The following is a 57,097-nucleotide window of genomic DNA, read 5'->3' as shown; positions in this document are numbered from 1 at the left end:
ACTTCTTTCAATGCAGCTTGAACATAAGCGTCAAAGTTTTCAGGCAGTTTTTTATCCATACGGCGCACGAATTCTGCGGCTTCGGCAGGATATTTGGCTTGATATTGAGCAAAGAGTTCGTTCCATTCGGCCTCAAGTTTCGCACCTTTTTCTTTTGCATCCCATGCAGCATAGATTTCTTGAGGGATTTCAAACGCAGGATAAGCCCAACCCAAATGTTTGCGCGTGGCTTCGATCTCGTCCGCACCCAAAGGCGCACCGTGGGTTTTGTGGCTGCCTTCTTTATTGGCACTGCCTTTACCGATTAAGGTTTTGCAGCAAATCAGGGAAGGTTTGCCGGTTTCGGCTTTGGCCGCTTCAATGGCCGTCTGAATAGCATCAGTATCATGACCGTTTACATTTGGAATCACATGCCAGCCGTAGCTTTCAAAACGTTGCGGAATGTTTTCGGTAAACCAACCGTCCACCTTACCATCGATGGAAATATTATTGTCATCATATAAAACAATCAGTTTGCCCAAGCCCAAAGTACCGGCAAGCGAACAGGCTTCGTGCGATACGCCTTCCATCATACAACCGTCGCCCATGAAGACGTAGGTGTGGTGGTCAACGATGTTCAAACCGTCTTTATTGAATTCGGCAGCCAAGATTTTTTCAGCCAAAGCCATGCCCACAGCGTTGGCAATACCTTGTCCCAATGGGCCGGTTGTGGTTTCCACGCCGTCGGTATAACCATATTCCGGATGGCCGGGGGTTTTGCTGTGCAGTTGGCGGAAGTTTTTCAGATCATCAATGGAAACGTTATAGCCGGTCAGGTGCAACAGGCTGTAAAGAATCATAGAGGCATGACCATTGGAGAGGACAAAACGATCGCGGTTGTAGAATTTTGGGTTGGCCGGATTATGATTGAGGAATTTCGTCCACAATACTTCCGCCATTTCCGCCATACCCATAGGCGCACCCGGGTGGCCGGAGTTGGCTTTCTGTACGGCATCGACTGAGAGGAAACGGATTGCGTTTGCCAGTTGAGACATGGTTTGACCTTCCTTGGACAAGATTGGAAATTTGAAAAAGTGTGCCGATTATCGCCTGAATCAGCCGTGCTTTCAAGAATAGCCTTTTATATTTGCATTGTCAGACGGCATGATTTCCAATAGGCCATCTGAAACGGACGGGATAGATGATATTAACTGTTATTTCGTTTTGAAACAGTGCTTTATATATTTTTATCGTGTAAATAGCAAATCACTATAAGTTTGCATACAGGCTGATTCGTAAACCTTTGAATACTGCCCTTTTCAGACGGCCCTACATCAAACGGCCACAAGGAACCCATCGTTAAGACGAAGTCCCTCTTTTGCTTTGAATAGAGTCAAATGTTATGATTTGTATGCACGCGAAAGGCCGTCTGAAAATATTCACATCAAACTACTACCATGACAACAGGCTTGTGTGCACTTCATCAAGGAACACTGAAATGTCACCAGAAAACCAAGCTGAAAACACCACACCCTCAACAGAAAAAATGGCAAAAGCCACTCCGCCCAAACCTTCCAAACCCAAATCCAGCGTAATTCAAATTCATCCCGAAGGCGAACGCATCCATCCAAAAAAAGCAGAAGGACGCTTTGCCAAACTTCGTATCGCCGCCGTATTGGCGACCCAGTTTGTATTTTACGTAATTCCATGGTTTAACTGGAGTAACCGTCAGGCAGTTTTATTCAATATCCCTGACCGTCATTTTTTCATTTTCGGCCTGTCACTGGGCATGGGCGACTTAATTTATCTTGCCCTGCTGTTAATGATCTGTGCTTTCGGCCTGTTTTGGTGGACAACCATTGCCGGTCGTTTGTGGTGCGGCTACTCTTGCCCACAAACGGTTTACACCGAAATTATGCTTTGGATCGACAACTTGGTTGAAGGCGACCGCAACAAACGTTTAAAACTGGAAAAATCGCCTTGGAACTTTACTAAAATCCGCATTAAAGCCACCAAATACCTACTGATTTTCCTTGTCTGTGCGTGGACAGGTATCACTTTTGCAGGCTGGTTTGTCCCTATCCGCCAGTTTGTTCCCGATTTATTCACCGGAGCAGCAGGCGGTGGCGCAATGTTTGCCGCAGCATTTTACGGATTCATGACCTTCTTCTTTGCCCACATTATGCGCGAAAAAGTGTGTCTGCATATGTGCCCGTATGCACGCTTCCAAAGTGCGATGTTTGACAAAGACACGCTGATTATTTCCTACGATACCGAACGCGGCGAACCTCGCGGTGCACGCAAAAAAACTGCCAACAAAGAAGACAGCGGCTTGGGCGACTGTATCAACTGCACCATGTGCGTACAAGTCTGCCCCGTCGGCATCGACATCCGCGACGGCCTGCAATACCAATGTATCGGTTGTGCAGCCTGTGTTGACGCTTGTGACGAAATCATGGACAAAATGGGTTATCCGCGCGGCCTGATCCGTTACACCACCGAAGGCGCAATGGAGCATGAATACCCTGAAAGCGACATCAAAAAACGCCTGAAACGCCCTCGCGTTGCAGGTTATGGTGCAGTATTGTTTGTGGTTATTATTGCTTTCTTAACCGGTATTTCCACCCGTAAAATGGTCGAAGTGGATATTCTGAAAGACCGCGGCGTGATGGTGCGTGAAAACAGCCAAGGCTGGTTGGAAAATGCCTACAACCTACGCATTATTAATAAGAGTGAACATGAGCAGACCGTTACTGCCACAGTCAAAGGTTTCGATGATATCGCCTTGACCGGCTTGCCAGAAAACGGTATTAAAATTGCGCCACGCGAAACCGTGACCATTCCGGTTCAAGTATCCACCCTCCCTGAGTACGCCGAAAAAGGCAGCCAGCCGATTGAATTTACCTTCACATATCGTGAAACCGATGCTGCTGATGCCGAACCGACTGTCCTGAATGAAAAAGCAACCTTTATTGGAGAATAACAACGGTGTCCAAACCCAATCCCACTAAGCCTTGGTATAAACACATTTGGCCTTGGGTGCTGATGGCAGGTCCCATCTTTGTCGTTATCGCCAGCGTGTCTATGTTCTTCGTCGCAAAAGAACATACGACAGACTTGGTTTCCGACGATTACTATAAAGATGGCAAACACATCGAAATCCAGCTTCACCGCGATGAAGAAGCCGTTAAACGGCAGATTCAGGTGCAGGTTTTAATCAGTCCGGACATGAATGCCGCCAAAGTATTCGTCAGTGGACAATTCGATCCCAAACAGCCATTAAACCTGCTGCTGATGCACCCGACACGCAAAGCTGACGACCAAACCGTCAAGCTGCGCGCCGTAACAGCCGAACCGCAAAACGGCCGTATGGAATACGAAGCCATCTTTAAACCTTTACGCCCAACCAATCATTGGTACTTACGCGTTGAAGATGCCTCAGGCGTATGGCGTGTTGAAAACAAATGGATAGTCAGCCAAGGCAATGCAGTCAATCTGACGCCTATGGACAAATTGTTCGACAACGGCAAACAAGCCGCTTCAGAAGAACAATAAATCCCATGTTCAGGCCGTCTGAAACTTTCAGACGGCCTGAAAATCTTTATATCCTATATTCCTCTTTAAAATATGATTTTTTCCAATTGGCGCAGACTAACCGAAAACGAAGTCCGTATGGCAAAACAGGTTTTTGCCGACGGCATAGACTTCAACCGCATTAAAATATATCGCGGCGTCCCCTTCCTGCCCAACCCCAATACCGCTATTGCCCCAAATGGAAATATATATTTCCCGCGCAAACACTGCCTTGATGATTTCACTCAAGCCGGCATAGCCTACAAAATCTGGCTGATTCATGAACTGACGCATGTCTGGCAACACCAGCGCGGTCACAAAGTTTGGTTATCCGGTTTATTCATTATGCTCAAAGGCGGATATAGGAAACGCAAAGCTTACGCCTATCCCATGCCTTTGCCTCACTTCAACCAACTCAATATCGAGCAGCAAGCTGACCTCGTTGCCCACTATTTTGCAGCCACTTACCTGCCCAAAAATATTTATACCCCTCAACAGCCCATTTTTCAGACGGCCTTAACAGACTTTCTTCACAACCCGCATAACAAAGCCCTATGCCCACGTTACTTGTCGGCAAAAAAACAACACTCTAAAAAGCCCAGCGAGCAAATAAGCTATAATGGACAATCCGACACATCGTCCAAAAGGTCCCAAACCATGCCTTGGAACATACCTATTTTACTTACCTGGATGCGCGTCCTATTAATCCCCGTGTTCACCATCCTATTCTATTTACCGAACACATGGATTCAACCACAAACCGTCAACTGGACAGCCGCCATCATCTTTGCACTCGCAGCTGTTACAGACTGGTTTGACGGCTTTTTAGCACGCCGCTGGAAACAAACCTCCGACTTTGGCGCATTCCTCGACCCCGTTGCCGACAAACTCATGGTTGCCGTTGCTCTACTCCTGCTCGTCAGCCTTGGCAGAACATACGCCATCTTCGCCATGATTATTATCGGCCGAGAAATCACTATTTCCGCCCTGCGCGAATGGATGGCACAAATGGGCAAACGCGGCAGCGTCGCCGTAGCCACTATCGGCAAATTCAAAACCACTGCCCAAATGATCGCCATCTTCCTTTTGCTTATCGGTACGGACAAATATAACGACCCTTTCTATCTCATTGGTAACATATTGATGTTTATAGCATCCGTATTGACCATCTGGTCCATGTGCTACTACCTGAAAATGGCATGGAAAGAATTCAAATAAAATTTTTAAAAAATAAAAACAAAACACTTGACTCACACGATTAAATCCATAATAATTGCGTCTTCTTCGATATACGAAGCAACAAATATCAGAGCGGGAATAGCTCAGTTGGTAGAGCGCAACCTTGCCAAGGTTGAGGTCGCGAGTTCGAGACTCGTTTCCCGCTCCATCTTGATTACTTGTTGATTGTTCTTTTTCAATATGCGGGAATAGCTCAGTTGGTAGAGCGTAACCTTGCCAAGGTTGAGGTCGCGAGTTCGAGACTCGTTTCCCGCTCCAGTTTAATTTCAGATGCACTCAAATGCGGGAATAGCTCAGTTGGTAGAGCGCAACCTTGCCAAGGTTGAGGTCGCGAGTTCGAGACTCGTTTCCCGCTCCATTAAATCATGCATCCGAATACGCGGGAATAGCTCAGTTGGTAGAGCGCAACCTTGCCAAGGTTGAGGTCGCGAGTTCGAGACTCGTTTCCCGCTCCAGTTTCAATACTACAAACACTCCAAAGTAGTTTATTTGGCGAGATAGCAAAGTGGTTATGCAGCGGATTGCAAATCCGTCTACGCCGGTTCGATTCCGACTCTCGCCTCCATCCATTTCATGGCGGGGTGGCAGAGTGTTTATGCTATAAGGGGTGCAACCCTTATATAGGCCGGTTCAAATCCGCGCCCCCGCCTCCAATCTCTTAATTTATTGTCTACGCCCGGGTGGTGAAATAGGTAGACACAACGGACTTAAAATCCGTCGGCCCTAAACCGGCCGTGCCGGTTCGATTCCGGCTCCGGGCACCATTTACCGCTTTTAAGCGGTTATTTTTTTGTCTAGTACCCACGCCTAATAATAGAAAAGATAGCCCATTAACAGCTTTGTAGTTATAAGTACCCACTATTCTATCTAGGACAAGAAATTCATTTAAACCAGTCCATCTCCTTTCCAAACTCAAATCATCATATCATATGATTTCTATAAAAATTATATGCTAGTTTAAAACCCTTAAAAGGTTATAAAATAACGCCGTTTTAAATACTTATTACATATCTAAAAAATGTCTCGTCTACTTACCTACAAAAAAATTCTATGTAATTCTTTTTCATTATGGCTTTGCACTGTTCTAATTCTTTTTATTGAACGGTGTTTAATGTCACAATATTATCTATCAGATGATATCCGTAGTCGTTATTCCGAGGATATTATCCAGCTTATGCTCAAAGGGTTATTATTTGATATCAAAGCTGCTTCTGTATTAACGGCATTACCATTTTTACTGGGATTATTCAGCTTATTAAATTCAAAAACTGTTGTAGCATATGGACGGATTCAAGCTCTATTGTCTACAGTATTGTTATCTATCGTTTCTGCTCTGGCTATAGGGAATTGGTTTTATTATGGAGTCTACGAACGCCAATTCGATGTTTTTATTTTTGGTCTTGCAGAGGAAGATACTGTAGCCGTACTCAAAACTATTTGGTCCGATTTCCCAATTATTTGGGGATTAATTGCTTTAGCCATAGCAGTAACCCTTTTTTGGAAATGTTTTTCCCAAATTAACAGATACTCTTTTTCTGCTACTACTACAAGCAAAGCAACTTGGGTTGCTATCATAATGATACCTATCTTAATCTTAAGTATTGGTATACGTGGTTCGTTTGGTAAATTCCCTTTACGTCAAACTTCCATGCAAATTTCAACCTTACCGCAAATAAATAAATTAGTTCCCAATGCACTAATTTCTTTAAATTGGGCTTTTGCAGAACATCGAAACAGTAATAATTTTATCGAGGTTACCGATTCAGATGGTATTGAACTGATGAATCGTCTACAAAATCAAAAAGCTGATGCCAATTTAAATCGCTTATTTACACAAACTAATAAAAATTTGATTGTTGAACAACATAAGCCCAACGTTGTATTTGCTGTTATGGAAAGTATGAGCACTCACTTGCTTTCTCTAAATACGCCTGAACGAGATCTATTAGGTGAATTAGATAAACATTGGAAAGAAGATTGGGTTTATTCACGTTTTATCTCTGAGGGTGATGGCACTAGCGACTCACTACACCGTTTTTTTATTCGTAGCCCACGCCTTAACCTTAGCCAATCTGCTGCTAAAAATAAAACTTTTCCTGGAAACATGTTTAAACCATATCTTGATGCAGGATATCGTATTGTGTATATCACTGCCGGTAATGGGGGGTGGCGTGATTTTGATAGTTTTCTGCGTCATTTGGGTGTACATGAAATTATTGATGAAAATGCGATCAAAGCACGCTACCCTGAAGCCCAATCCAGCACATGGGGAGTACCTGATGAATTTATGTTCCGATATGCAGAAGACGAGTTGAAACAAGCAAAAAAAAATAATACCCCCGTATTCGTCATGATGCTATCAGTAACTAATCACCCCCCATATCAATTACCTAAACCTAACCCAACTAAAGATTTTCATCTCACTGAGCAAGAAAAACAGCGACTTTCCAGTCTAGCAACAGGAAAAGAATTGAATGAGATTTTTAACACATTCCGATATAGCAACGACGAACTTGGACGCTTCATTAGTCATACAAAATCTATTGCACCGGATACTATTATTGCTGCAACTGGAGACCATAATATGCGAGCAATCAGTTATCCTGCACCTAATGAAATTGCCCTTGGCCACAGTGTACCATTCTATCTTTATGTTCCACCTACTTACCGCTCCAATGCAGAATATCATCCTGAGCGGGCAGGCTCACATAAAGACATTTTGCCAACGTTATATAATCTTAGCCTATCAGAAATACCTTATTATCAAACCGGTTGTAATTTGACTACACCTACTGTTGATTCTTCATGGTGTGGCTATGGTTATAATCCTGAAGTTTTAATCACCAAACATGGTTTTTATAATTTAAACAATCAGGAGTTCCATCGTTGGGATAATCAGGGGCTGCAAACAGCAGAAGCTGAAATCAGCCAACCACCTGCTGAAGATATACCTTTTATTGAACGAGGTAGTGTTTACACTCAATTTTTAGATTGGCAAATTAACCGTATTGCAACTACCCATCACTAAGAATACAACTAAATTTTTATACTATCTTAGTAAAATAAAACCGACTTACCCAAACAGGTAAGTCGGTTTTATTCTCAGACAACATTACTGTACTATTTATTAAACCAAGTTCTCCAGCATCCATTTAACGTAACGGCTGACACCTTGTTTTACATCCAAGAATTCTTCTTTATACCCGGCTTCGCGCAGCTTGGTGATATCCGCTTGAGTAAAGCTCTGATATTTGCCTTTAAGTGCATCGGGGAATGGGATATAACGGATAAGTTCTTCTTCAACCAACTCTTTCAAACTCATTTCAGGTTTGCCTTCGGCTGCACGGCAGGCGTTGACGGTGGCGGCGGCGAGTTCGTTGAACTGTTGGCTGCGGCCGGTGCCGAGGTTGTAGATGCCGGAGAGGTTGGGGTGGTCGAAGAAGTAGAGGTTGACTTTGGCAACGTCTTCGACGCTGACGAAGTCGCGGGTTTGTTCGCCGTTGCCGTAGCCGTCGTTGGCTCCGAACAGGTTGACGTAACCGTGTTCGCGGTATTGGTTGAAATGGTGGAAGGCGACGGATGCCATGCGGCCTTTGTGTTGTTCGTGTTGTCCGTAAACGTTGAAGTAGCGGAAGCCGACGACTTGGGCGGTCAGGCCTTCTTTCATGCGGCGGCGCAATACTTGGTCGAACAGGAATTTGGAGTAGCCGTACACGTTGAGCGGTTTTTCGAGTTCGCGCTCTTCGCGGAAGATTTCGCCCTTGCCGTACACTGCGGCGCTGGAGGCATAGAGGAACGGAATACGTTCGTCCTGACACCAATCTAAGAGGTCGAGCGTGTACTGATAGTTGTTGTCCATCATATAAAGGCCGTCATGATTCATGGTATCGGAACATGCGCCTTGATGGAAAACGGCTTCGATATCGTCGTAAGGCAGAAGATGGCCGCGCACTTGGCGGATAAATTCGTGTTTATCAAGATAGTGGGCAATTTCACACTCGGCAAGGTTTTTAAATTTTTCGCCTTTGCTCAGATTGTCGACGGCAACAATGTCAGTAATACCGCGTTGGTTAAGTGCTTTGACGATGTTGCTGCCGATAAAGCCGGCCGCGCCTGTTACGATAATGGTCATAATGAATTTCCTTTATTTTGATTTTCCAGACGGCCTTGAAGAAATCATGCCGTCTGAAAATAAAAACTTGTCTGTCTGGATTATTTTCCAACTCTATTTTCAGACGGTATTTAGATTTTAAGGCCGTCTGAAACAGCAATTATTGCTCTTCCAATGCCTTAGTCAATTCAGCAAACGAGCAAACCGCCGTACCAAGTTTCGCTACGACAACACCTGCCGCAGTATTGGCAAGGTGCATCGCTTCAGGCATGGTATAACCAGCGGCCAAACCCAAGCCCACTCCAGCAATAACGGTATCTCCCGCACCGGATACATCATAGACTTCTTGCGCTCGTGTAGGCTGATAAATCGGCTCGCCCTCATTGAACAGGGTCATACCCTCTTCGCTTCGAGTCAACAAAATCGCGGTCAAGTCGAGATGACGGCGCAGGTTTTGGGCTTTTTCGGTCAAATCGTTTTCATTTTTCCAGCTGCCCACCACTTCTTTCAATTCTGCACGGTTAGGCGTAATCAGCGTAGCGCCGGCGTATTTTTCGTAATCATCGCCTTTCGGATCGATTAAAACGGGTTTACCGGCCTGTTTCGCCCAATCGATCATATCGGAAATATGCGACAAACCGCCCTTGCCGTAATCTGAAAAAATAATGGCATCGTATTCAGGCAACACTTCTCGATATTGATGTTTGATTTGTTCCAACACCTCACGATGAGGTGATTCTTCAAAGTCAAGTCGGATAAGCTGCTGGTTGCGGGCAACAACGCGCAATTTGACAGTGGTCGCAATTTGCTTATCGCGCATCAGATAGGAAGAAACGCCGTCTTGTACCATCAATGCGTCCAACGCATCAGCAGCTTCGTCGTCGCCGGTTACCGACAACAGCCCTGCTTTGCCGCCCAGCGAAGCGATGTTGCGCGCAACGTTCGCCGCTCCGCCCGCGCGTTGGTCGATACGTCCGATTTTCGCCACCGGCACGGGGGCTTCGGGCGAAATACGGGACACGTCGCCAAACCAATAGCGGTCGAGCATCACGTCGCCGACAACAAGGACTTTGGCTTGTGCGAAACGGGATTTGAGGGTTTCTTGTTGGAACTTGGTGGGCATTTTGCCTCCGTTGTGTTTTTTCAGACGGCCTCAACCTGTAAGGTCGTCTGAAAATCAGTTTGCTTCAAGGTTCGCCACGCGGTTCACTTCGCGCAATACGGCTACCGGATCGGCGGCTTGGGTAACGGGGCGTCCCATCACCAGATAAGTCGAACCTGCCGCCAATGCCTCGGCGGGCGTCATGATGCGGCGTTGGTCGTCGTTGTTGCCGGCAACGTCCAAACGGATGCCGGGCGTTACCAAGACAAAATCCTTTCCCAATTCGCGGCGCAGCGGCGCGGCTTCTTGGGCGGAACAGACTACACCGTCCAAGCCCGAACTTTGCGCCAGTTTCGCCAAGCGGATGACTTGTTCTTCAGGGGCGATGTTCAAACCGATTTCCGCCAAATCGCTCTGTTCCATACTGGTCAACACGGTTACGCCGATTAGGAGCGGCTTCGTGCCGTATCCGGCAACGGCTTCGGCGGCGGCTTCCATCATGCGGCGGCCGCCCGATGCGTGCATATCGACCATCCACACTCCCATGTCGGCGGCGACTTTGCACGCCTGCGCGACGGTGTGGGGAATGTCGTGGTATTTCAAATCGAGAAAGAGTTTGAAACCCTGATGAATCAGGCTTTCCGCCAAACTGCGCCCCGTCGCGGTAAACAGCTCTTTGCCGATTTTGATTTGGCACAACGCCGGATCAAGGTTGCGGACGAATCCGAGCGTGTCTTTTTCGTTGGCAAAATCAAGGGCAACGATGACGGGGGTGCGTTGTTGCGGAGTTTGGAAGTCGGTGATTAAAGGATTCATGGTGTTTTCGTTTTGGGTTTTGCCCGTAGGCACGGCCGTTATTGTCTATCACGCAGTTTATCAAAAAGAGATCGTCTGAAAACCTGATTGCTTGTTTTCAGACGACCTTTTCGATTTATTTGCCCAATGCGCCCAATACTTCGGCTTTCACGGCTTCTACCGGCTGAGTGCCGTCAACCTTGATGTATTTCGGCGCGTGTTCGCCCTCCAGTTTGCTGTAAAAATCGACCAGCACTTCGGTTTGCTCGTGGTAAACGGCAAGGCGTTTTTTGACGGTTTCTTCTTTGTCGTCGTCACGCTGAATCAAATCTTCGCCGGTTACGTCGTCTTTACCTTCGACTTTGGGCGGATTGTAGGTAACGTGGTAGGTGCGGCCCGAAGCCAAGTGAACGCGGCGGCCGCTCATGCGGTCGACAATCACGCTGTCGGGTACGTCGATTTCAACGACTGCGTCCAAATCCACGCCCGCTTCAACCATCGCTTCGGCTTGTGCCAGCGTGCGCGGGAAACCGTCGAACAGGAAACCGTTTTTGCAGTCGTCTTGCGCGATGCGTTCTTTCACCATGCCAATGATGATGTCGTCGCGTACCAAGCCGCCTTCGTCAATGATTTTTTTCGCTTCCAAACCCAGCGGCGTGCCTGCTTTAATCGCAGCGCGGAGCATATCGCCGGTGGAAATTTGCGGAATGCCGAACGCAGCGGTGATGAATTGTGCCTGAGTGCCTTTGCCCGCGCCCGGCGCGCCTAACAATAATACTTTCATGGGGGTTCCTTCTTGTTAAGTGATATGGATTTGAAATGTGATTCAAATGATTTTACACGGCTTGCGTTTATCGTTCAAAACTTCAGACGGCCTGTTCCGCGCCGAAATGTTTCCATGCGTCATCGCGCATTTCGGCAAACCATGAGTCTTCCGGGAATCGCTCTATCGCGTCTTTCAAAGTGGAAAGCAAGTTTTGCGATAAAGCTTTCGCCAAATATTCTTCCTCATTGGCTTCGGCCGCTTTGTCAGGCTGCTGCGCCAAACCGATTGCACGGGTTTGATGGCCATGAGCCAAGTAGTTGAGTGCAATGATTTTTTGTGCCCAAAGCTGCGGAATATCGGGATTATCTTGCAGCAATACTGACAAAATTGATACGGCAACGGTCAAGCGTCCGCCGTTCATACGCAAGTCCAACGACTGGTTGGGCGGCAAAGTGCTGAGCATTTCTGCCATGCGGAACCAAAACTCGCCGCTGGCCTGCTCCGGCGCTTCTATTTTCAACATATCATAGTTGAATTCTTGCTCATCTTCTCTTACCAGCTTCGCCACATCGGCAAGCAATTTTTGTTCTTCACGGCTCAAATGGCGGAAATCATTCATATCTTTTCCTTTCAGACGGCCTTAAGCTTTAAATGCAACACGCACTCTGTCCAAATCTTCCTGCGTATCCACACCAGCAGCAGGCGCTTCTTGGGTGATTTCAACAGCAATCGGATAACCGTGCCATAGGACGCGCAACTGTTCCAGCGATTCGATGGTTTCCAAAGGAGAAACATCCATTTCCGAATAGCGTTGCAGGAAGCCTGCACGATAGGCATAAATGCCGATGTGGCGCAAAACGGCTGTTTCGGAAGGCAATTCGCGTTTTTCGGCACGCATCACATCGCGCGGATAAGGAATCGGGGCGCGGCTGAAATAGATGGCGTTGCGGTTTTTATCAAGGATGGCTTTGACGACGTTAGGATTCATAAACTCGTCAAAATCGTGCAATTCATGGGCGGCGGTTGCCATTTGCACATTGTTTTCAACCAAAACTTCGGCCGTACGGTTGATGAGCTCGGGATCGATTAAAGGCTCGTCGCCTTGTACGTTCACAACAATCAGGTGCTGCGGCAGTTTCAGTGTATTGGCCACTTCGGCAAGGCGCGTTGTACCGCTTTCGTGTTGATTAGAAGTCATGACTACTTCGACACCATGTGCCTGACAGGCCGTCTGAATATCGGGATGGTCGGTGGCAACGACAACACGAGCGGCCTTGCTTTTCGCCGCCTGTTCGGCGACACGTACAACCATCGGTTTACCGTGAATATCGGCCAAAGCCTTTCCCGGCAGACGTGAAGAATCCAACCGCGCCGGAATCAATACGACAAATTCGGTCATGCTTTCAGTTCCTCTTCGCTCAACGCTCGTGCTTCGTTTTCCAACATATAAGGAATGCCGTCACGAATCGGATAAGCCAGCTTCGCCTGACGGCTCCACAATTCCTGTTTGTCTTGATGGTATTCGAGTTTGCCTTTGGTCACAGGACAAACGAGGATGTCTAAGAATTTTTTTTCCATGAGGTTACTTTCGGGTTTGATGGTTTTAGCGAAAATCACTTTACTCGTTTTGGCGAAACTTGCTGCGCTCGTTTTCATACGGCCTCAAGCGGCATCATTTTTTCCGTGCCGGTTTGTTAGGCTGTTTGGCGCAGGCTTGGGCAGGATTTTTGCCTTCGCACATGATTTGGCGGATTTCACGTCTCAGGTTTGCGCTTTGGTTGGATTGGGTGTATTTGCCGGCAAGGATGTCCATCATAGGTTTCACCGTTGCCTCAAGATAGCGCGGCGTTTTGTCCATTATCGATTGACCTACCGCCGTGCTGTAAAAGCCAATCAATGCGTTGACTTCTTCCTGCGTATAAACCGTCTTCATGCCGTCTAAAGTCGCTTTACGCAATTGGGCGCGCACTTGCGGCGTATTGATTTCGGCAATTGATTGGTTTGCATACTTTTTCAATACCGCCTCCAACTGCGGACGTTTGTCTTCCGGCGCATCTTTCAAAAATTTCTGTGCATTCGGATCGGAAAGCACAATGCTCTCCATGCTTTGGAAAGACTGGTCTAACAGAGTATCCATCTTCTGTACTTGATACAAACGCTCCAGCGACTCATCGCTAGGTGTAGCGGCAAACGCATTGGCACACAAGGCCAAAGCAGCAAAAGGCAACAATAAAGTTTTTAATTTCATTTTTTCTACCTACTTAATAAATATCAATATTTTTAGACGGCCTGAACATTATTTGGCACATTCCGAAGAATGTTTATTGCCCTTACACAAAATCTCACGCGTTTGAGATTTAAAAGCGGGCGTATATTTCTGGCTTGCGTTGATATAGTTGTTGCTCATTGTCTTTTCAACAATCTCATCATTCAATTTGTCGAAACGTTCTATCTTTTCAAATGCAGACTTACCGGCCCCATGCTCAAATACTTTTACTATGCTATCCACGTCTGCTTGGCTCAGCACATTGTCAATATCTCCACCATGCTGTCTGAGATGATTGATTTTTTCAAAATACCCTTGCCCCGAGGGGAAGAGAAGAAGCTGTTGAGTACATCGACTTCTTCTTGTGTAAATACTTTCTGTACGGCACGCTTTTCTTCATCCAGCCATTGTTTTTTCAACTCTGGGCGGCTCAAATCGTCTTGCATGTTTTTCATATAACGACTGATGACTGCCTTCATCTGCGCTTTTTGAGCTTTGGGCGTCATCGTTAATAAGCGCTCATTGTCCTCTTTATTCACCATCTCCAAAGAACGTTGCACTTTCTCGCTATAATTATTGCTTATCCCTTGAATCTCCAACCATTTCATTGCAGATTCATCACTTGGTTTGGCAGCTAAACTTTGAGTGGATACAAATAAAGCTGCACAAGCAACCAACAAATATTTTAACTTCATGATTTACTCCTATCGCGTAGTTTGAAGATCATCTTTAAAACATCTGTGAAACATCTATAAGCATTTAGATTGAAACATTCGCAGATACGAACGCCGCCAAGTCCGGCTCAATTATCGCATAAACAGGCAAGACCCACACATGATTCAGGCTGTGGCCGTCTGAAAATTTGACCGCATCCTTTTCCGTGATAATCACCACATCTGCGTCCGGCAAATCCGCTACCGTAATATCTGCATGATCAGGCAAGGCAACGGTTTGTTTTAAAGCAATATTCATGCTTTGCAACGTATTGAAAAAACGCTCCGGCTTGGCGATACCGGCGACGGCGGCGACGGTTTGATTTCCCAGACCCGCCAAATCCAATTTTTCAGACGACCTGTTCAAACGGTAAATCCGCCCTGTTTCAATATGGCTGGCAAACATATTTTCAGACGGCCTGAATGCCATATCTGCTTTTCCGCCACTGACGACGACCGCATCAACGGAAGCCAATCGAGACAAAGGTTCGCGCAAGCTGCCGTTGGGCAGTAAATCCAAATTGGTGCGTCCTGTATCTACCGCCGGAAAGACGGCAATTTCCATATCGCGTTGCAAGGCATAATGTTGCAAGCCATCGTCGGCCACAATCAATTCAAGCTCAGGATGCGCCGCAAGCAATGCCCTGCCTGCTTCTGCACGGCTGCTGCCTACCGCCGTCGGCGCACCGGTTTGGCGAAACAACAATAAAGGTTCGTCGCCTGCATCTGCCGCACTGCTGGCTGTATTCAATACATGAACCGCCTTGCTCTTGCGCCCGTAACCTCGGCTGATGATGCCGACCTTAATGTCCTTTTCCTGCAAACCCGACACCAGCGCGGTGACTATCGGCGTTTTCCCTGTTCCGCCTGCATGAATATTGCCAACTACCACCACAGGCACTGGCAATTTTTCGCTTTTCAAATGGCCTGAAACAAAATCATCGCGCCGTTTCGCCGCAATTTTGGCAAACAGCTTGGACAATGGTTTTAACAGCAAAGACAGAAACGGATTGGGGAATTGCCAATGGCGTTCGATAATTTGGTGGAGTTTGGGCATACGCACGACTTTTGAAGCGAAAATCAAACGATAATATAACACAAGCCCGCCCAGACAAGGCCGTCTGAACATGCGGCTCTGATAATATTAAAACAAAGGGCGCAAGTTTCATGAAAACGAATACAACGAATCGCTCTAAAACCCTTATAATTCAGCTTTCCCAAATTTTTTCTGTTTCGCAATGTCCGAACTTTTCGCGCCCTCCTCCATTTCCGTATCCGAACTCAACGCCCTCGCCAAAGCCTTGCTGGAAGACCATCTTGCCGGCTTGTGGATTGCCGGCGAAGTATCCAACCTGACCCGTGCCGCCAGCGGACATTATTATTTCTCGCTCAAAGACAGCCGCGCTCAGGTACGTTGCGCGATGTTTAAGGGTGCGGCCATGCGTTTGGCGAAGCCTTTGAAAGAAGGCGACCATATCGAAGTATCAGGAAAAATTAGCATTTATGAAGCGCGGGGCGAATTTCAGATTACCGTGAATGAGGTGCGACTCAAAGGTTTGGGGCAGCTTTACGAAGCCTATGAACGATTGAAGGCACAGTTGCAAGCGGAAGGCGCGTTTTCAGCGGAACGCAAAAAGCCGTTGCCCGCCCGCCCTCAATGTATCGGCATCGTCACCAGCCTAGCGGCAGCTGCTTTGCGCGATGTTGTAACCACCTTAAACCGCCGCGCGCCCGAAATTCCCGTTATCGTTTATCCGACGCCCGTTCAAGGCACAGGCAGCGAGTTGCAAATTGCCCAAGCGATTAAAACCGCTTCGCAACGCGCCGAATGTGACGTGCTGATTGTCTGTCGCGGCGGCGGCAGCATCGAAGACTTGTGGGTGTTTAACGAAGAGCCGGTCGTGCGTGCCATCGAAGCCTGCTCAATTCCCGTCGTCAGCGGCGTAGGACACGAAACCGATTTCACACTCGCCGATTTTGTCGCCGACGTGCGCGCGCCCACGCCGACCGGCGCGGCGGAACTGGTCAGCCCCAACCGCCAAGAATCACTACATCGCCTCGCCCAAGCGCAAGGCCGTCTGAAAACCGTTTTGGAGCAACGATATTTCGATGCCAGCCAAAAACTCGACTGGCTGGCGCGGCAAATCCGTCATCCGCGCCAAAAACTTGACGATCAGCGCGCTTCAATCAGCAAGCTGGCGCAAATGCTGTCTTACTCGATGACGCAAAACCTCCGTGCCCACACCGCCCGTTTTGAACGCCAAACCCAAACCCTGAAACATTGCCGTCCTGATGTTTCCGTTTACAAAAACAATATCACCCACTTTCAGACGGCCTTGTCGCATTCCTTCCGCCAACTGCTTGCCCACCGCCGTCAAAGCCTGACCGCCCAAGCCGCATTGCTCGAAGCCGTATCGCCGCAGCATATTCTGGAGCGCGGCTTTTCGGTCGTCAAAAACACTCGCGGACAAGTCATCCACAATGCCGATATGTTGAAACAAGGACAGAAACTGTACATCACTTTTGCCGACGGCGAAACCGACGTACGCGTGACCAAAGAGCAGGCGCAGGGCGAGTTATTTGACTGACAAAATAAAGGCCGTCTGAAACTTTATGAGATTGAAGTGAAACTATGTCTGCCTTTTAAAAATCCTTAACCTGCCAATGCGGTATAATGCCTCATCTGCACACGCAGCATATACGGAAACATTATGGACAACGCACAAAATACAGAAAATCCGATTCCTCCACGCAACTCCATCCGCAAAAACAGCATTTACCTGCTACCCAATTCCTTTACCATCGCCGCACTGTTTTGCGCGTTCTTCGCCATTACCCAGTCCATGCACGGACGTTATGAAACGGCGGCGATTGCAGTCTTCCTTTCCATGCTGCTCGACGGCATGGACGGACGCGTTGCCCGTTTGACCAACAGCCAGAGCGCGTTCGGCGAACAGCTCGACAGCCTTGCCGATATGGTCAGCTTCGGCGTGGCGCCTGCCCTGATTGCCTACAAATGGCAACTTTGGCAGTTTGGCAAAATCGGTTATTCCGTCGCCTTTATCTACTGCGCCTGCGCCGCCCTGCGTTTGGCACTGTTCAACACGCTCATCGGCAAGGTCGATAAACGCTGGTTTATCGGCGTTCCAAGCCCGACCGCCGCTGCGTTGATTGTCGGGCTGATTTGGGTCAATCACAGCTTTGAACGCTTCCCCGGCGTGCATTGGTGGGCATTGGGTATCACCCTGTTTGCCGGTATTTCCATGATTGTGCAGATTCCGTTTTGGAGCTTCAAAGAAATCAACATCCGCCGCCAAGTGCCGTTTATGGGCATGGTGTTGGCCGTGTTGGTATTGCTGCTCATCAACTGGAAACCTTCGCTCGTCCTCTTCTTGTTCTTCCTCGGTTACAGCCTGTCCGGTTATGTGATGGCAGCAATCCGTTGGTTTAAAAAACGCCACAAAACTCATAAACACGACAAGGCCGTCTGAAATGTGGTCTTGGGACATCATCCTTGCCCTGCTCACCGTCGGCAGCGCGGCGGGCTTTATTGCCGGACTGTTCGGCGTAGGCGGCGGCACGTTGATTGTTCCTGTTGTCTTATGGGCGTTGCAACTGCAAGGCATAGGCGGCCACCCCTATGCCCAGCATCTTGCCATCGGCACTTCCTTTGCCGTCATGGTGTTTACCACCTTCTCCAGTATGTACGCCCAACATAAAAAGCACGCCATCGATTGGGCGACTGTCCGCCGGATGACGCCGGGCATGATACTCGGCGTACTCCTCGGCGCGGCAACGGCAAAATATATGCCGACGCTGGCTTTGCAGGTTTTCTTTATTGCATTTCTTGCCTTTATCGCACTCAAAACCCTACGCGATTCCAAACCCAAACCTTCGCGCACCCTACCTGCCCTCCCCGGCCTGACAGCCGTCGGCACGCTTTTTGGGGCGGCTTCAAGTTGGGTCGGTATCGGCGGCGGTTCACTATCCGTTCCATTTCTACTGTATTGCAACTTTCCGGCGCACCGCGCCATCGGCACATCTTCAGGCCTGGCATGGCCGATTGCGATTGCCGGCACCATCGGCTATTTTGCCAACGGTTTGCATATCGCCAACCTGCCTGAAGGCACGGCAGGCTTTATCTATCTTCCGGCCGTGGCCATATTGAGCGTTGCCACCATCCTCTTTGCGCCACTCGGCGTAAAAACGGCGCACAAGCTGCCCGCCCGAAAACTCAAAATCGCCTTCGGCATTATGTTGTTGCTGATTGCCGCCAAGATGGCTTGGAATTTGATACATTAAATCTTTCTTGTGAAAAAGGCCGTCTGAAAATCTTTCAGACGGCCTTTTTGATGGCAGTAAAAACAAACTAAATAAAACCTTTTTACCTTACCCGATTTGCCCCATCGCAAATACAGCCAAGCGCCATATCGCCCATCCTGCCACCAACAATCCGGCGCACAAACGAACCATGCGTTTTTGCAGAAAGGTTTTCAACTGCGCGGCAAATATGCCCATCGCAAGCAAGTTCGGCAAGGTCCCCAATGCAAACGCCAGCATATACAGCCCGCCATGCAAGGCATTGCCGCTGCCCAAAGCATACAAAGACGCGCTGTACACTAAACCGCAAGGCAGCCAACCCCAAAGCACGCCCACGCCGAAACAGGCAGGCACTGATTTAATCGGCAGCAATTTGTTCAGCAAAGGATTCAGGCGTTTCCATATCGGTTTGCCGATGCCTTCGATTTTGGTTGCAGCAGTCGAAATCCCGGCAAGATACAGACCGAGCAAAAGCAGCAAGACATTGGCGGCAATATACAAACCGTTTTGAACTGCGCGCGTATCGTCCAAGGAAATGCCGACCTGTCCGACCAAGCCGACCAACAGGCCAATGACGACATAGCTGCTGATGCGCCCCAAGTTCAACAATACAATCAGCCCGATTCGGTTTAAATGTGGCGGCAGTTGCAAAGCAAATGCGCTGCTCAAGCCGCCGCACATACCGACGCAATGCGTTCCGCCAAAAAAGCCGAGCAAAAAAAGTGTAAGAAATGTGATTTCTTGATTCATGGTTTTTAATGATTCAAACGAATGGATGAGGCCGTCTGAAACTTTTCATACGGCCCTGAGAATGCAGGATAAGTTTTTCCGCCCACCCTCTTCACGCTTTAGAAAAGCAATTAACTGCGTGCGCGTACGTCAAATGCCTGACGCAAACCTTCGCCGATCATGACCAGCAAAAGCAGCATCACCGTCAGCGTAGCGACGGCAGACAGGCCAATCCACCACGCGTCCAAGTTGTCCTTGCCTTGCGCCAGCAACTCGCCCAAGCTCGCCTGCGAGGCAGGTACGCCCAAGCCCAAGAAGTCCAAACTGGTCAGGGCAAGTACGGCACCCGAAATACGGAAAGGCAGGAAAGCCAATACCGGCGTCAAGCTGTTGGGCAGGATATGGCGCCACATGATTTCACGGTTGCCCACGCCCATCGCGCGCGCCGCCAAAACGTAATCGGTCTGACGGTTTTTCAAAAACTCGGCGCGGACATAGTCGGACAAGCCCATCCAGCCAAAAAGCGACAGCAACACCAGCAAAATCAACAGCCCCGGATTAAAAAACGAAGACAGGATAATCAAGAGGTACAGCTCCGGCATACCGCCCCAAACCTCGATAAAACGCTGCATCAGAAGGTCGGTTTTACCGCCGAAATAACCCTGCACCGCGCCTGCAACCACGCCGATTACGGTAGTCACCACAGTCAACACCAAGGCAAACAACAGCGAATCACGGAAACCGTAAACCAAGCGCGCCAACAGGTCGCGGCCGCGGTCGTCCGTTCCTAAGATATGCCGTTCGGACGGTTTGGCCGGATCGGGGGCCGTATCAAAATCGTTTAAGGTATCGGCATCATAAGGATTGGGCAGGTAAAGGGCAAAATTGCCGTCTGAAGTGATGTTGTGGCGGATAAGCGGATCCAGATAATCCGCAGGCGTATCGAAATCGCCGCCAAATGTGGTTTCGTTATATTCGTTTACCAAGGGGAAGAAATACTCGCCCTGATAGCGTATCCACAAAGGTTTGTCGTTGCTCCACAAAGGTGCAAGCAAAGTGACGACAAATAAAACGGCCAAAATCCGCAAAGCCAACCAACCGCGCTTATGCTGTTTAAAGGCTTGCCAAGTAGGGTTTGAAGTAGATTTTTTCTTTTTCATGGTTCGAAACATTCTTTAATAATGGATTGAAGATATTTTCAGACGGCCTTATTTCTGCCCGCCAAAATGAATGCGCGGATCGACCCATGAATAAGAAATATCCGACACCAATTTAGCCAACAACCCCATCAGCGTGAACACATACAGCGTACCCATTACAACAGGATAATCGCGTTTCATCACTGCCTCGTAAGACAACAAACCCAACCCGTCCAACGAGAACAACGTTTCAATCAACAGGCTTCCGGTAAAGAATGCGCCGATAAATGCGGCCGGGAAACCGGTAATCAGAGGAATCATGGCATTGCGGAAAATATGTTTCCACAGAATCTGTTTCTCAGGCAAGCCCTTGGCTCGTGCGGTATAAACATATTGACGGCGGATTTCTTCAAGAAACACGTTTTTCGTCAATACGGTCATCACCGCCAAGTTGCCTGCTACCGAAGCGGTAATCGGCAAGGCCATATGCCATAAATAATCTTTGACTTTACCTGCCCAAGAAAGCGTATCGAAATCATCGCCGACCAAGCCGCCCTGAGGGAACCAGGCAAAAAAGCTGCCACCGCCAAACAACACCAGCAACACCAAACCCAATACAAACGGCGGTACGGTATAGCCGACCAAAATCACCATGCCCGTAATCGTATCAAATCGGCTGCCATCTCTGACCGCCTTGGCAATACCCAACGGAATACATATCAAATAAGTCAGGAAGAACGTCCACAAACCCAAACTCATCGACACCGGCATTTTCTCTTTCACCAGCTCAAATACGGTTTGATGGTGGAAAAAGCTCTCGCCCAAATCGAAACGGGCGAATTTCCATACCATATCGACAAAACGCGTCACAGGCGGCTTGTCGAAACCGTATAAAGCATTCAGCGCGGCCAAATCTTCCGCACTGATGCGGTTGCCGTTTTTAGCCAGAGTTCCGGGAATACTGCGCCCCGCCGTTTCACCACCAACCGCACCCTGCGTCAGCTGCTGAACCATCTGCTCCACCGGACCGCCGGGAACAAACTGAATCACGGCGAAAGTAATCGCCAAAATCCCCAACAACGTGGGAATCAAAAGGAGCATACGATGAAAGATATAACGCCACATGGTTAAGTGTTCCTCTATTTTTTTTGATTTAAAGGCCGTCTGAAACCGCTGACTTCAGACGGCATATAGTAACGGATTAATAAGCGTTTGGCCGATGATTTACTTCTCCAACGCCTCCTGCAATTTCTTCTCAATCAAATCCGCGTCAAACGATTTGGCAATCAGCTCAAAGCGGGAATCGCGGCGCCATGAAACTTGGTTTGCGCCCCATTGACCGTCCACCCAGTTGAGCCACACCCATGTACCAAGCACTTGGAACACGCCTTTGGCACGCACGAGGCCGTCTGTAAATTTAGGCAGGTCGTTGAAGAAATCAGTCAGCTTTTCGCCGTCGAAATCACGTCCGGCAGGGAAAGTGAAGCCTTGAGACTGGAAGCCCATGGTGTTATCCGGCAGGGCTTTGAGGCGGTAGCGCGATTTTCCGACAACGGGAATATCAAGCCATTGGATGTCGAGTTGCGCATTTTGTACTTCAACCACTTTGGCTTTAGGCGGGAACAGCTTGGCCGCTTTATCGTGAAACTCGGCCAACTGCTCGTGCGTGCACAAGTCGGTTTTACTGGCGACCAATACGTCGCAGATGCCGATTTGGTCTTTATACAATGCCTGCTGCGCGTAATCGGGATTGATGAACTGGCGCGGATCGACGACGGTAAAGACGGCGCCGATTTCCAAAAGGCTGTCCAGCGGTTTGGCTTTCAATTCGTCGATGACGCTGGCGGCGTGTGCCAGTCCGCTTGCCTCAATCATCAGGCGGTCGGGCTTGGCGTCGCGCAGCATTTTCTGCACGGTTACGCCCATTTGCGGGCCGGCGGTACAACACAAACAGCCGCCGGCGATTTCTGCCACAGGGATGCCGTTGTCGCTCAATACCGCGCCGTCAATGCCGATTTCGCCGAACTCGTTGACGATGATGACCCATTTTTCGTTCGGGTCTTTCTGTTCCATCAGGCTTTTAAGCGCGGTGGTTTTGCCTGTTCCCAGAAAACCTGAAATCAGGTGGACTTTGGTTTTTTTCACTTCTGACATTTTTTACAGATTCCAGTTAAAACAACGTGTTCTTCTTTCAGCGCAAAGCCGCTTTCGGCAACGCCTGCGCACAGTGCCGCCCATTCGTGGCTCAGGGTTTGCTCGTCCGCCGTGCCGCATTCGGTGCAGACCAAAATAAACGCGCTGTGGTGCGCTTCGGCTTCTTCGTGGTCATGGCAATGGTCGTTGCACTCGTGCTGCGCGTGGCTGCACAAAATATAGCCGTTGACCGCCGCCACTTTGTGCAAAACACCCTGCTCCGCCCAAAAATCAAGGGCGCGGTAGGCCGTCGGCGGCGCAACCACGCCCTCGCTTTGCTGCTGCATCTGCGACAGAACGTTGTAGGCTTTAATCACGCCGCTTTGTTTCAAAACAATATCAAGCACTTGCTCGCGCAATGCGGTTACCTGCACGCCATCGCGCTGCGCTTGTTCTAAGATTTTTTGTTTGATTGCGTTCATAACTGAAACAGCCTTTCAGACGGCCTTGTTAATAAAAAATTACATTATAACGTGTTTGTTCAATTTCAGATAACAAAGAGGCCGTCTGAAACCTTCAGACGGCCTGATGCCGATTACTTAAACCAAGATTTTATTTTTCCAAACAAAGACATGCTTTGTTTTTCAAACGTTTCTTCCTTCACCAGAGCAGGCTCATCGCGGTAAACTTTCATGCCTGCAAAGGTCTGGGCAACCGGCATGATTTCGATGGAATTGACGTTCATCCGCGCCGGACGCTGATAGAGCCATAAAGCGGTATCGGCAATATCTTGCGGCTGGATAAACTCGACATTCTCATAAACCTCGGCCGCACGCTGGTCGTCGCCTTTGAAACGGACGTTGGAAAACTCGGTGTCGCCACATAAGCCCGGTTCGATATTGGTAATGCGGATATTTTTATCTGCCAATTCAGCGCGCAGGTTCATACTGAATTGGCGCACAAAAGCCTTGGTCGCGCCATAAACATTACTGCCGGAATAAGCATAACTGCCGGCAATCGAACCCAAATTGATGATGTAGCCTTGTTTGCGCGCTACCATTTGCGGCAAAATCTGGCGGGTCAGAAAAGTCAGGCCGATGATATTGGTTTGAATCATGGTTTCCCAATCGCCAAAATCGGCTTTATCGGCAGAATCCAAACCTAAAGCCAAACCGGCGTTGTTGATCAGGCAATCGATTTCAGATAAATGCTCGGGCAGGCTGTTTAAAGCGTTTTGAATCGACTCCGTACGCGAAACATCCATTTCCAACGGGTAAAACTGCTCGCCCAATTCCTCTGCCAACTGCTGCAATTTGTCTTCACGCCTTGCCGCACCGATGACATGATAGCCTGCCGCAACAAAGGTGCGGCACATGGCCGCGCCGAATCCTGCCGATGCCCCGGTAATCAAAATTGCCATATCGTTTCCTTTCTATACTCGTTTCAGACTTGGGTTTAAGGTATGATAACGCCTTATCAGACGGCCTGAGTGTTTGGCCGGCCGATTCTAAATTTAACGATAATCATATCATCACAATAGGACACACTCCATATGAAAACCCGTTTTCTCCCTGTCGCTTTGGCAGCAGTAGCGCTTACCCTGACCGCCTGCGGCGGCAGCGGCGCGCCTTCCCAGCCTAAAGGCCCGATTTCCGAAGACCGTACGGCCGCGTTCAAATCCATGATGCCTGAGTTCACCCGTATGGGCAAAATGGTCAAAGACGAAGAGCCTTACGACGTTGAGAAATTCAAACAAGCTGCGGCCACTTTTGCCGAAAACAGCAAAAAACCGTTTACCCTGTTTGAATCCGATCCTCAAGGCAATGGCCGCGCCCTGCCTGCCATCTGGACAGACACTGCAAAATTCAAAGCCGAAGAAGAAAAATTCGTCGCTGCGGTTGAGAAACTCAACGCCGCCGCCCAAACCGGCAAGCTCGAAGAAATTAAAGCCGCTTACGGCGAAACCGGTGCAACCTGCAAATCCTGCCATGACACATTCCGCGGCCCGGAATAAGGCTTAAAACAATAAAGGCCGTCTGAAATATCATTTTCAGACGGCCTTTTCTTCAACTGACTTCAAATCTTTCTATATTGACTTTATATTTTGCATTTCATTTTTTTTACCTGTTTCATTTGAAACCGACGGCTCAATTCACATATCGCAATCAAATTTTCTTCTTCCGGCTGTTTAAATTCAATTAAATCACCCTTCTTCTCGATCAACCAAATTCAAATTCAGACCTGCTTTATCTTTGCCGTCAGATTAATCATATGCGGGTGGATTATCTCCTGAAACAAGAATCTGCTTTATTTTTTCACAAATAAAAACCATTATTAAAATATTTGTAAAGTTTAATAATATGTTATAAAGTAGCGACTTCGTTTCTGAGGTAACTATCATGAATCCGAATTTCAAATTAAACCTACTGACATTATCTTTACTGGCTATAACAAGTATCGCACACGCAGAAGACGAGGTTTCAACTCAAGAGCTTGATGAAATTCAAGTCAAAGGCAAATACATTGCCAAAGAGAAAAAAGTTTTTACCGAAGGCCAAGCCAAAAGTTCGCGTGAACGCGTTTATCAATCCAGCGAAAACATCGATGCCATCGTGCGGAGCATGCCCGGCGTCTTCACCCAACAAGACAAGGGATCGGGGGTATTGGCGGTCAATATCCGTGGCGATAGCGGTTTGGGACGCGTCAATACGATGGTTGACGGCGTCACCCAAACCTTCTATTCCACTTCTGCCGATGCCGGACGCAGCGGCAGCTCCTCGCAATTCGGTACGGCACTGGATCCCAATTTTATTGCCGGCGTGGATGTAACCAAAGGCAGTTTCACAGGTGCCAACGGTATCAATGCCTTATCCGGTACAGCCAATTTCCGTACTTTACGGGTAGACGATGTGGTACACGGAAACAATACCTTCGGCCTCTTGACCAAAGGATTGACCGGCACAAACAGCACCAAAAGCAACTTTATGGCAACCGGAGCAGCACAAAAATGGTTTGACAGTGGCGCGCGCCTTGGTGCCTTATATGGTTATAGCCACCGCAATGTCGAGCAAAACTATAAAGTAGGCGGTGGCGGTCAGCGTATCGGCAATTTTGGCGAAGAATATTTGGACCGTAAAAAACAAGAATATTTTGAAAGCAACTTATTGAAATTCGACCAAGGGCAAAATCGTTGGGTTCGCGACTTTTCCAAGCGCAACGCAGTCGGTAAAAGCTATTGGGACTACCCTTTCTCCAAAAAATATAACGATCCTGAGGTTTTGCAAAGAGATTATGTTGATGATTTGGAAAGAAGCTGGAAAGAGAATTTAGCACCGCAATGGGACCTGACTCCAATCGACCCGACCAGCCTGCAACAACGCTCAAACAGCCATTTGGTCAAAGTGGAATACGAAAACGACAACAACAAGCTGGATCTTCAACTTCGTACCATGAACAACCGTATCGGCAGCCGCAAAGTAGAAAACCGCAATTACCAAGCCAATTACAACTTAAACATTGGCGATTATGTCGATTTAAACGTGTTGGCCGCCCATAATCTGGGAAAACAAAAATATCCGAAAAACTCACGTTTTTCAGGATGGGGACTGCTTGATTATTTGGAAACCAAAAACACAGCCAATCTTTTGGATATCAACAACAGATTTTCTTTCAACCTTCCCCAAAAAACAGATTTAAAAGCCACCGTCGGTTTCAATTTCTTTAAAAACCAATACAGTAAAAACCGCTTTCCGGAAGAGCTGAGCCTGTTTTACGACGGCCCGGATCAAGATGCCGGCCTGTACAGCTTTTTAGGCCGCTTCAAAGGCGACAAAGGAATATTTCCTCAGAAATCAACCATATTGCAACCTTCAGGCCAGCAAAAATTCAATACGTTCTATTTTGATACTTCCTTGAAAAAAGGCATTTATCAATTGAATTACAGCGCCAATATGGTCAACTACCGCTACAAAGGCGAATATACCGACTACTTCAATACCCAAGAAGACTTTAAAAAAGCATTTGGAGAAGATTCTGAAATTTATAAACAGCATTGCACGCCAAGCTGCGACCTTTACGAACCGGTTTATACCAAATCCGGTAAAAAGCATGCGGTAAACCATTCGGTAGCATTAAACATCAATGTCAACGACTACTTTATGCCGTTTATCAGCTATTCGCGTACGCATAGAATGCCGAATATTCAAGAAATGTATTTTTCACAAATCGGCGACTCAGGCGTCAATACCGCCCTTAAGCCGGAACAGGCCAATACTTACCAAATAGGCTTCAATACCTTCAAAAAAGGGATTTTCAAGCCGGACGATGTATTGGGTTTCAAACTGGTCGCTTACCGCAGCAGGATAAACAACTATATCCACAATGTTTATGGCAAATGGTGGGATTTGGATAAAGCACCCAGCTGGGTAACCAGTACCGGCCTGCAATACTCTATCCAGCATCGAAACTATGCCAAACCTGTCCATAAAAACGGTTTGGAAGTGGAAATGAACTATGATTTCGGCCGCTTTTTTACAACCCTGTCTTACGCATATCAAAAAACCAACCAGCCGACCAATTATAGCGATGCCAGCGAATCGCCCCGTAATTCTTCTAAAGAAGACCAAATTAAACAGGGCTACGGCTTAAGCAAAATTTCACGCTTACCCCGAGATTATGGTCGGTTTGAATTAGGGTCCCGATGGTTGGGCAACAAATTGACCATCGGCGGCATTATGCGCTATTACGGCAAAAGTACACGGGCGACGACTGAGGAGGAATTTGTTGACGGTACAACCGGTGCCAATACCTACTCTTCACATCAAATGGGCAGAAGGGTGATCAAAAAAACAGAAAGCATCAACAGACAGCCGATGATTTTTGATTTCTATGCCAATTATGAACCGAAGAAAAACCTTATCCTTCGTTTCGACATTCAAAATGCGTTCAATAAACGCTATATCGACCCTTTGGATGCTGCAAACGATGCTGCAACCCAGCGCTATTTCAGCGTATTTGAAAGAAAAGGCGGTTTAGATGATGAGGAAGTCGAATGCGATGCCAACGGTTTATGCAATGGCAAATATGGCGGCACGACACGTTCCGTCTTGAACAACTACGCACGAGGCAGGACTTTGCTGTTTACCATCAGTTATAAGTTCTAAACCTATCCGTCAGCATTCTTAATATTGCACTGATTAAAAAGCCGGTAAACACAATGTTTACCGGCTTTTTTCAGTATATTCTCAAAATTCTCTTTATCTATACACAACAAAAAACCTGCCCTTGCGGGCAGGTTTTCAATAATGACGGATTACAGGCCGCTCAGACGGGCTGTATCGTGTGCAATCATCAATTCTTCGTTGGTAGGAATCACAACGGCAACAGCTTTGCTGTCGGCAGTGGTAATTACGCCGGCGTTACCAAAACGGGCTTTCAGGTTGGCTTCTTGGTCGATGTGCAAACCGAGGAAGCCCAAGTAACCCAATACGCGTTCGCGGATGATGTCGGAGTTTTCGCCGATGCCGCCGGTAAACACCAATGCGTCCAAACCGCCGGCTGCTACTGCCATGCTGCCGATGTATTTAGCCAAGCGGTAGATGAAGATTTCCAGAGCCAGTTTGGCACCTGCGTGGCCGTTGGCAGCTTCTTCTTCGATGGTACGGCAGTCGTTAGACAAACCGGAGATACCGAGCAGGCCTGATTTTTTGTTCAGCATTTCGGTAATTTGGGAAATGGTCATGTTTGCGTTTTCAGCCAAGAAGCTGAAAACTGAAGGGTCGATATCGCCGCTGCGGGTACCCATTACCAAGCCTTCCAGCGGAGTCAGTCCCATGCTGGTATCTTTACATTCGCCGTTGGCAACTGCTGCGATAGATGCGCCGTTACCCAAGTGGGCAATCACCATGCGCAGGTCTTTTTTATCTTTGCCGAGGAAGCGTGCAGTTTCGTCAGAAACGAAGCGGTAGCTGGTACCGTGCGCACCGTAGCGGCGCAAGCCGTATTTTTCATACAATTCATGTGGAACAGCATATTTGTAAGCGTGTTCAGGCATGGTTTGATGGAATGCAGTGTCGAATACGACAACGTTCGGCAGGCCTTTGAAGATGCTTTGTGCAGCGCGCAGGCCCAAAAGGTGAGCCGGGTTGTGCAGAGGAGCAAGTGGAATACATTTTTCGATACCAGCGATAACATCGTCGGTAACCAAAATGGATTCGCTGTACAATTCGCCGCCGCTTACCACGCGGTGGCCGATCGCGCCGATACGGGTATCGAGGCCGTGGGCTTTGAGTTCTTCCATCAGGGCTTCAACTGCACCGGTGTGGTCGGGCTTGGCGGACAGGTCGACTTTGTGTTTTTCGCCGTTGAATTTGAAGGTGATGTAGGCATCGGGCAGATTGAGTTTTTCGGCAAGGCAGCTCAGCAATACTTCGCCGCTGTCGTTATCCAATACGGCACCTTTGAGAGAAGAGCTGCCGCAGTTCAAAACCAAGATTAATTTTTGTGTCATTTTATGCTCCTTGAGGTTTCAGACGGAATTTTTGTCGGGACCTTACTGCTGCTCCGGCTATGTTGCACCCCTTGTGGGACGTAGTGGGTAGCGGTCTGAACAGATTAACAAAGTAAACGCCGTATTCTAACAAAAAATGTAATCGGCTGCTTGACTTAATATTTGATGTAAAATGGACGGAATTTTATTTTAGGCCGTCTGAAAAAATGACGGCGGTTTTGAAGATTTCCCGATATGCATTATTTCAGTATCCACACTCAAGACGGTGAACACGCCGGATTTTTTATTATGTTGGCAGACGATGAATCACAAAATCCGCCGCAAAGCGGACGCTTCGCAATCAAGCTGCAAAGCGAAGATGCAGCCGAAGCGGCGGTGTTGTCGCCTTTTGAGCAAACCGATATCCCACAATACTGGCGCGTGGTTAAAGACCGTATCGAATTGTTTTTCGACGATAAAAATATCGGCGCGTTGCGCAACGAATACCTGACCATCAGCGGCAAAACCTTTATCCTGACCGATTTGACCGGAGCGATGTAATGGAAAGTATGTTTATCCTTGTCCCCATCAGCATTATTTTGGCCTTTATCATCGGCTGGTTTTTCTGGTGGTCGGGTAAAAACGGACAGTTTGACGACCTTGAAGGCCCTGCGCACCGCATTTTGATGGACGACGACTCCACTGAAAAACTGATCGAAAAAGATGAAGATAAAGAATCCAAACAATGAGCCTTAAAAAAGATAATCTGAATTTCCACACGACCCGCCGTTTTGCGCCGCTCTTTGGGACGCAGTTTTTGGGCGCGTTTAACGATAATATGTTCAAAACCGCATTATTCGTGATGATCAGTTTTTACGGTTTGGGCAAAAACGACTTTCTGCCGCCCAGCCAAATGCTGAACTTGGGCGCAATGCTGTTTATCCTGCCCTACTTCCTGTTTTCCGCGCTCTCAGGACAATTGAGCAACAAATTCGATAAAGCAGTTTTAGCGCGTTGGATTAAGCTGTTGGAAATCATCATCATGGCAGTGGCGGCATATGGCTTCTACATCCAATCCGCACCTTTGCTTTTAATCTGCCTGTTTTGCATGGGTACGCAATCGACCTTGTTCGGCCCGCTGAAATACGCGATTTTGCCCGATTATCTTAACGACAAAGAGCTGATTATGGGCAACAGCCTGATTGAATCGGGTACGTTTATCGCCATTTTGCTTGGCCAACTTTTGGGCACGGCAGTCGCAGGCGTTCCGCCGTATATTGTTGGCGGTTTGGTGTTATTGGTCGCCGTCAGCGGCACGATGACCAGTCTGTTTATGCCGTCTGTACCCGCTAAAATGCCGGACACAAAAATCGAATGGAACATCATCAAAGGCACGAATTTACTGATTCGTGAAGCGGCGGCCGATCGTCCCGTATTCATGTCCATCATCGGTATTTCATGGTTTTGGTTTGTCGGCTCGGTTTATACCACCCAACTGCCGACGTTCACGCAAATCCATTTGGGCGGCAACGATAATGTGTTCAACCTGATGTTGGCGCTGTTCTCCATCGGCATTGCCATCGGCTCGGTGTTATGCGCCAAACTCAGCCATGAGCGCCTGATTTTGGGCTTGGTTACCATCGGTACTCTGGGTCTGACCGTCTGTGGATTATTGCTGGTGTGGCTGACCCACGGCCAACGCTTTACCGAATTAAACGGCATTATTTGGTTTTTATCACAAGTCCAAGCGTATCCAATTATGCTCGTGATGTCTACCATCGGCTTTTTCGGCGGCTTCTTCTCCGTACCGCTCTACACTTGGCTGCAAACCGCCAGCAGCGAAACCTTCCGCGCCCACGCCGTCGCCGCCAACAACATCATCAACGGCGTGTTTATGGTGTCTGCCGCCATTTTGAGCGCGGTTTTGCTGATGTTGTTTGACAGCATTACGCTGCTATATTTGATTGTTGCCGTGGGTAATCTTCCGTTGATTATTTACCTCATCAAACGGGAACCAAAATTTATCGGAGATTTGACCGCTTTGTTGAAAATCAACAAATAAGGCCGTCTGAAAAGTATCCCCACCATGCACATTTTCACTATTCAATCGCGTGGACAGCTTGTGCATAAATCAGATTACTGTCTGATTTAAAATTAAAAAACGGGACTGCCTAAATTTTAAGCACTACTTTGCCGCCAAACAAAATGCACATTTTCCCCAAACAAGCGTGTGCAAAGGCTGTGAATAAGTAAGCTTAATGATTGATATTTCAAAGTAAAAATATATTTGATTAATTTTTAAGCAGTTTATTAAAGGCCGTCTGAAACCTTTTCAGACGGCCTGAGAGTATAATAACCACCTACCTTATAGTTCCCAAACGATATGATTTATCCATGGCATGAAACCCAATGGCAACAGCTCGCCGCCCATTGGCAAAACCGTCCCAACGCCTGGCTGTTTACCGGCAAAGAAAACACCGGCAAAACCGAGTTTGCCCGCTTTGTCGCGCAGGCATTGCTGTGCGAATCGCCCAAGTCCGGTCATGAACCCTGCGGCGAGTGTGCTTCGTGCCATTTGTTCAGCCAAAACACCCATCCCGACTTTTACGAACTCACGCCGGAAATTTCCGAAGGCGAGGCAATAGGACGCAAACTCCTGCAAATCAAAATCGATGCCGTGCGCAATATTGTGGAAAATATTTACCTGACCGCTGTCCGCGGCGGACTGCGCGTGGTATTGGTGCATCCGGCTGAAAGCATGAATACACAGGCGGCAAACGGTTTGTTGAAAGCTCTGGAAGAGCCGCCGCAACACGTCGTTTTCCTGCTCGTTACCCATGCGCGCGACAAACTCCTGCCCACCATCAAAAGCCGTTGCCGCCAGATGGTGCTGCCCTCGCCTACCCATGAGCAGGCTGCGACATATCTGCGCCAACAGGGCGTGGAAAATGCAGAAGCCTTGTTGGCATTTCACAGCGGCGCGCCTTTATTCACGCCGACTCCCGAATTGGACGCATTACGCGAAGAATTGCTGGCGCTGCTGGCTGCCTCGCGCCTGTTGGCCATACTCGACTACGCCGCCGCGTTCGACAAACAAAAACAACCGCTGGCCGTTTTCATCGACTGGCTGCAAAAGTGGCTGATGGATGTCGGCTTGGCACAACAAAACATGGCGCCGCTTTATTATCCGCACCATGCCCAAGCCCTGCTTCAGACGGCCTCTAAAACCGATTCACGCAAGCTGTTTGCCCTATTGAGCCGTCTGAACGCGCTCAACCCTTACGGATACCATACCTTGAGTGTTAAAATGCAGCTTGAGTATCTGCTTATCGAATATTTAGATTTTTGGCAAAACAAACCCTAACAGGTAATAAATGATGAATAAAAAAGACATTCCGGCGAAGATGTTGGCTTTGCAACTCAAAGACCCCAATCTGTTGTACAACTGCTATATGCCGTTTTTAGAACACGGCGGTCTGTTCGTACCGACCGATGACGTATTCTCCCTAGGCGAAGACATCCTCTTGGCCGTAGAAATCGCCGACTACCCCAAACGCTTCCTGCCAACCAAAGTCGTTTGGATCAATCCGGCGCGCACTTCAGCCCACCGTCCCAAAGGCGTAGGCCTTGCATTCTCCGAACACGAAAGCTGCCTGCAGGCCAAAAACCTGATCGAAGCCGAGCTTGGCCCGCGCCTGCGCAGCGACCGCACTACTTTTACCCTGTAATACCATGTATTTAATCGATTCACATTGCCATCTCAACTTTGACGGCTTAAAAGACCGCTTGCCCGAAGTCTTTGCCAATATGGAAGCGCAAAGCGTCAAGCAAGCGCTTGCCATCAGCGTCAGTAAACAAAGTTTTGCCGAAGTATTCGACATTGCTCAGGCAAACGACCACATCTACTGCACCATCGGCATACATCCCGACAGCCAAGAAGCGGAAGAATTTACCATTGCCGAAATGGTAGAAGCGGCCAAACATCCGAAAATCGTCGGTATCGGCGAAACAGGTTTGGACTATTACTGGTGCAAAGGCGATTTGTCATGGCAACATCAACGCTTTGCCGACCATATCCAAGCCGCCAACGAAAGCGGTCTGCCCGTTATCGTCCACACGCGCGATGCGGCCGAAGACACGTTGCGGATTTTGAAAGAGTGCCACACCAACTCCGGCGTGATTCACTGCTTCTCCGAAGACGTCGCCTTTGCCAAAGCCGCTTTGGATTTAGGCATGTACATCTCCTTCTCCGGCATTGTAACGTTTAAAAACGCACCGCTGATTCAGGAAGCCGCCAAATACGTCCCTGCCGATAGAGTCTTGGTAGAAACCGATGCACCCTTCCTCGCGCCGGCTCCCAAACGCGGCAAACAAAACGAGCCTTCCTACGTCCGCTATACGGCCGAGTTCTTAGCCAATCTGCGCGGCGAGAGCTTGGAAACATTGGCACAAAACACCAGCGACAATTTCTATCGCCTGTTTAACAAAGTACCTGATGGCCGTCTGAACAACGGCTAAGCCTAAAGCTTCTACCATCGGCACTGCCTACCCGTCAGCCGGGTTCTGCCTCAAACTCAACGGTAAACTCGAAATGACCCGAGACAGAAACGCAATCGGCTTGTGCTATTTTCCGAACGGCCAGACTTTTGAAGAATGAGAATTTTCCTATCAGCACAATAAATAAATTTAAATTCAAAATATTGCTTTCCTAAGCCCAGCAAAGCTCAAGGCCGTCTGAAAGTATTTTCAGACGGCCTCTTGCTTATTTTACCGATAGGATGTAAAACCTATCCTTCGAAATAAACGGTTCATCGAAACTGTACATCAATCGACACAATATGGACACAAACTCCGAAATGCACACCCACCCTAATTTTTACGCTATGCTGACTGCAGCCTGCCAAAAAAACGGTAAAGGCACAGTCATTTTCAACGACAAAGAAAAAATCAGCTATTCCTCCCTCAAACGCGAAGTAGAAACCGTCGCCGCCTATCTGCAACACCAAGGCGTACAATATGGCGACAGAGTCGCCCTTGTCGTTTCAAACTCTCCCGAATTTATTGCTGCCTATTTTGCCATTACTTCCATCGGCGCGGTAGCCGTCCCACTCAACGTCTTTTTGAAAAGCGAAGAATTTTCCTACATCCTTAATGACTGCGGCGCACGCTTTATGTTCGCCTCCGCGCCGTTGGCCAAAGAACTCAAAAACATCAAAGCCAAAACCAAAGTCAATAAAATCATCTGGATTGGTGAAACCAACGCCGCCAGTGGCGATGACAGCTATTTCGATGCCGCGCGTACATTCCCCGGCAAGCCGAATCTGAGCCGTCAGTCGTCAGCCAACGATTTGGCGCACATTATCTACACCTCCGGCACAACCGGCCACCCCAAAGGCGCATTAATCAGTTATAGCAACCTGTTTTCCAACCTTTCGGGTATCGAACAAATTTTCCAAATTTCGCAAAAAGACCGCTTTGTCGTCTTCTTGCCCATGTTCCACAGCTTTACGCTGACCGCCATGGTTTTACTGCCGATATATCAAGCCTGCTCGATTATTTTGGTCAAATCCGTTTTCCCGTTCTCCAACGTGTTGAAACAGGTTTTGCTCAAACGCGCCACCATTTTCCTCGGCGTACCGGCTATTTACACTGCCATGAGCAAAGCCAAAATCCCTTGGTATTTCAAATGGTTCAACCGCGTCCGTCTGTTTATCAGCGGCGGCGCGCCTCTGGCCGGACAAACCATCGACGACTTTAAAGCCAAATTTCCGCGCGCCAAATTGCTGGAAGGCTACGGCTTGAGCGAATGCTCGCCCGTTGTGGCCGTCAATACGCCCGAACGCCAAAAAACCGCCAGCGTCGGCGTCGCCCTGCCCGGCCTGACCGTGAAAGCCGTCGATGACGAATTGATCGAAGTACCGCGCGGCGAAGTGGGCGAACTCATCATCAAAGGCGGCTCGGTGATGCAGGGCTACCTCAATATGCCTGACGCCACAGATGAAACCATTGTCAACGGTTGGCTGAAAACTGGAGACTTCGTCACCATAGACGAAGACGGCTTTATCTTCATCGTCGACCGTAAAAAAGACCTGATTATCTCCAAAGGCCAAAACGTCTATCCGCGCGAAATTGAAGAAGCCATTTACAAACTCGATGCCGTGGAAGCCACTGCCGTAATCGGCGTGAAAGACCAATACGCCGATGAAGAAATCATTGCCTTTATCCAACTCAAAGAAGGCATGAAACTGGAAGAAGCCGAAGTCCGCAACCACCTGCGCGGCCTGTTGGCAAACTTTAAAATCCCCAAACAAGTCATCTTCCAAGACGAGCTGCCACGCAATGCCACCGGCAAAGTGTTAAAACGCAAACTCAAAGAACAGTTTCAAGACTAAACCGCTGTTTCAGACGGCCCCTTGATTCATACAGGCCGTCTGAAAATCTGTATTCAACAAACTTTTCAGACGGCCACGACCATGACGACACCGATACTCGAAATCGAAAACCTAAACGGCTCCTTTCCGAGCAAGCAAGTCCTGCACGATATCAACCTGACCTTGCAACCCGGCCGCAAACTGGCATTGGTCGGCGAGAGCGGCAGCGGCAAAACCGTATTGTCGCAAGGCATTATGCGCCTGAATCCGATGGTTACCTTTGAAGGCCGTCTGAAATATTGCGGAACCGATCTGCTGACCCAGCCCGAACGCGCCCTGCAAAAACTGCGCGGCCGCGAAATCGGCATGGTGTTTCAAGAACCCATGACTGCCCTCAACCCCGTCATGCGTGTCGGCGAACAAATCGCCGAAGTTCTGTCCCTGCATTTGGGTTTGGATAAAAAACAGGCATGGGCGCGCGCTATCGAACTCCTAGACGAAACCGGCATCCACCAGCCCGAGCAAAAAGCCCAGGCCTACCCTTTCCAACTTTCCGGCGGCCAACGCCAACGCGCCATGATTGCCATGGCCGTATCAGCCCAGCCCAAGCTTCTGATTGCCGACGAACCAACCACCGCTTTGGACGTTGCCGTTCAAGCCCAAATCCTCGACCTGCTCTCACGCCTGCAGGAAGAACACGGCATGACCATGCTCTACATTACGCACGACTTGAACCTTGTGCGCCGTTTTGCCGACGATGTCGCCGTTATGCGTAACGGCCGTATCCTCGAAACCGGCAAAGCAACCGAAGTCTTCGCCAATCCGCAGCACGAATACACCAAAATGCTGCTCAACGCCGGCACAATGCGCCGAGTGGCCCCATTGCCTGAAAATCCTGCCACCGTCCTTAAGGCCGAACAAATCGCCTTCTCCATCAAAGAATCAGACGGCTGGTTTAAAAAACGCGACAAAACCATTCTCAACCCCATTTCTTTCGATCTCAAATCGGGGGAGACATTGGGCATCATTGGCGAAAGCGGTTGCGGCAAAACCACGCTGGCGAAAGCCGTTATGCACCTTATCGATTCCGAAGGCAGCCTGAACATCAACGGCGAGCCATGGCGACACGAATTGCGCCGAGAAATCCAAATGGTGTTCCAAGACCCATTCGGCGCATTCAATCCGCGCATGAACGTCTTTGATACCGTTTCCGAAGCCTTGCGCGTACACGAGCCTAGTATGCCGCGCGAAGAAATGCGCCGCCGCGTCGAAGAAGTCCTCAAACAAGTCGGCCTGCCCGAAGATGCACTCGAACGCTATCCGCACGCCTTCTCCGGCGGTCAACGCCAACGCCTCGCCATCGCCCGCGCCATCATTGTCCGCCCGAAAATCCTCGTATTGGACGAACCAACCAGCGCGCTTGATGTCCAATGGCAACAACAAATCCTTGAATTGCTCAGCGGCCTGCAAAAAGAATACGGCCTCGCCTTCATCATCATCAGCCACGACCTCGCCGTCATCCGCGCCATTTCCCACCGCGTGATGGTGTTGAAAGACGGCAAAATCGTTGAAGAAGGCGAATGCGAAAATGTGTTTGCCAATCCAAGCAGCGACTATACGCGCCATTTGATTGCCCACTCCGGCCACATGGTTCAAGAGGCCGTCTGAATCTTTAAGGATTACGATAGGCACATTTCAAAAAAACTATTACCGGGTGGCGGCACTTGAAATTTTCCCTGTCTGCCACTATTCTAAACAACACATTTATTAATCCCGATTTAAAAGGAAACAAACATGAGCAGCGAATTGATTATCCATACCAGCGATGCCAACTTCGAACAAGACGTTTTGAAATCTGACGTACCTGTACTGCTGGACTACTGGGCACCATGGTGCGGCCCTTGCATAATGATTGCCCCAATCTTGGACGACATTGCCTCCGAATTCCAAGGCCGTCTGAAAGTCGTTAAAATCAACATCGACGACAATGAAGCCACTCCTGCCAAATTCGGCGTTCGCGGCATCCCTACCCTGATGGTGTTCAAAAACGGCGAAAACGTTGCCACTAAAGTCGGCGCATTGGCTAAAGGTCAACTGACTGCATTCGTTGAAGCCTCTATCGCTTAAGGCTTTAAGTATATAAAAAGGCCGTCTGAAACTTGTTTTCAGACGGCCTTTTTTGTATTCATTAAGCAGCCAATGGTTTCAAAGTCAGGCTGATATTGTCAGTCTTCACTTTAAACAGCAAATCAATATTCGGATGCTTACCCGGATTGGCTTCGGCATCGGCAACATGTTCGGCAAACCATGCCAGGCCGCGTTCTGCCGCCGCTACGTCCAGCTTGCTGTCAAACTCTTGCGCCAAAGCATGGTAAAGCTTGAGCGAGCCTTGTTTGCCGGGCGCATTGGGAATGTGATGAACCACATTGCCCTCTTTATCGAGAATATCCAAGCCGCTCAAATGGTCGATGGCAGGCATGGTGGCCAGATTATCTTGGAAGCTCATGATTGTCCTTTCTGATGTGGGTTTAAAAGCAAACCATATAACAAGGCCGTCTGAAAGTTGATGTTTGACACTTTTCAGACGGCCTTAAACATTTCAATTAACGTGTACCGAAAATCTTATCGCCGGCATCGCCCAAGCCTGGGATGATGTAGCCGTGTTCGTTCAAGTGGCTGTCGAGCGCGGCAGTGTAGATGGTTACATCAGGATGCGCGTCATTGACGGCTTTCACGCCTTCCGGAGCGGCAACCAATACCAATGCTTTGATATTGCTGCAACCTTTGGCTTTCAGCAAGTCGATGGTCGCAACCATAGAGCCGCCGGTCGCCAACATCGGGTCGATAATCAGGGCAGGACGCTCGGCCATGCTGTCAACGAATTTCTCAAAGTAAGAAACCGGTTTCAGCGTTTCTTCATCGCGCTGCAAGCCGACAACGCTAATTTTAGCGGTAGGAATCAGGTCGAGTACACCGTCGAGCATACCCAAACCGGCACGCAAAATAGGGACAACGGTCAAGGTTTTGCCTTTGATACGGTCGCCTTCGATGGAGCCACACCAACCGTCGATGATGTATTTTTCGGTTTCAAAGTCGCGGCTGGCTTCATATGCCATCAGGCGTGCCAGCTCGGTAGTGAGCGTGCGGAATTTGTAGGTGCTGCATTCTGCCTCGCGCATCAAAGTCAGTTTGTGGCGGACGAGGGGGTGATTGATGACGGTAACGTTCATTTTCTGTATTTCCGAGTTTCGTTGACGGAGTGAATTATACTTTTTTTCACGAATGGCGGAAAGGGTATGTTTCGTGCGAAAGGCCGTCTGAATCAGGGTTTCAGACGGCCTTTGTCAACAATTTTATATTACGGAATATTGTAGATGATTAAGCTTTCAGCAATTCTTGCAGTTCGCCGGCTTCGTACATTTCCATCAAAATGTCAGAACCGCCGACAAATTCGCCGTTGACGTACAGTTGAGGAATAGTCGGCCAGTCGCTGTATTCTTTAATACCTTGGCGTACGGCATCGTTTTCCAATACGTTGACAGTCACATAGTCGGTGCAACCTGCCGCATTCAGGATTTGTACAGCACGGGAAGAGAAACCGCATTGTGGGAACTGCTTCGTGCCTTTCATGAACAATACGACGCGGTGGGTGGTTACGACTTCTTTGATTTGATCGTGGATAGAGGACATGTGTGTTCCTTTTACTAAATCGGTTGTTCGGGGAAAATCAAATTTCCCGCCATTATACGCAAATTGATGGAGTTGAGGGGGTGTTTCTCAACGTCGAATCTGACCGTTGCCGTTAATATAGAATTTGGTCGAAGTCAGCGCTTCCAAACCCATCGGGCCACGGGCGTGCATTTTTTGGGTAGAAATACCGATTTCCGCTCCCAATCCGAAAACAAAGCCGTCGGTAAACCGTGTGGACGCATTGACATAAACTGCCGCCGCATCAATGCTTTCTTGGAAAAACTCGGCATGGGCAATGCTTTGGGTCACAATCGCTTCCGAGTGATGCGTCGTGTGACCGTTAATCCAATCGACGGCTTCTTCCACTGATTTCACTGTCTTGACCGACATAATATAGTCAAGAAACTCGGTACTGTAATCTTCCTCGGTTGCCAAAACAGCATTTTTAAAAATACGCAGTGCTTCTTGATCGGCTCTAAATTCTACCGGATGCACTTTGGCAACGGCTTCTTCCAGTTTGGGCAAAAACGCTTCCGCTATCTTTTCGTGGACAACCAAAGACTCCGCGGCATTGCATACGCTCGGACGCTGCGTTTTGGCGTTCACGACGATATCGACCGCCATCTCCAAATCGGCACTGTCGTCCACATAAATATGGCAATTACCGACCCCGGTTTCAATGACGGGAACTTTCGATTTCTCTTTTACCGTCTGAATCAAGCGCGCGCCACCGCGCGGAATCAATACATCAATATAATCGACTGCCTGCATCAATTCCTCGGCGGCGGCATGACTGGTATCTTCAACCAGCTGCACCACATCGGCATCCATTCCCGCTTTTACCAAAGTCTGCCTGATGACGGCAATCAATGCGGTATTGGAATGGATGGCATCGCGACCGCCGCGCAAAATAATGGCATTGCCGGTTTTAAAGGCCAGAGAAAACGCATCGACTGAAACATTCGGGCGGCTTTCAAAAATCATGGCGACCACACCCAAAGGCACGCGTTTTTGAACAATCTTCAAACCGTCCAAATTGGTATAGCCGCGGACAACCTGCCCAATCGGGTCCTGCAAATCGGCAACCTGCCCAACGCCTTCCGCAATGCCTTTGATGCGTTCGTGATTCAAGCGCAGCCTGTCGAGCATAATGTCCGAGATGCCGTTTTCTTTTGCAGCGGCCAAATCGCGAGCATTTTCCGCCAAAATCATCTCAGCCTGTTCAACCAAATCCTTTGCAACCTGACGCAGCAGATTGTTTTTTTCTACGCTTCCCAAGCTGATTAACGTTTTACTGGCTTTTTGGGCACTCTTGCCCAACTGTTCGATATAGCTCATAAAACCTCCCTATTTCTCTTGTGCAAACCACGTTCCGATAGGCGCGCCATCTAAAACCTGAAGGATATCGCGCGGATTGGCGCTGTTCATCAACACCATCTGGCCATGATGTTCAAACATCATCTGCGCGCTCTTAATCTTACTGAGCATGCCGCCCGTACCAAACTTACTGCCCGATCCGCCGGCAGAAGCAATAATTTCTTCGGTAATATCGGCAACATGGTTGCGTAGCTTGGCATCGGCGTGGACAGCCGGATTTTTATCAAACAAACCGTCAATATCGGACAACATAATCAGCAAATCGGCTTTAACGATTTTCGCCACAACTGCCGACAAACGGTCGTTATCGCCAAATTTGGTGGTATGGTCCATCTCGTCCACGCTGACCGCATCGTTCTCATTGACAATGGGGATAACGCCGATGGAAAGCAGGGATTCAAAAGCATTGGTAACGTTTGCCAAACTTTCCGGATATTCGACCACATCGCGCGTCAGCAGGATTTGCGATACCGTCATTCGATAATGGGAAAAAATCTGCGAATAAAGACTCATCATGGCCACTTGGCCGACGCTTGAAACAGCCTGCTGCTGCGCCATTTCCACCGGACGTTTTTCCATGTTGAGGACATTCAGCCCAAAACCCATCGCGCCGGAAGACACCAGCACAATTTCTTTGCCCTTACTGACCAAGCTGGAAATGACAAAGGCCAGTTGGTCGATTTTTGCCAAATTGATTTTGCCGTTTGGCAACACCAAAGAACTGGTTCCAATCTTAATGACAATGCGTTTTACTGCTTCAAAATCTCGTTTCATTATTCTCCTCTGCTTTCTATTTTTATGATTGCATACAGCATTATTTCAGCCAAACGTATCTACATCATAACTGCGAAGCAATAGAAAATACAGACAAAATTAAAAAACGCCTCCTTTAAAAGCCATATTTTCAGTTTTTATCCGAATTCGTTAACAATAAAACAAAAGGCCGTCTGAAACCCGATTTCAGGTTTCAGACGGCCTTTTACCGATTATTAAGAACATGGCCTGCCACGATAAATACAGACCGTTCCCTATAAACGCTTATTGGTGTTCAGAAATAATTTTCAACATTTGCGCCAATACTTTAGGATTGGCTGCAACGATGTCGCCGCTTTCCAACCAGCCTTCATCACCAGACATATCGGTAACGATGCCGCCTGCTTCTTGGACAATCAATGCACCGGCGGCAATATCCCAAGGCTTGAGGTTGAACTCGAAGAAACCGTCCAAACGGCCGGCCGCAACGGCACACAAATCCAAAGAAGCCGCGCCTTCACGACGGCCACCGGCGGTTTTTGCCAAGAAATCTTTCAAAATCGCCAGATACTTGTCCATCATGCTTTGATCGACAACAGGGAAGCCGGTACCAATCAGGCAGCGGTTCAATTCAATGCGGTTGGAAACGCGGATACGGCGGTCGTTGAGCAATGCGCCTTTGCCGCGGGAAGCCATATATACGTCGTTGCGCTCAGGTGCGTACACCAAAGCTTCTTGCAACACGCCTTTGTGCAGGAGTGCCATAGAGATGGCGTATTGGGGATGGCCGTGGAGAAAGTTGGTTGTGCCGTCGAGCGGGTCGATAATCCATTCGTACTCGGCAGTGGCTTTACCGTGGGAGCCGCCTTCTTCGCAAGTGATTTTGTGATGCGGATAGGCTTCTTTGAGCACTTCCACCAAAATCATCTCGGAGCTGCGGTCAACATCGGAAACGAAGTCGTTGAATGCTTTGCTGTCTACTTTGACGGCACCCAGATTGCCAGCGGCGCGAATCATCATTTGCCCTGCTTTACGGGCGGCTTTGAAAGCGGTATTTAAAAACGGATTCATGGTTTTCTTTCTAATTCAGGTAAAATACGCCCTAATGCGCCGAACATGGCACACAAGAGGCTGTTAATCGTTTCCGATGCTGTTAAAGAACATTTCAGACGGCATGGAAAAAGGCCGTCTGAAAACAAAAAGATGGCGCATTATACCTGATTCCCGTACAAACAGAAAACAAAACATGACTTCCGAAAAACCCGCACTGCCCGCTTATCTGGACAACATCCGCATCATCCTCACGCGCACCAGCCATCCTGCCAATATCGGCTCCGCCGCGCGCGCCATGAAAACAATGGGCCTGCACAAATTGACCATCGTCGCCCCCAATCTGATGGCAACGCCGATGACGGAAAATCCGCCCGTGTTCGATCCGGAGCATCCGCAATCGTTTAAATTACCGGAAGAAAGTTTCATCCTCGCTTCCGGCGCGGCGGACGTTTTGGAAAATGCCACCATTGCCGCCTCTTTGGACGAAGCCCTTGCCGACACCACCATCGCCTGCGCCCTGACCAGCCGCCGCCGCGAAATTACTGCGCCGCTGCAAACGCCGCGCGATTTGGTGCCCGAATTACTGCAGGCCGCCAACCGCGGCGAGAAAGTGGCGCTGGTTTTCGGCAACGAAACTTTCGGCTTGAGCATCGAAGAAGTCCAAGCCTGCAACCGACTGATGACCATCAACGGCAATCCCGACTATTTCTCGCTAAACCTTGCCCAAGCCGTGCAGGTCGTGTGTTATGAAATCTTCAGCCAAACCGATTCGCCCATGACCCATCTTCAACAGGAAGACCACGCCGCTACCCACGAGCAAATCAAAGGCATGGTCGCCCACATGGAAAGCGTGATGAACGACATCGGCTTTTTCAACCGCCGCAATGGCGAGCGCCTGATGCGCCGTATGCAGAGCCTGTTCGGACGTGCCAATACGCAAACCGAAGACATCGATATCCTGCGCGGTTTTTTCAATACCGTCAGCCACCGTATCCATAAAAAAGACTGATTTAAGGCCGTCTGAAAACGTTACAAGCTTTTCAGACGGCATGACTGATATTCGGATAAGCATGAATTACGCCCTAGACGCATTATGGTGGAAACTCACCAGCCAACCCGTCCGCGACCTCGCCTCGCTGCTGACTGCGCCGCCTTTGTGGCAAAGCGGTTGCGAATTGAGCGTGCGCGAACTACTGGGGGAACACGGTTTCCGCTACCTTTTGGCATTGGACGCCGATCCCGCTCCGCTGAATGAACACCTTGCCCAACGTTCCCCGTTCGGCCACCGCCTCGGTATTTATGCCGAAGAGCTGCTGGCTTTTTGGTTTACCAACGCACCGCACACCAAACTGCACGCATATAATCTGACCGTTTTTTCAGACGGCCAAACTTTGGGGGCTGCGGATTTTGTTGTTTCCCTCAACCAACAGCCCTACCATATCGAGCTGGCGTGTAAATACTACGGCGGAGATCAAGTGCAGAACCTGCGCGGCCTCAATCCTAAAGACACGCTGACGGACAAAGCCGCCAAACTGGTGCAGCAATCCAAACTGCTGCATACGCCGCAAGGCAAAGCAACCTTAGCCGCACAAGGCCTGCCGGAGAATCCGCTTCCTACTTCAATCGTGCGCGGCATCGGATTTTTTCCACAAGGTTTCCATGCTTTTGAGCCGCCGCTTAATCCATACGGCTGGCGCGGCGTCTATATTCAAGATTGGGCGGAATACGGGTTTGAACGCCAAGAAGCCCGCTACCACCTGCTCGACCGTATGGCTTATCTTGCACCTGCGCGTGTTGCCGAAACCGAAACATTGAACGCAACCGAAATCCGCCGTATCGACCAAGGCTTGATTGCCGTTTTGGAATTACGGCCGGACGGCTTTTGGCACGAAATCGAACGCATCATGAAGGCCGTCTGAAACCATTTACCAACTTAAGAGAACCCATTACATTATGAACGCCGCACAACTCGACCATACCGCCAAAGTTTTGGCTGAAATGCTGACTTTCAAACAGCCTTCCGATGCCGTCCTCTCCGCCTATTTCCGCGAACACAAAAAGCTCGGCCGCCAAGACCGCCACGAAATCGCCGAAACCGCCTTTGCCGCGCTGCGCCACTATCAAAAAATCAGTACCGCCCTGCGCCGTCCGCACGCGCAACCGCGCAAAGCCGCACTCGCCGCACTGGTTCTCGGCAGAAGCACCAACATCAGCCAAATCAAAGACCTGCTTGATGAAGAAGAAACAGAGTTCCTCGGCAATTTGAAAGCCCGTAAAACCGAGTTTTCAGACGGCCTGAATACCGCCGCAGAATTGCCGCAATGGCTGGTAGAACAACTGCAACAGCATTGGAGCGAAGAAGAAATCCTCGCTTTCGGCCGCAGTATCAACCAACCTGCCCCGCTCGACATCCGCGTCAATACCTTGAAAGGCAAACGCGACAAAGTATTGCCATTGTTGCAAGCCGAAAGTGCCGATGCAGAGGCCACGCCTTATTCGCCTTGGGGCATCCGCCTGAAAAACAAAATCGCGCTTAACAAACATGAGCTGTTTTTGGACGGCACGCTGGAAGTTCAAGACGAAGGTAGCCAACTGCTTGCCTTATTGGTGGGCGCAAAACGCGGCGAAATCATTGTCGATTTCTGCGCCGGTGCCGGCGGTAAAACCTTGGCTGTCGGCGCGCAAATGGCCAACAAAGGCAGAATCTACGCCTTCGACATCGCCGAAAAACGCCTTGCCAACCTCAAACCGCGCATGACCCGCGCCGGACTGACCAATATCCACCCCGAACGCATCAGCAGCGAACACGACACCCGTATCGCCCGACTGGCAGGCAAAGCCGACCGTGTGTTGGTGGACGCTCCCTGCTCCGGCTTAGGCACGCTGCGTCGTAATCCCGACCTCAAATACCGCCAATCCGCCGAGACCGTGGCCAACCTTTTGGAACAGCAACACAGCATCCTCGATGCCGCCTCCAAACTGGTGAAACCTCAAGGCCGCTTGGTGTACGCCACCTGTAGCGTGTTGCCGGAAGAAAACGAGCTGCAAGTCGAACGTTTCCTGTCCGAGCATCCCGAGTTTGAACTCGTCAACTGCGCCGAACTGCTGCAAAGCCTGAAGATTGATTTGGATACCGGAAAATACCTGCGCCTCAACTCTGGAGAACACCAAACCGACGGCTTCTTTGCCGCCGTATTGCAACGTAAGGATTAAGGTTGAAAAAAAGGCCGTCTGAAATCCTTTCAGACGGCCTTTTTTGATAGATTTTTTACATTAAAATCATTAAATACGATAGTCGCGCTCTGCAATAATATACTTTAAGGCATGTATCTCGACCTTTTATCAGAATATTGTGAAAAGCTGGAAAAAATGTTTTATGCTTTGTAAATGTATGCGTTCTCGTTCAAAATTCGCCCGGTCATGCCTCAGGCGATACCCGATACAGACAACGATAATATATAAATCATTTGGTTAAAAATCATGTCGCATAGTTATTCTTCCCCCACAAAGCCCCGTTTCTTGTTATCGGCCGTTGCCGTTGCCTGCTGTCTGTTGCCGTTTCAGACGGCCTCTGCATACAGCCTGCAAGACATCCTCAGGGACGCTTTAGTCAGCGACCCGATTGTGCGTGAAGCCAAAGCCACTCAAGAAGCAGCGCAAAGCACGACCAAAGCCACGCGTGCGCGTCATTATCCTGTCGTGACCCTGACCGGCACGAAAGTGCTGGCGCAACACAATAAATATTCCAGCAACGATATGAAAGACGGTGTCGGCGTTCGTGGCAGCGTAAACATCTACTCATGGGGAGCGATTGAAGCCGCCGTCCGCCGCGACCGCAGCCGCGAAGAATACTATCAACACAAATACACCGAAAGCCAAGAGCAGCTGGGCAGCGATATCGGCCGCCTCTATCTGAGCGCATTGCGTGCAAAAGAAACCCTGGTCCTCAACGAACAGACTTTGGCGCGCCACAACAACCTCTTAAAAGACTTGGACACCATCGTCAAATATGATGCCGGCCGCCGTTCCGAGCTGATTGAAGCGCGCGCGCGCCAACTGCAAGTGGCAAACATCATTGCCCAACAACGCCGCACCATGGATTTGGCACTGAGCCGCCTGTCCCGCTATACCTCGCGCCAGCTGACTGCCAACGACTTGGAAGATCCGTTTAAAAACGACACGGCGAAATCCATCAGCGAACGCTTCAACAACCCCAACCGCAACAACAATCCGTCCTATCAGGCGCAATTGGCCGAACGCGACAGCGTCCGTGCCGATTTGGACGCTTCCAAAGCCGAACGCCTGCCTGCCCTCAATTTGGAAGGCAGTGCAACGCGCAACACCAGACAGCTTTATTTAAACGTTGCATGGAATGTGCTGGATATTGCCGCACGCCACAATGTGGAACGCAATGCCAAATCATTGATTGCCGCAGAAGCCAAGTCCGAACAAATCCTGCGCGACATGAACGAACGCGTTCAAACATCCGCCATCGATATGCAGGAAAGCGAACAGCGTACCGTGCTGACGGCGCAACACATCGCCGCCCAAAAAGAAGTCATCAAAGTGTACGAATTGCAGTTTAAAATCGCCCGACGTACGCTGACCGACGTTTTGAGCGCATACAGCGAGTTATCCTCCATCGAACAGGATTACGTTGCCGCCCGCAACGATTTCCGCGATGCGGCACTCGACTATTTAAATACCCAGGCCAAAATCTCCGCTTGGGTCGGTTTGGCACAAAAATAAAGCCATATCCGCCGGTTAAACCAAAAACATTACGCGAAAAAATATGAAAGCCATCATTGAACACATCGTTTTAGTGACCCGCCTTTTGGGTGCGCCCGTATCCGAAGCCGCTTTGTCCGCCGAAGTCGTACGCGACAAAAAGCTCAAAGTCAACTATCACTCACTGGTCGAAGTCCTGCGCAGCCACGGCTTTGAAAATACCTTATCCAAACGCAATCTGGAAGACATCCCCTCGCTCGCCGTGCCGGTCATGATTATCCTGCACAACGAAGAGGCTGCGGTCATCACCCAAATCGAAGGCTCCGGCCAAGAGCGCAAATACCATATCCGCCAGGTTGACGGTTTGGAACAGGAACTCAGCCATGAGCAGCTCTCCGGCCTGTATTTGGGCTACTGCTGGTTTATCAAACCTAAAATGGCGACCGATATGCGCTCGGAGTTGCCTGAATACCATCTGCCCAAAGCATGGTTTTGGAAAGTCATTTGGCGTTTCCGCAGCTACTACTACCAAGTCATTTTGGCCACCATCATCATCAACTTCCTTGCGCTCGTCAGCTCCCTGTATGTGATGAACGTGTACGACCGCGTGATTCCCAACCAGGCCTATGAAACCTTGTGGGTATTGAGCATCGGCGTGGTCTTGGCGATTTTGTTTGAATTTGCCGCCAAGATGATTCGCGGCCACTTGACCGATATTGCCGGTAAAAAAGCCGATTTGATCATCAGCTCCGCCCTGTTCCGCCGCGTGATGGCATTGCGTCTGGCAGACCGTCCTGCTTCTTCCGGTTCATACGCCAGCAACCTGCGCGAATTTGAAGCCGTGCGCGAGTTCATGACCAGTGCCAGCTTGTTGACTATTGTCGACTTGCCTTTCCTGTTGCTGTTTATCTTCGTGATTTCCATGGTCGGCGGCAAACTGGCACTCGTTCCCTTGACCATCATTCCGATTGTCGTGATTGTCGGTTTTGTCGTACAACGCCCGCTCTCTCGCCACATCAACGAATCGATGAAAGAAGGTTCGCAACGTTCCGGCCTTGCCGTTGAAGCCATCGAAGGCATCGAAACCCTGAAAACCAACAACGCCACATCTTGGGCGCAACAACGTTGGGACGAATACACCGCTAAAACTTCCGCTTCTTCCATCAAAGTCAAAGACACCAGCAACTTCATGGTCAACTTCGCCGTTGCCATGCAGCAGCTCAATACCGTCTTTTTGGTCGTCGTCGGTACCTATCTGATTCATGCCGACAACCATGCGGAACGCATCACCATGGGTGCATTGATTGCCTCCGTGATTCTGTCCGGCCGCGCCTTGGCGCCGTTGGCACAAATCGCCGGTCTGGCGACCCGCTTCCAACAGGCCAAACTTGCCCTCAAAGGCGTAAACGATATCGTTACCCGCCCTATCGAGCGCAATCCGGAACGCAAATACATTACTTTGGACAACGTTCAAGGCAGCATTACCTTTGAAAACGTATCGTTCAAATATCAAGCCGACAACAACAGTGCCGTCGAAGATTTACGCCTGACCATCAAACCGGGCGAAAAAGTCGGTATTTTGGGCCGCATCGGCAGCGGTAAAAGCACCATGCTCAAACTGGCCAGCGGTCTGTACGACACTGAAAAAGGCAACGTTACCCTTGACGGAGTCGATATGCGCCAGCTTGACCCCAACTTCCTGCGCGATCAAGTCCTGCTGCTGAGCCAATCGCCACGCCTGTTCCTCGGCACATTGCGTGAAAACATGGACTTGGCACGTACCGGCAGCTACTCTACCGACCAAGACTTACTGACTGCACTCAACCGCTTCGGCCTCGACAAAATCATCCGCAACCATCCGCGCGGTTTGGATATGCCTCTGGGTGAAGACGGCTTGGGCTTGTCCGGCGGTCAAAAACAAATCATCGCCCTGGCGCGCATGACCTTGCGCAACCCGAGAGTCGTCTTGCTGGACGAGCCGACCACCAGCCTGGATCAAGCCACTGAGCGTATGGCGCTCAATGCCATTGCCCAATGGGGCCGCAACCGCACCATGCTTTTGGTGACCCACCGTCCGCAAGTGCTGCAAATCGTCAACCGAATCATTGTGATGGACAATGGCAAAGTCGTGATGGACGGCCCGCGTGATCTGGTATTGCAAAAACTCATGCAAAACGAACAGGCCAAAGCAGCCAACGTCAAACAACAGCAACAAGCTGCTGCAGTCAAACAGCAGCAACAACAAGCTGCCGCCGCCCCTCAATCGGCAGCACAATAAAGCAAAAGGCCGTCTGAAACCTACTTACCCTTTCAGACGGCCTGCCCTAATGGTTAAAATCCACCAAACACAATAAAGATACACGATTATGAGCCGCGAAAACAACGTCAAATCCAAAGACCTACACCTCATCAACGACCTCAATGCCGCCCTTCAAAAAGAAAAACACAGCGGCCAATTTTGGGTCATCATCCTATTCTTCCTTTTCCTGATTGTCTTCGTCGTCTGGGCATACAACAGCCCTGTCGAAGAAGTGACCCGCGGCAACGGCAATATCATTCCCAGCAGCCGTGAGCAAGTAATCCAAAGCCTCGACCCCGGCATCGTAACCGAAATCATGGTTAAAGAAGGCGACATGGTTGAGAAAGATCAGATTCTGATGAAACTCGACGACACGCGCAGCTCTGCCGTTTTACGAGAAAGCGAAGCCAAAGTCGAAAACCTCGAAGCCACTATTGCCCGTCTTAAAGCCGAAGCCTACGGCATCAAGCTTTCCTTCCCTGACAGCGTGGGCCCTGAGCTTCGCCGTCGCGAAATTGCCGCCTACAAAGCACGCCGTCAAGCCATGACCGATGCCGTCAGCGGCCTCTCCCAAAGCAAGGCCGCGCTTGACCGCGAAATCGCCATTACCGCACCGATGGTTGCCGAAGGCGTGGTTTCCGAAGTCGAACTTTTAAGAATGCGCCGCGATTCCGCAGACTTGGCCACCCAAATCTCCGAACGCCGCAACCGCTACAAAGCCGATGCCAACAACGAACTCTTGCAAGCCGAATCCGAGCTGGCGCAATCCAAAGAAAACGTTGCCATGCGTGCCGATCCGGTTGAACGCTCGCAAATCCGTGCGCCTATGCGCGGCATCGTCAAAGGCATAAAAGTCACCACCATCGGCGGCGTTGTGAATGCAGGCGAAGACATCATGCAAATCATCCCCGTTGACGACAAACTGCTGGTCGAAGCCTATATCCGTCCGCAAGACATCGCCTTTATCCGCGCAGGCCAACCTGCATTGGTTAAAGTCAGTGCCTATGACTACTCCATCTACGGAGGTTTAGAAGGCAAAGTTACCCTCGTCGGCGCCGATACCGTCAGCAACTCCATGCAAAACCGTGCCAACGACTTGAAACTTGACCCGAACCAAGTCTATTACCGTGTTCTCGTCCAAACTGAAAACAACTCCCTGAAAGACAAAAACGGCAAACCTATGCCGATTATTCCGGGCATGGTTGCAACGGTGGACATCAAAACCGGTGAAAAAACCATCTTCCAATACCTGATCAAACCAATTACGCGTATGAAACAAGCGTTAAGCGAACGCTAATCGATAAAACGATAAAAGGCCGTCTGAATATTTTCAGACGGCCTTTTATACCCAATAATCCTTACAAAACAACGGTCGAATAAGAGCCGACAACTTTCACGAAGGAAGCGCGTTCGCCCAAAAGCTGCAAGGCTTTTTGGACATTTTCATCGCTTTGATGGCCTTCGATATCTATGAAGAACAGGTATTCCCACAAAACCGATTTGCTTGGGCGGCTTTCAAATTTGGTCATGGAAATGCCCAACTCGGTGAAGGGTTGCAACAAGGAAGTAACGGCACCGGCACGGTTGGGCGCAGATACGACCAAAGAGGTTTTGTCGTTGCCGCTGCGGCCGGTTTCTTGATGACCCATCACCAAGAAGCGCGTGGTGTTGTTCGGTTCGTCTTCGATGCACTCGGCGGCAAAACTCAACTGATAAATTTCCGCGGCGATACGTCCGGCAATGGCAGCCACATTCGGGCTGTCAGATTCGGCAACCAAACGCGCTGCTTCGGCATTGCTGGCTACGGCGATACGCTCGGCATTGGGCAGGTTGCGGCCGAGCCAGTCGTTGCATTGCGCCAAGGCTTGGGCATGGGCGAAAACTTTGGTAATGCCGCCGATTTCGTGGCTGTCTTTACGCAGCAGGTTGTGATGAATGCGGACAACCACTTCGCCGCAGGCTTTCAACGCAGTTACGGCCAGCAAGTCCAAAGTGCGCCCCACCGAACCTTCGGTCGAATTTTCTACCGGCGCCACCAAATAATCGGCTTGACGCGTTTCAACTTGTTTGAAGCAGTTGTCGATGGTGGTACACGCCATGGTGTGTGCGGCGTGGCCGAAATGTTTGATGGCGGCTTGCTGGGTAAATGTTCCCTTCGGGCCCAAATAGGCAATCGTCAACGGACGCTCCACTGCCAAACATTCGCTCATAATCTCGCGAAACAGCCGGGTGACCGATTCATTAGGCAAAGGGCCGTGGTTCAAATCCTGAATCCGGCGCAAAACGGCCACTTCCCGTTCAGGACGGTACACCGCGCCTTTCCCTTTCAATTCGCCGATAGCATGCGCATGACCGGCGCGCTCGTTGAGCAAGCGGAGGATTTCCGCATCGATGCTGTCGATGGCATTGCGGTGCGGCAATAATTGTTCGTCTATAGATAAAGGCATAAGCTGTCTCGCAATTTTGTGAGGGATATTTTCATTTTAACATTAAAGGCCGTCTGAATTCCGTTTTCAGACGGCCTCAACACTATCTTTATCTAACTTTATCGTCTATCAGGTTTGCAAACGCCGCCAATTCCATCATAATTAAGCCTTTTGAACGACAAGGCCTATTCCCATGCACTCAAACGGACTGTACACCCGTTTTCTGCCCGATGAAGAAGCAACCCTGAAACTGGGTGAAGAATGGAGCAAGCAACTTTCCGCTCCACTGACCATCTATCTTGAAGGCGGGCTGGGTGCAGGCAAAACCACGCTGACACGCGGGATTTTGCGCGGACTGGGACATACGGGCGCAGTCAAAAGCCCGACTTACACCATTGTCGAATCTTATCCGCTGGATGCATTCACCCTCCACCATTTCGACCTCTACCGCTTTACCATGCCCGAGGAATGGGAAGATGCCGGTTTGGACGAATTGTTTGCGCCCGACAGCGTCTGCCTCATCGAATGGCCGCAGCAAGGTGGGGAATTCACGCCTCCGGCAGACATTACCATTACATTGACGTACACCGATAAGGGCAGAACCTGCACCTTTTCCGCCCACACAAACCAAGGCCGAAAAAGTTTAGAATTATGGTCAAATTAACTAGAAGACACATTCTCCGTCAAGGCACAGGACTATTTCTCACCCTCACGCCCGTTGGTGCCGCATTGGCCAAACCGGCCTCTCCTGCGCAATTCCTTGCCGTCCGCATTTGGCCGGCGCACGCCTACACACGCGTTACCCTTGAGAGCAACCACTCGATGAAATACCAACATTTTATGTTGGACAACCCCAGCCGGTTGGTCGTGGATATTCAAGGAGCGGAAATCAACAGCGTCCTGCAAGGCATTTCCAGCAAAGTACTGTCTAACGACCCTTTTATCCGCAGCATTCGCGCCGGTCAAAATACGCCCAACACCGTGCGTATCGTTATCGACCTGAAACAAAGCACCCATCCGCAAGTCTTTGCACTCGCACCCGTCGGCAACTTCAAAAACCGCTTGGTTATCGACCTCTATCCGCATGGCGCAGATGCCAACGACCCGATGATGGCCTTGCTCAACGGCAATATCCCCAAACAACGTCCGAATACCAATATCGCATACGACACCCCTGCCCCTAAAAGCAATCGCGGCAGCGGCGGCAACCGCCGTCCTGTGATTATGATCGATCCCGGCCATGGCGGCGAAGACCCCGGCGCAATCGGCCCGAGCGGCCTCAAAGAAAAAAACGTCGTACTCTCCATCGCCCGCGAAACCAAAAAACGCCTCGAAGCCTTAGGTTACAACGTATTCATGACGCGCAACGAAGACATCTTTATCCCATTGGGCGTACGTGTTGCCAAAGGTCGTGCGCGTAACGCCGACGTATTCGTATCCATCCACGCCGATGCCTTTACCAGCCCGTCCGCTCGCGGTACCGGCGTATATATGCTCAATACCAAAGGCGCGACCAGCTCGGCGGCAAAATTCCTTGCCCAAACCCAAAACAACGCCGATGCCATCGGCGGTGTACAAACCAGCGGCAACCCCAATGTCGACAACGCCATTTTAGACATGACCCAAACCGCGACCCTGCGCGACAGCCGCAAGCTCGGCCATTCCGTCTTGACCGAATTAGGCAAGCTCAACCAATTACACAAAGGCCGCGTTGACGAGGCTAACTTTGCCGTCCTCCGCGCGCCGGATGTTCCGTCCATTCTGGTGGAAACCGCCTTCCTCTCCAACCCTACCGAAGAGCGGCTGCTCGGCAGCGAATCCTTCCGCCAACAATGCGCCCAAGCCATTGCCACCGGTATTCAAAAATACATCAATACCGCCGTTTTACGACGCGGTTAAATGGCTTGATGAAACAAAGGCCGTCTGAAATTTTTTCAGACGGCCTTATCTTTTCAAGCAATCTATTTAACCGCACTTCCCTACCGCAGCCGGATAGACGGACACCTTCGTCTGCGTCAATGCAAACAGGTTTTCCAACTGCGTTTGCGCCTGACGGTTGGCATGTTCCAAAATCTCAGCCTTACACGCGCTTTGCAATACCTGCCGTTTCGCCTCTTCCTGCACCGTCTTAAATACAGACTTATCCATAGGCAGCAAATTAAACGAGCCGGTCTGAATATCGTACACTTCGATATTTTCCAAATCCACGCTCAAGATTTCCACCGTCGGCAGACTGATAATTACCTTATCGTCCACAATATTGACATTGTCCGCGCCCAACTTGTCCAAATCCAAACCGGCCAACACCTTACCGCGCACAATAAAAATACCGCTTTGCGAATCCTGCCACAGCCTGCGCCAATCCCCTTTTTTCTCCGTACGGATAATCGTATCGATATAAAATGCCGTACTTTCCAAGCGGTTCATCTGCTTAATCTGCATCAAAACCCCCTCACGGGACAAAACCTGATGTTCTTCGTTCTGACCATGCAGGGCATAAAACCAGCCGCCCGCAGCCGTCAGCGCACACAACACCAGCACGACCAATCCGCGCCCAAGCATTTTCATTTCAAACATCCCCCGTTAAAATAATCATCAAAACATTCCCCATATTCTCCCAAAACCGTCAATTTCAAGCCATACCCAGGCCGTCTGAAACATTAAAACTTATTACCAAAAAGTAATAAAAAAATTCCAATAAACAAAGTTTGCCTTTTGGTAAAGACAAGACTACAATCCATTACACACAATTCAATTTCATCTCATCATGAATACCACCGACCTGCGCCGCCACAACCTGCGGCAATGGATAACACAACACCACAACGGCCAGCAGACCAAGTTTGCCCAAGACATCTCCATCAACCAAGGCGAGCTGTCCGCCCTGCTGAAAAACAAATCTTTCGGCGAGAAAAAAGCCCGAAAAATCGAACAGGCAGCCAATATGCCTGACATGTGGCTGGATCAAGACCACCAAGACCGCCACGCCCCCACCATCAGCCAAGAAAGAAATACCATGTCCCACATCTCCACCATTCCCGAAATCCTAGCAGACATCAAAGCCGGCAAAATGGTCATCATCACCGATGCCGAAGACCGCGAAAACGAAGGCGACTTGCTGATGGCCGCCCAATTCGTTACCCCAGAAGCCATCAACTTCATGATCAAAAACGCACGCGGCTTGGTCTGCCTGCCGATGGACGGCGAAATGGTCGAAAAACTCGGCCTGCCCATGATGACCCAGAAAAACGGCGCACAATACGGCACCAACTTTACCGTCTCCATCGAAGCCGCCCACGGCATTACCACCGGCATTTCCGCCGCCGACCGCGCCCTGACCATTCAAACCGCCGTTTCCCCATCCGCCAAACCAGAAGACATCGTCCAACCCGGCCACATCTTCCCACTGCGCGCCCAAAAAGGCGGCGTACTCGTCCGCGCCGGACACACAGAAGCCGGCGTTGACCTGGCACAAATGAACGGTCTGATTCCCGCCGCCGTCATCTGCGAAATCATCAACGACGACGGCACCATGGCGCGTATGCCCGAACTGATGAAGTTCTCCGAAGAACACAACCTCAAAATCGGCACCATTACCGACCTCATCGAATACCGCAGCCGCACCGAAAGCCTGCTCGAAGACATGGGCAACTCACCCGTACAAACCCCGTGGGGCGAGTTCCAACAACACGTTTACGTCGACAAACTCTCCGGCGAAACCCACCTCGCCCTCGTCAAAGGCACACCAACCGCCGACGAAGAAACCCTTGTCCGCGTCCACGAACCCTTCAGCGTGATGGACTTCATCCAAGCCAACCCGCGCCATTCCTGGTCATTGCCCAAAGCACTTGAGCGCATCCAACAAGCCGAAAGCGGCGTAGTCATCCTCCTGCACCGTACCGAAGACGGCGCCACCCTGCTCGACCGCACCCTGCCCAAAGGCGCAAACCAAGCCTACAAATGGGACAGCAAAAGCTACGGCATAGGCGCACAAATCCTCGCCGGCCTCAACGTCAAAAAACTGCGCGTCCTCGGCCAGCCTTCATCCTTCACCGGTCTCACCGGCTTCGGCCTCGAAGTCGTCGGTTTTGAAGAAGCTGAAAAATAATCTTGCTTGATTGATTCTCAAAGCAAATAAAACAAAAGGCCGTCTGAAAGTTTTCAGACGGCCTTTTCATATCTCTATTTATCTGAATATTATCCAAAAAAAATTATGATAAAAACGACTATTTATTAGATTATTTCAATAATGATAAGAATAATCAATTATAATATAAATATTAATAATATTTAAAAATTTTATATTTTTTATATAAAAGAGTATGTTAACCTCTTATATTAAGTTCTTAACAAAGAGAAACTATGTCTGCTTTTACTCCCAAACCCAAAATAATCATTCTCAGCCTTGCCAGCGCATTCAGTACATTAACCGTTGCTGATACCATCGAAGCCTCAGCTCGACCAGAACAATACCAGGAATTGGATACTGTTGTTGTCAGTGGCAAACGTACCAACGACCAAAAAGGCGCGGACGACGTGTATTACAAAAACGTCTCCAACGCCTATGTCGGCAAGGAATACCTCGAACGCTACCGCGTCCAATCCGCCGGCGACGTGCTCAAAGGCCTCAACGGCGTATACAACATGAACACCCGTACCGCCGGCGGCGCGATTACGCCCAATATCCGCGGCATCACCGGCAAAGGCCGCATCCCGGTTACCATTGACGGCACCGAGCAGACTATCGACGTATGGATGAACAACTACGGCGTGGGCGACCGCAACTACCTCGACCCCGCCCTGTTCCGCAGCATCGCGGTGGAAAAAAGCCCCGCCCTCACGCGCGGCGTGAAATCGGGCGTCGGCGGCGCGGTCACCATCCGCACCATCGAAGCCGACGACATCGTGCCGGAAGGGCAGAAATTCGGCTTCCAGCTGAAAACCGAGTTTGCCAACAACAGCCGCCGCCCGGCCAACAACCTCAACCAATGGCTGGGCTGGGAAGACTACCGCACCCTGCCGCTCGGTGCCACCGCCGACGGCGCGGG

The 57,097-nt window shown here is 49.5% G+C and carries 56 protein-coding genes and 7 tRNA genes (2 of these 63 only partly in view); 36 read left to right on the top strand and 27 right to left on the bottom strand.

Going from position 1 to position 57,097, the window contains the following annotated elements:
* On the bottom strand, window positions 1-1,034 hold the 5' portion of the coding sequence (gene tkt, locus FAH66_RS02595) for a transketolase (RefSeq protein ID WP_137040591.1). Its footprint begins 946 nt before the window's first position; 1,034 of the gene's 1,980 nt are visible here — the first part of the coding sequence; it begins with the start codon at window positions 1,032-1,034; the stop codon falls past the left edge of the window.
* A gap of 491 nt (window positions 1,035-1,525) precedes the next feature.
* Here tkt and ccoG point away from each other — a divergent pair, with 491 nt between their 5' ends.
* From ccoG to FAH66_RS02540, 11 genes are all read left to right on the top strand, one after another.
* Window positions 1,526-2,962 carry a cytochrome c oxidase accessory protein CcoG gene (gene ccoG / locus FAH66_RS02590; protein WP_244285046.1) on the top strand — a complete coding sequence of 479 codons (1,437 nt, stop codon included), beginning with the start codon at window positions 1,526-1,528 and terminating at the stop codon, window positions 2,960-2,962.
* A 62-nt stretch (window positions 2,963-3,024) separates the two neighbouring features.
* Complete coding sequence (locus FAH66_RS02585) at window positions 3,025-3,534, top strand: FixH family protein (RefSeq protein ID WP_373463615.1); 510 nt, start codon at window positions 3,025-3,027, stop codon at window positions 3,532-3,534.
* A gap of 675 nt (window positions 3,535-4,209) precedes the next feature.
* A complete protein-coding gene (pgsA, locus tag FAH66_RS02575) occupies window positions 4,210-4,770 on the top strand; it encodes a CDP-diacylglycerol--glycerol-3-phosphate 3-phosphatidyltransferase (protein ID WP_036472256.1) in 561 nt (186 codons plus the stop codon).
* Window positions 4,771-4,863: 93 nt separating this feature from the next.
* Window positions 4,864-4,939 (top strand) — tRNA-Gly (locus FAH66_RS02570).
* 34 nt (window positions 4,940-4,973) lie between these two features.
* Window positions 4,974-5,049, top strand: a tRNA-Gly gene (locus FAH66_RS02565).
* A gap of 24 nt (window positions 5,050-5,073) precedes the next feature.
* Window positions 5,074-5,149, top strand: a tRNA-Gly gene (locus FAH66_RS02560).
* A gap of 21 nt (window positions 5,150-5,170) precedes the next feature.
* A tRNA-Gly gene (locus FAH66_RS02555) sits at window positions 5,171-5,246 on the top strand.
* Between the two features lie 36 nt (window positions 5,247-5,282).
* Window positions 5,283-5,356, top strand: a tRNA-Cys gene (locus FAH66_RS02550).
* A 10-nt stretch (window positions 5,357-5,366) separates the two neighbouring features.
* Window positions 5,367-5,444, top strand: a tRNA-Cys gene (locus tag FAH66_RS10785).
* Window positions 5,445-5,465: 21 nt separating this feature from the next.
* Window positions 5,466-5,555 (top strand) — tRNA-Leu (locus FAH66_RS02545).
* Window positions 5,556-5,809: 254 nt separating this feature from the next.
* Window positions 5,810-7,819, top strand: coding sequence for an LTA synthase family protein (locus FAH66_RS02540; RefSeq protein WP_137040588.1), 2,010 nt, complete (start codon window positions 5,810-5,812; stop codon window positions 7,817-7,819).
* Window positions 7,820-7,918: 99 nt separating this feature from the next.
* On the opposite strand, the gene rfaD is transcribed toward FAH66_RS02540, so the two are convergent.
* The 11 genes from rfaD to lpxK form a co-directional block, all read right to left on the bottom strand.
* The gene (rfaD, locus tag FAH66_RS02535) at window positions 7,919-8,923 is read right to left on the bottom strand and encodes an ADP-glyceromanno-heptose 6-epimerase (RefSeq protein WP_137040587.1); all 1,005 of its coding nucleotides are present in this window, start codon (window positions 8,921-8,923) and stop codon (window positions 7,919-7,921) included.
* 139 nt (window positions 8,924-9,062) lie between these two features.
* Entirely contained in the window at window positions 9,063-10,025 is a 963-nt protein-coding gene (gene rfaE1 / locus FAH66_RS02530) for a D-glycero-beta-D-manno-heptose-7-phosphate kinase (RefSeq protein WP_137040586.1), read from the bottom strand.
* Between the two features lie 54 nt (window positions 10,026-10,079).
* Window positions 10,080-10,820, bottom strand: a complete 741-nt coding sequence (pyrF, locus tag FAH66_RS02525; RefSeq protein ID WP_137040585.1) for an orotidine-5'-phosphate decarboxylase — start codon at window positions 10,818-10,820, stop codon at window positions 10,080-10,082.
* 115 nt (window positions 10,821-10,935) lie between these two features.
* Window positions 10,936-11,583, bottom strand: a complete 648-nt coding sequence (gene adk / locus FAH66_RS02520; protein WP_002232195.1) for an adenylate kinase — start codon at window positions 11,581-11,583, stop codon at window positions 10,936-10,938.
* A gap of 82 nt (window positions 11,584-11,665) precedes the next feature.
* Window positions 11,666-12,184, bottom strand: coding sequence for a 3-deoxy-manno-octulosonate cytidylyltransferase (locus FAH66_RS02515; protein ID WP_137040584.1), 519 nt, complete (start codon window positions 12,182-12,184; stop codon window positions 11,666-11,668).
* Between the two features lie 21 nt (window positions 12,185-12,205).
* A complete protein-coding gene (gene kdsB / locus FAH66_RS02510) occupies window positions 12,206-12,964 on the bottom strand; it encodes a 3-deoxy-manno-octulosonate cytidylyltransferase (RefSeq protein ID WP_137040583.1) in 759 nt (252 codons plus the stop codon).
* Complete coding sequence (locus tag FAH66_RS02505) at window positions 12,961-13,143, bottom strand: Trm112 family protein (RefSeq protein ID WP_003679524.1); 183 nt, start codon at window positions 13,141-13,143, stop codon at window positions 12,961-12,963. Before FAH66_RS02505 ends, kdsB begins: the two co-directional genes overlap by 4 nt.
* Window positions 13,144-13,237: 94 nt before the next feature.
* Complete coding sequence (locus FAH66_RS02500) at window positions 13,238-13,813, bottom strand: DUF2059 domain-containing protein (protein WP_063068195.1); 576 nt, start codon at window positions 13,811-13,813, stop codon at window positions 13,238-13,240.
* Between the two features lie 48 nt (window positions 13,814-13,861).
* On the bottom strand, window positions 13,862-14,092 hold the full coding sequence (locus FAH66_RS10975; protein WP_244284981.1) for a hypothetical protein: 231 nt from the start codon (window positions 14,090-14,092) through the stop codon (window positions 13,862-13,864).
* Window positions 14,086-14,526 carry a DUF2059 domain-containing protein gene (locus tag FAH66_RS02495; RefSeq protein ID WP_244284979.1) on the bottom strand — a complete coding sequence of 147 codons (441 nt, stop codon included), beginning with the start codon at window positions 14,524-14,526 and terminating at the stop codon, window positions 14,086-14,088. Before FAH66_RS02495 ends, FAH66_RS10975 begins: the two co-directional genes overlap by 7 nt.
* A 64-nt stretch (window positions 14,527-14,590) precedes the next feature.
* Window positions 14,591-15,601, bottom strand: a complete 1,011-nt coding sequence (lpxK, locus tag FAH66_RS02490; protein WP_137040582.1) for a tetraacyldisaccharide 4'-kinase — start codon at window positions 15,599-15,601, stop codon at window positions 14,591-14,593.
* Between the two features lie 181 nt (window positions 15,602-15,782).
* Here lpxK and xseA point away from each other — a divergent pair, with 181 nt between their 5' ends.
* From xseA to FAH66_RS02475, 3 genes are all read left to right on the top strand, one after another.
* A complete protein-coding gene (gene xseA / locus FAH66_RS02485) occupies window positions 15,783-17,132 on the top strand; it encodes an exodeoxyribonuclease VII large subunit (RefSeq protein WP_137040581.1) in 1,350 nt (449 codons plus the stop codon).
* 123 nt (window positions 17,133-17,255) lie between these two features.
* Window positions 17,256-18,035: a CDP-diacylglycerol--serine O-phosphatidyltransferase gene (pssA, locus tag FAH66_RS02480; RefSeq protein ID WP_070633424.1), complete on the top strand. Its 780-nt coding sequence runs from the start codon at window positions 17,256-17,258 to the stop codon at window positions 18,033-18,035.
* 1 nt (window position 18,036) lies between these two features.
* Window positions 18,037-18,846 carry a sulfite exporter TauE/SafE family protein gene (locus FAH66_RS02475; RefSeq protein ID WP_137040580.1) on the top strand — a complete coding sequence of 270 codons (810 nt, stop codon included), beginning with the start codon at window positions 18,037-18,039 and terminating at the stop codon, window positions 18,844-18,846.
* 87 nt (window positions 18,847-18,933) lie between these two features.
* On the opposite strand, the gene FAH66_RS02470 is transcribed toward FAH66_RS02475, so the two are convergent.
* The 6 genes from FAH66_RS02470 to FAH66_RS02445 form a co-directional block, all read right to left on the bottom strand.
* Window positions 18,934-19,614, bottom strand: a complete 681-nt coding sequence (locus FAH66_RS02470) for a sulfite exporter TauE/SafE family protein (RefSeq protein ID WP_003680951.1) — start codon at window positions 19,612-19,614, stop codon at window positions 18,934-18,936.
* A 110-nt stretch (window positions 19,615-19,724) separates the two neighbouring features.
* On the bottom strand, window positions 19,725-20,765 hold the full coding sequence (locus FAH66_RS02465) for an ABC transporter permease (protein WP_004520828.1): 1,041 nt from the start codon (window positions 20,763-20,765) through the stop codon (window positions 19,725-19,727).
* A 36-nt stretch (window positions 20,766-20,801) separates the two neighbouring features.
* The gene (locus tag FAH66_RS02460; RefSeq protein ID WP_137040579.1) at window positions 20,802-21,857 is read right to left on the bottom strand and encodes an ABC transporter permease subunit; all 1,056 of its coding nucleotides are present in this window, start codon (window positions 21,855-21,857) and stop codon (window positions 20,802-20,804) included.
* Window positions 21,858-21,956: 99 nt separating this feature from the next.
* A complete protein-coding gene (locus FAH66_RS02455; RefSeq protein WP_137040578.1) occupies window positions 21,957-22,886 on the bottom strand; it encodes a CobW family GTP-binding protein in 930 nt (309 codons plus the stop codon).
* The gene (locus FAH66_RS02450) at window positions 22,874-23,347 is read right to left on the bottom strand and encodes a Fur family transcriptional regulator (RefSeq protein ID WP_137040577.1); all 474 of its coding nucleotides are present in this window, start codon (window positions 23,345-23,347) and stop codon (window positions 22,874-22,876) included. Before FAH66_RS02450 ends, FAH66_RS02455 begins: the two co-directional genes overlap by 13 nt.
* Before the next feature lie 113 nt (window positions 23,348-23,460).
* Window positions 23,461-24,285 carry an SDR family oxidoreductase gene (locus FAH66_RS02445; protein WP_137040576.1) on the bottom strand — a complete coding sequence of 275 codons (825 nt, stop codon included), beginning with the start codon at window positions 24,283-24,285 and terminating at the stop codon, window positions 23,461-23,463.
* A 132-nt stretch (window positions 24,286-24,417) separates the two neighbouring features.
* On the opposite strand from FAH66_RS02445, the gene FAH66_RS02440 reads away from it, so the two are divergent.
* Together FAH66_RS02440 and FAH66_RS02435 are read left to right on the top strand one after the other, a co-directional pair.
* Window positions 24,418-24,879 (top strand): c-type cytochrome, encoded by a 462-nt coding sequence (locus FAH66_RS02440; protein WP_137040575.1) that lies wholly within the window; start codon window positions 24,418-24,420, stop codon window positions 24,877-24,879.
* Between the two features lie 385 nt (window positions 24,880-25,264).
* On the top strand, window positions 25,265-28,027 hold the full coding sequence (locus FAH66_RS02435) for a TonB-dependent receptor domain-containing protein (protein ID WP_137040574.1): 2,763 nt from the start codon (window positions 25,265-25,267) through the stop codon (window positions 28,025-28,027).
* 149 nt (window positions 28,028-28,176) lie between these two features.
* On the opposite strand, the gene FAH66_RS02430 is transcribed toward FAH66_RS02435, so the two are convergent.
* A complete protein-coding gene (locus FAH66_RS02430; RefSeq protein WP_003682895.1) occupies window positions 28,177-29,373 on the bottom strand; it encodes an acetate kinase in 1,197 nt (398 codons plus the stop codon).
* Window positions 29,374-29,607: 234 nt separating this feature from the next.
* Here FAH66_RS02430 and FAH66_RS02425 point away from each other — a divergent pair, with 234 nt between their 5' ends.
* From FAH66_RS02425 to trxA, 10 genes are all read left to right on the top strand, one after another.
* Window positions 29,608-29,913, top strand: a complete 306-nt coding sequence (locus FAH66_RS02425; protein WP_003681461.1) for an HLGFF motif protein — start codon at window positions 29,608-29,610, stop codon at window positions 29,911-29,913.
* Complete coding sequence (ccoS, locus tag FAH66_RS02420) at window positions 29,913-30,101, top strand: cbb3-type cytochrome oxidase assembly protein CcoS (protein WP_003681462.1); 189 nt, start codon at window positions 29,913-29,915, stop codon at window positions 30,099-30,101. The genes FAH66_RS02425 and ccoS overlap by 1 nt, the downstream gene beginning before the upstream one ends.
* Entirely contained in the window at window positions 30,098-31,414 is a 1,317-nt protein-coding gene (locus FAH66_RS02415) for an MFS transporter (protein ID WP_137040573.1), read from the top strand. The genes ccoS and FAH66_RS02415 overlap by 4 nt, the downstream gene beginning before the upstream one ends.
* 321 nt (window positions 31,415-31,735) lie before the next feature.
* On the top strand, window positions 31,736-32,716 hold the full coding sequence (locus tag FAH66_RS02410; protein WP_137040572.1) for a DNA polymerase III subunit delta': 981 nt from the start codon (window positions 31,736-31,738) through the stop codon (window positions 32,714-32,716).
* A gap of 10 nt (window positions 32,717-32,726) precedes the next feature.
* Window positions 32,727-33,080, top strand: a complete 354-nt coding sequence (locus tag FAH66_RS02405; RefSeq protein WP_003682949.1) for a PilZ domain-containing protein — start codon at window positions 32,727-32,729, stop codon at window positions 33,078-33,080.
* A 4-nt stretch (window positions 33,081-33,084) separates the two neighbouring features.
* Complete coding sequence (locus FAH66_RS02400) at window positions 33,085-33,870, top strand: TatD family hydrolase (RefSeq protein WP_137040571.1); 786 nt, start codon at window positions 33,085-33,087, stop codon at window positions 33,868-33,870.
* A 73-nt stretch (window positions 33,871-33,943) separates the two neighbouring features.
* Window positions 33,944-34,009, top strand: coding sequence for a hypothetical protein (locus FAH66_RS11185; protein ID WP_372340829.1), 66 nt, complete (start codon window positions 33,944-33,946; stop codon window positions 34,007-34,009).
* A 181-nt stretch (window positions 34,010-34,190) separates the two neighbouring features.
* A complete protein-coding gene (locus tag FAH66_RS02390; RefSeq protein WP_167480307.1) occupies window positions 34,191-35,744 on the top strand; it encodes a fatty acid--CoA ligase in 1,554 nt (517 codons plus the stop codon).
* Window positions 35,745-35,825: 81 nt separating this feature from the next.
* Complete coding sequence (locus FAH66_RS02385) at window positions 35,826-37,391, top strand: ABC transporter ATP-binding protein (RefSeq protein ID WP_137040570.1); 1,566 nt, start codon at window positions 35,826-35,828, stop codon at window positions 37,389-37,391.
* Between the two features lie 126 nt (window positions 37,392-37,517).
* Complete coding sequence (gene trxA, locus FAH66_RS02380; protein WP_137040569.1) at window positions 37,518-37,850, top strand: thioredoxin TrxA; 333 nt, start codon at window positions 37,518-37,520, stop codon at window positions 37,848-37,850.
* Between the two features lie 61 nt (window positions 37,851-37,911).
* Here trxA and FAH66_RS02375 read toward each other — a convergent pair whose 3' ends face one another.
* The 6 genes from FAH66_RS02375 to FAH66_RS02350 form a co-directional block, all read right to left on the bottom strand.
* Entirely contained in the window at window positions 37,912-38,229 is a 318-nt protein-coding gene (locus FAH66_RS02375) for a DUF2322 family protein (RefSeq protein WP_137040568.1), read from the bottom strand.
* 97 nt (window positions 38,230-38,326) lie between these two features.
* On the bottom strand, window positions 38,327-38,953 hold the full coding sequence (upp, locus tag FAH66_RS02370; protein WP_039864255.1) for a uracil phosphoribosyltransferase: 627 nt from the start codon (window positions 38,951-38,953) through the stop codon (window positions 38,327-38,329).
* Between the two features lie 148 nt (window positions 38,954-39,101).
* On the bottom strand, window positions 39,102-39,413 hold the full coding sequence (gene grxD / locus FAH66_RS02365; protein WP_003681608.1) for a Grx4 family monothiol glutaredoxin: 312 nt from the start codon (window positions 39,411-39,413) through the stop codon (window positions 39,102-39,104).
* A gap of 87 nt (window positions 39,414-39,500) precedes the next feature.
* Entirely contained in the window at window positions 39,501-40,751 is a 1,251-nt protein-coding gene (locus tag FAH66_RS02360; protein ID WP_137040567.1) for a glutamate-5-semialdehyde dehydrogenase, read from the bottom strand.
* A 9-nt stretch (window positions 40,752-40,760) separates the two neighbouring features.
* On the bottom strand, window positions 40,761-41,564 hold the full coding sequence (gene proB, locus FAH66_RS02355; RefSeq protein ID WP_049351184.1) for a glutamate 5-kinase: 804 nt from the start codon (window positions 41,562-41,564) through the stop codon (window positions 40,761-40,763).
* 264 nt (window positions 41,565-41,828) lie between these two features.
* Window positions 41,829-42,614, bottom strand: a complete 786-nt coding sequence (locus FAH66_RS02350) for an inositol monophosphatase family protein (protein WP_137040566.1) — start codon at window positions 42,612-42,614, stop codon at window positions 41,829-41,831.
* Between the two features lie 175 nt (window positions 42,615-42,789).
* Between FAH66_RS02350 and FAH66_RS02345 the strand changes: the two genes are divergently transcribed.
* The 6 genes from FAH66_RS02345 to FAH66_RS02320 all read left to right on the top strand — a co-directional run bounded on the left by FAH66_RS02345 (window position 42,790) and on the right by FAH66_RS02320 (window position 50,920).
* Window positions 42,790-43,605, top strand: a complete 816-nt coding sequence (locus FAH66_RS02345) for an RNA methyltransferase (RefSeq protein ID WP_049335615.1) — start codon at window positions 42,790-42,792, stop codon at window positions 43,603-43,605.
* Between the two features lie 40 nt (window positions 43,606-43,645).
* Window positions 43,646-44,515, top strand: a complete 870-nt coding sequence (locus FAH66_RS02340) for a DUF1853 family protein (RefSeq protein ID WP_137040565.1) — start codon at window positions 43,646-43,648, stop codon at window positions 44,513-44,515.
* Between the two features lie 34 nt (window positions 44,516-44,549).
* On the top strand, window positions 44,550-45,809 hold the full coding sequence (locus FAH66_RS02335) for an RsmB/NOP family class I SAM-dependent RNA methyltransferase (protein ID WP_137040564.1): 1,260 nt from the start codon (window positions 44,550-44,552) through the stop codon (window positions 45,807-45,809).
* A 306-nt stretch (window positions 45,810-46,115) separates the two neighbouring features.
* A complete protein-coding gene (locus FAH66_RS02330; protein WP_137040563.1) occupies window positions 46,116-47,345 on the top strand; it encodes a TolC family protein in 1,230 nt (409 codons plus the stop codon).
* Window positions 47,346-47,388: 43 nt separating this feature from the next.
* A complete protein-coding gene (locus tag FAH66_RS02325) occupies window positions 47,389-49,602 on the top strand; it encodes a type I secretion system permease/ATPase (protein WP_137040562.1) in 2,214 nt (737 codons plus the stop codon).
* Window positions 49,603-49,690: 88 nt separating this feature from the next.
* Entirely contained in the window at window positions 49,691-50,920 is a 1,230-nt protein-coding gene (locus tag FAH66_RS02320) for an HlyD family type I secretion periplasmic adaptor subunit (RefSeq protein WP_049329225.1), read from the top strand.
* A 61-nt stretch (window positions 50,921-50,981) separates the two neighbouring features.
* Here the strand turns inward: FAH66_RS02320 and pheA are convergent, their stop codons facing one another.
* Window positions 50,982-52,070 carry a prephenate dehydratase gene (gene pheA / locus FAH66_RS02315; RefSeq protein ID WP_137040561.1) on the bottom strand — a complete coding sequence of 363 codons (1,089 nt, stop codon included), beginning with the start codon at window positions 52,068-52,070 and terminating at the stop codon, window positions 50,982-50,984.
* Between the two features lie 172 nt (window positions 52,071-52,242).
* Between pheA and tsaE the strand changes: the two genes are divergently transcribed.
* Window positions 52,243-52,713 (top strand): tRNA (adenosine(37)-N6)-threonylcarbamoyltransferase complex ATPase subunit type 1 TsaE, encoded by a 471-nt coding sequence (gene tsaE / locus FAH66_RS02310; RefSeq protein WP_137040560.1) that lies wholly within the window; start codon window positions 52,243-52,245, stop codon window positions 52,711-52,713.
* Entirely contained in the window at window positions 52,701-53,948 is a 1,248-nt protein-coding gene (locus tag FAH66_RS02305; protein WP_036472323.1) for an N-acetylmuramoyl-L-alanine amidase, read from the top strand. Before tsaE ends, FAH66_RS02305 begins: the two co-directional genes overlap by 13 nt.
* Window positions 53,949-54,014: 66 nt before the next feature.
* On the opposite strand, the gene FAH66_RS02300 is transcribed toward FAH66_RS02305, so the two are convergent.
* Window positions 54,015-54,626: a DUF4230 domain-containing protein gene (locus FAH66_RS02300; RefSeq protein ID WP_137040559.1), complete on the bottom strand. Its 612-nt coding sequence runs from the start codon at window positions 54,624-54,626 to the stop codon at window positions 54,015-54,017.
* A gap of 190 nt (window positions 54,627-54,816) precedes the next feature.
* On the opposite strand from FAH66_RS02300, the gene ribBA reads away from it, so the two are divergent.
* Both ribBA and FAH66_RS02290 read left to right on the top strand, forming a co-directional pair.
* The gene (ribBA, locus tag FAH66_RS02295) at window positions 54,817-56,157 is read left to right on the top strand and encodes a bifunctional 3,4-dihydroxy-2-butanone-4-phosphate synthase/GTP cyclohydrolase II (protein ID WP_137040558.1); all 1,341 of its coding nucleotides are present in this window, start codon (window positions 54,817-54,819) and stop codon (window positions 56,155-56,157) included.
* A gap of 254 nt (window positions 56,158-56,411) precedes the next feature.
* Window positions 56,412-57,097, top strand: partial view of a TonB-dependent receptor domain-containing protein gene (locus tag FAH66_RS02290; protein ID WP_137040557.1) — the beginning only. 2,749 nt of this gene lie beyond the right edge of the window; 686 of the gene's 3,435 nt are visible here — the first part of the coding sequence; it begins with the start codon at window positions 56,412-56,414; its stop codon lies beyond the right edge, outside the window.

Source organism: Neisseria subflava, assembly GCF_005221305.1.
Lineage (GTDB): Bacteria > Pseudomonadota > Gammaproteobacteria > Burkholderiales > Neisseriaceae > Neisseria > Neisseria subflava.
This window is presented reverse-complemented; position numbering and strand designations above follow the sequence as displayed.

What these genes read in the sequence shown, in the direction of transcription:
- FAH66_RS02300 (WP_137040559.1), bottom strand. Translation starts at nt 54,626, where the DNA reads ATGTTTGAAATGAAAATGCTTGGGCGCGGATTGGTCGTGCTGGTGTTG.
- ccoG (WP_244285046.1), top strand. Translation starts at nt 1,526, where the DNA reads ATGGCAAAAGCCACTCCGCCCAAACCTTCCAAACCCAAATCCAGCGTA.
- FAH66_RS02305 (WP_036472323.1), top strand. Translation starts at nt 52,701, where the DNA reads ATGGTCAAATTAACTAGAAGACACATTCTCCGTCAAGGCACAGGACTA.
- FAH66_RS02415 (WP_137040573.1), top strand. Translation starts at nt 30,098, where the DNA reads ATGAGCCTTAAAAAAGATAATCTGAATTTCCACACGACCCGCCGTTTT.
- FAH66_RS02440 (WP_137040575.1), top strand. Translation starts at nt 24,418, where the DNA reads ATGAAAACCCGTTTTCTCCCTGTCGCTTTGGCAGCAGTAGCGCTTACC.
- FAH66_RS02470 (WP_003680951.1), bottom strand. Translation starts at nt 19,614, where the DNA reads ATGAATCAAGAAATCACATTTCTTACACTTTTTTTGCTCGGCTTTTTT.
- rfaE1 (WP_137040586.1), bottom strand. Translation starts at nt 10,025, where the DNA reads ATGCCCACCAAGTTCCAACAAGAAACCCTCAAATCCCGTTTCGCACAA.
- xseA (WP_137040581.1), top strand. Translation starts at nt 15,783, where the DNA reads ATGTCCGAACTTTTCGCGCCCTCCTCCATTTCCGTATCCGAACTCAAC.
- grxD (WP_003681608.1), bottom strand. Translation starts at nt 39,413, where the DNA reads ATGTCCTCTATCCACGATCAAATCAAAGAAGTCGTAACCACCCACCGC.
- pyrF (WP_137040585.1), bottom strand. Translation starts at nt 10,820, where the DNA reads ATGAATCCTTTAATCACCGACTTCCAAACTCCGCAACAACGCACCCCC.
- FAH66_RS02405 (WP_003682949.1), top strand. Translation starts at nt 32,727, where the DNA reads ATGATGAATAAAAAAGACATTCCGGCGAAGATGTTGGCTTTGCAACTC.
- ccoS (WP_003681462.1), top strand. Translation starts at nt 29,913, where the DNA reads ATGGAAAGTATGTTTATCCTTGTCCCCATCAGCATTATTTTGGCCTTT.
- ribBA (WP_137040558.1), top strand. Translation starts at nt 54,817, where the DNA reads ATGAATACCACCGACCTGCGCCGCCACAACCTGCGGCAATGGATAACA.
- FAH66_RS02460 (WP_137040579.1), bottom strand. Translation starts at nt 21,857, where the DNA reads ATGTGGCGTTATATCTTTCATCGTATGCTCCTTTTGATTCCCACGTTG.
- FAH66_RS02360 (WP_137040567.1), bottom strand. Translation starts at nt 40,751, where the DNA reads ATGAGCTATATCGAACAGTTGGGCAAGAGTGCCCAAAAAGCCAGTAAA.
- kdsB (WP_137040583.1), bottom strand. Translation starts at nt 12,964, where the DNA reads ATGACCGAATTTGTCGTATTGATTCCGGCGCGGTTGGATTCTTCACGT.
- FAH66_RS02430 (WP_003682895.1), bottom strand. Translation starts at nt 29,373, where the DNA reads ATGACACAAAAATTAATCTTGGTTTTGAACTGCGGCAGCTCTTCTCTC.
- FAH66_RS02540 (WP_137040588.1), top strand. Translation starts at nt 5,810, where the DNA reads ATGTCTCGTCTACTTACCTACAAAAAAATTCTATGTAATTCTTTTTCA.
- FAH66_RS02400 (WP_137040571.1), top strand. Translation starts at nt 33,085, where the DNA reads ATGTATTTAATCGATTCACATTGCCATCTCAACTTTGACGGCTTAAAA.
- FAH66_RS02345 (WP_049335615.1), top strand. Translation starts at nt 42,790, where the DNA reads ATGACTTCCGAAAAACCCGCACTGCCCGCTTATCTGGACAACATCCGC.
- rfaD (WP_137040587.1), bottom strand. Translation starts at nt 8,923, where the DNA reads ATGACCATTATCGTAACAGGCGCGGCCGGCTTTATCGGCAGCAACATC.
- FAH66_RS02515 (WP_137040584.1), bottom strand. Translation starts at nt 12,184, where the DNA reads ATGAATGATTTCCGCCATTTGAGCCGTGAAGAACAAAAATTGCTTGCC.
- FAH66_RS02500 (WP_063068195.1), bottom strand. Translation starts at nt 13,813, where the DNA reads ATGAAATTAAAAACTTTATTGTTGCCTTTTGCTGCTTTGGCCTTGTGT.
- FAH66_RS02475 (WP_137040580.1), top strand. Translation starts at nt 18,037, where the DNA reads ATGTGGTCTTGGGACATCATCCTTGCCCTGCTCACCGTCGGCAGCGCG.
- upp (WP_039864255.1), bottom strand. Translation starts at nt 38,953, where the DNA reads ATGAACGTTACCGTCATCAATCACCCCCTCGTCCGCCACAAACTGACT.
- FAH66_RS02585 (WP_373463615.1), top strand. Translation starts at nt 3,025, where the DNA reads ATGGCAGGTCCCATCTTTGTCGTTATCGCCAGCGTGTCTATGTTCTTC.
- FAH66_RS02410 (WP_137040572.1), top strand. Translation starts at nt 31,736, where the DNA reads ATGATTTATCCATGGCATGAAACCCAATGGCAACAGCTCGCCGCCCAT.
- FAH66_RS02425 (WP_003681461.1), top strand. Translation starts at nt 29,608, where the DNA reads ATGCATTATTTCAGTATCCACACTCAAGACGGTGAACACGCCGGATTT.
- FAH66_RS02325 (WP_137040562.1), top strand. Translation starts at nt 47,389, where the DNA reads ATGAAAGCCATCATTGAACACATCGTTTTAGTGACCCGCCTTTTGGGT.
- proB (WP_049351184.1), bottom strand. Translation starts at nt 41,564, where the DNA reads ATGAAACGAGATTTTGAAGCAGTAAAACGCATTGTCATTAAGATTGGA.
- lpxK (WP_137040582.1), bottom strand. Translation starts at nt 15,601, where the DNA reads ATGCCCAAACTCCACCAAATTATCGAACGCCATTGGCAATTCCCCAAT.
- pgsA (WP_036472256.1), top strand. Translation starts at nt 4,210, where the DNA reads ATGCCTTGGAACATACCTATTTTACTTACCTGGATGCGCGTCCTATTA.
- pssA (WP_070633424.1), top strand. Translation starts at nt 17,256, where the DNA reads ATGGACAACGCACAAAATACAGAAAATCCGATTCCTCCACGCAACTCC.
- adk (WP_002232195.1), bottom strand. Translation starts at nt 11,583, where the DNA reads ATGAAAGTATTATTGTTAGGCGCGCCGGGCGCGGGCAAAGGCACTCAG.
- FAH66_RS02335 (WP_137040564.1), top strand. Translation starts at nt 44,550, where the DNA reads ATGAACGCCGCACAACTCGACCATACCGCCAAAGTTTTGGCTGAAATG.
- FAH66_RS02495 (WP_244284979.1), bottom strand. Translation starts at nt 14,526, where the DNA reads ATGAAGTTAAAATATTTGTTGGTTGCTTGTGCAGCTTTATTTGTATCC.
- FAH66_RS02435 (WP_137040574.1), top strand. Translation starts at nt 25,265, where the DNA reads ATGAATCCGAATTTCAAATTAAACCTACTGACATTATCTTTACTGGCT.
- pheA (WP_137040561.1), bottom strand. Translation starts at nt 52,070, where the DNA reads ATGCCTTTATCTATAGACGAACAATTATTGCCGCACCGCAATGCCATC.
- FAH66_RS02375 (WP_137040568.1), bottom strand. Translation starts at nt 38,229, where the DNA reads ATGAGCTTCCAAGATAATCTGGCCACCATGCCTGCCATCGACCATTTG.
- FAH66_RS02390 (WP_167480307.1), top strand. Translation starts at nt 34,191, where the DNA reads ATGGACACAAACTCCGAAATGCACACCCACCCTAATTTTTACGCTATG.
- FAH66_RS02455 (WP_137040578.1), bottom strand. Translation starts at nt 22,886, where the DNA reads ATGTCAGAAGTGAAAAAAACCAAAGTCCACCTGATTTCAGGTTTTCTG.
- FAH66_RS02350 (WP_137040566.1), bottom strand. Translation starts at nt 42,614, where the DNA reads ATGAATCCGTTTTTAAATACCGCTTTCAAAGCCGCCCGTAAAGCAGGG.
- FAH66_RS02320 (WP_049329225.1), top strand. Translation starts at nt 49,691, where the DNA reads ATGAGCCGCGAAAACAACGTCAAATCCAAAGACCTACACCTCATCAAC.
- FAH66_RS02505 (WP_003679524.1), bottom strand. Translation starts at nt 13,143, where the DNA reads ATGGAAAAAAAATTCTTAGACATCCTCGTTTGTCCTGTGACCAAAGGC.
- FAH66_RS02340 (WP_137040565.1), top strand. Translation starts at nt 43,646, where the DNA reads ATGACTGATATTCGGATAAGCATGAATTACGCCCTAGACGCATTATGG.
- FAH66_RS02465 (WP_004520828.1), bottom strand. Translation starts at nt 20,765, where the DNA reads ATGTTTCGAACCATGAAAAAGAAAAAATCTACTTCAAACCCTACTTGG.
- FAH66_RS02450 (WP_137040577.1), bottom strand. Translation starts at nt 23,347, where the DNA reads ATGAACGCAATCAAACAAAAAATCTTAGAACAAGCGCAGCGCGATGGC.
- tsaE (WP_137040560.1), top strand. Translation starts at nt 52,243, where the DNA reads ATGCACTCAAACGGACTGTACACCCGTTTTCTGCCCGATGAAGAAGCA.
- FAH66_RS02445 (WP_137040576.1), bottom strand. Translation starts at nt 24,285, where the DNA reads ATGGCAATTTTGATTACCGGGGCATCGGCAGGATTCGGCGCGGCCATG.
- FAH66_RS02385 (WP_137040570.1), top strand. Translation starts at nt 35,826, where the DNA reads ATGACGACACCGATACTCGAAATCGAAAACCTAAACGGCTCCTTTCCG.
- trxA (WP_137040569.1), top strand. Translation starts at nt 37,518, where the DNA reads ATGAGCAGCGAATTGATTATCCATACCAGCGATGCCAACTTCGAACAA.